Origin of the sequence: Arthrobacter sp. NicSoilC5, assembly GCF_019977395.1 — a bacterium.
Lineage (GTDB): Bacteria > Actinomycetota > Actinomycetes > Actinomycetales > Micrococcaceae > Arthrobacter.
The window spans coordinates 2,051,861-2,108,629 of record NZ_AP024660.1; the positions used below are offsets into that span (position 1 = coordinate 2,051,861).

Sequence of the window (56,769 nt, forward strand, 5' to 3'; positions counted from 1 at the left end):
GTCGTCCCAATACATCATGGCCCTGCCCCTTCCGGCCTTGAAGTCGCAACACTCCCAGTGTTGATCTTCCGCGGCCCGCCCCTGCAGCGTCAGGGTCATAGGTCCCCGCACATCGGCGAACCAGGGACGCACCTCCGACGTGCCTCTTCAAGCCTTTCGGTAAGGGGATGCAAACCTTTGTGGCGCAGGGGGCGCTGCGGTGTTTTACTGCCAGCATGTCTGAAACCCTCAAGCTCAACCGCAACGAGCCCCACGACAGCAGCGTCGCAGCACGCCTGAACTGGCTGCGTGCCGGTGTACTGGGCGCGAACGACGGTATTGTCTCGGTCGCGGCAACCGTGGTGGGCGTCGCGGGTGTGACCAACGACCTCGCGCCCATCCTGGTGGCGGGCACGGCCGCGGTGGTGGGCGGTGCCGTGTCCATGGCCCTGGGCGAATACGTTTCCGTGAGCAGCCAGAGTGACAGCCAGCGCGCGCTGATCGAAAAGGAGCGCCAGGAGCTCAGGGACGATCCCGAGGGCGAACTGGACGAACTCGCCCACATCTACCAGGCCAAGGGGCTGAGCGAGGCCACCGCCAGGACCGTTGCCGAGGAGTTGACGGCAAAGGACGCCCTGAAAGCGCACCTGTCCGCCGAACTGAACATCGACGAAGAAGAAGTGGTCAGCCCCTGGCATGCCGCGTTCGCCTCCGCCATCGCATTCACCATCGGCGCCATCCTCCCCATGCTGGCCATCATTTTCCCGCCGGAAGAAGCCCGGATCCCGGTCACGTTCGTCGCCGTCATCCTGGCACTGGCCCTGACCGGCACCATCAGCGCCAAAATCGGCGGAAGCTCCAAGCGCAAGGCAACCATCAGGCTGGTGGTGGGCGGTGCGCTGGCCATGGCCTTCACCTTCGCGGTGGGCAGCCTGCTGGGCACCACCGGCATCGCCTAGCAGCCCGTCACTCCGCCCGCCCCATCATCGGTCCGTACCGCCCCGAAACCCCTTCACATCAGCAACCTCCGCGCGTAGGGTGAACCACACAGCCGCTGGTCCTTTGGGGCCTGCGGTGGGCTCATGCAGTTGGGCTTCGGGAGCATGCCGGAGGGACCACAGGTGGGTAAAAGACCATTGAAGAACCCCATGCGGCGCTTCGCGGCACTGGCCGCGGGCCTTGTGGCCCTGCCCGCGCTGACCTCCTGCTCCGACCTGGTTTCCCGCGGCTTCCTCCCCGGCGCCCGTGACACCACCAACAACACGGAACTGATCACCGACCTGTGGGTCAACTCCTGGATCGCTGCACTGGTGGTTGGCATCATCACCTGGGGGCTGATGATCTGGGTCATCGTGGCGTACCGGCGCAGGAAGAACACCGTGGGATTTCCGCCGCAACTGAGCTACAACCTTCCCCTTGAAGTCTTCTACCTGGCCATTCCGCTGATCGTCATCGGGGTCCTGTTCGTCTTCACGGACCGGGAGCAGCGGGCCATCGACGAGCGCTACCCCAACCCGGACGTGGTGATCGACGTCTTCGGCAAACAGTGGTCCTGGGATTTCAACTACGTCAAGGAGCAGGTCCACGAGGACGCCGGACAACAAGCCCACCTGACCGGTGGCTATGGCGCCCCGGACCGGCTGCCCACGCTCTACCTTCCGGTGGGCAAGAAGGTGGAACTGCACCTCCAGTCCCGTGACGTGCAGCATTCCTTCTGGGTAGTGGATTTCCTGCAGAAGCGCGACCTCTACCCGGGCCACGAACAGTACAACCCCTACATCAGCATCACCCCCAACCGCACCGGCGAATACATGGGCAAGTGCGCCGAACTCTGCGGCGAATACCACTCGGAAATGCTTTTCAAGGTCAGGGTGGTCACCCAGCAGGAGTACGACAGCCACATCGCCGACCTCAAGGCAAAGGGCAACACCGGAAACCTGGGCACCGACTTCGACAGGGCGCCGATATCAGCCCCTGCACCGCAGGCCCTGGAACCAGCACAGTATAGGACGGCACTGTAATGACCACCACAGGGCAGAGAATGGGCGGAACCGCGGCCACGGCTGCGCCGGCAGTGGTCCGGCGCCCCAAGGGCACCATTGTGGTCAACTGGATCACCTCCACTGACCACAAGACCATCGGGTACATGTACCTGATCTCGTCCTTCGTGTTCTTCTGCGCGGGCGGTGTCATGGCGCTGCTCATCCGCGCCGAACTGTTCGAACCCGGAATGCAGATCCTGCAGACCAAGGAGCAGTACAACCAACTGTTCACCATGCACGGCACCATCATGCTGCTGATGTTCGCCACCCCGCTGTTCGCCGGGTTCGCCAACGTGATCATGCCGCTGCAGATCGGCGCGCCGGACGTCGCGTTCCCCCGCCTCAACGCGCTGGCGTTCTGGTTCTTCCTGTTCGGCTCCACCATCGCGGTCTCCGGCTTCATCACCCCGCAGGGCGCCGCGTCCTTCGGCTGGTTCGCCTACGCGCCGCTGTCAAACACCACGTTTACCCCGGGCATCGGCGGTGACTTGTGGGTCTTCGGCCTGGCACTGTCCGGCTTCGGCACCATCCTGGGCTCGGTCAACTTCATCACCACCATCATCTGCATGCGTGCCCCCGGCCTTACCATGTGGCGGATGCCGATCTTCACCTGGAACACCCTGGTGACCGCGATCCTGGTCCTGATGGCCTTCCCGCCGCTGGCCGCCGCCCTGTTCGCCCTGGGCGCGGACCGGAAGTTCGGTGCCCACATCTTTGATCCCTCCAACGGCGGCGCCATCCTTTGGCAGCACCTGTTCTGGTTCTTCGGACACCCCGAGGTGTACATCATCGCGCTGCCGTTCTTCGGGATCGTCTCGGAGATCTTCCCGGTGTTCAGCCGCAAGCCCCTGTTCGGCTACAAGGGCATCGTGTACGCCACCATCGCCATCGCGGCCCTCTCGGTGACGGTGTGGGCCCACCACATGTACGTCACGGGCGCGGTGTTCCTGCCGTTCTTCGCGTTCATGACCATGCTCATCGCAGTGCCCACCGGCGTGAAGTTCTTCAACTGGATCGGCACCATGTGGGGCGGCTCCCTGACCTTCGAGACGCCCATGCTGTGGAGCATGGGATTCCTGGCCACGTTCCTCTTCGGCGGCCTCACGGGCATCATCCTGGCCTCACCGCCCATGGACTTCCACGTCTCGGACTCCTACTTCGTGGTGGCGCACTTCCACTACGTGGTGTTCGGCACCGTGGTGTTCGCCATGTTCGCCGGGTTCTATTTCTGGTGGCCCAAGTTCACCGGCACCATGCTCAACGAGCGCCTGGGCAAGATCCACTTCTGGATGCTGTTCCTGGGCTTCCACGCCACGTTCCTGATCCAGCACTGGCTGGGCGTCCTGGGCATGCCCCGCCGGTACGCGGATTACATGCCGGAGGACAACTTCACCTTCATGAACCAGTTCTCCACCATTGGGTCCTACCTGCTGGGCGCGTCCCTCATCCCGTTCTTCTGGAACGTCTTCATCACCTGGCGGGCCGGGAAGAAGGTCACCGTGGACGATCCCTGGGGCTTTGGCGCGTCCCTTGAGTGGGCCACGTCCTGCCCGCCGCCGCGCCACAACTTCACCTCGCTCCCCCGCATCCGGTCCGAGCGCCCCGCCCTGGACCTGCACCATCCCGAGCTGAGCATCCGGCTCCATCCCTCAGAGGACGCACCGGCGGAGAGCATCCTGGGGGCGGCCGATATCGGGGAACGCGACGTCCACGATCCCAACCCGAACAAATAGCGGGGCCTCTGCCGCAGCCGGCAGAAGCTCGATAATTACGTCACGTAGTGTTTTCGTAATTGATGTGAACCTCGTCACTTAAAGCGCTTTCCGGCTTGGTGCTTAGGTTTGCCTACCCTACAGTTTCCTGACATAGGCAACATTCGTGTTGCCTAATAGGACTTAGGTTCAGCAGACTTTTTTCCCCACCGAAAGCAGCCTCAATGAAGATCCGCAACAGCGCGCTGGCCGGCATCGCACTCGCCGCCACCGCAGCTCTCGGCCTGACCGCCTGCGGCGGCGGCACTCCTGCCGGCGGCACCTCGTCGTCCGCGTCCAACGGCGCCGCCTCCGGCGAGATCACCGTGTACAACGCCCAGCACGAAAGCCTCACCAAGGAGTGGGTGGATGCCTTCACGGCGGAAACCGGCATCAAGGTGACCATGCGCCAGGGCTCGGACACTGAGCTCTCCAACCAGATCATTCAGGAAGGCCAGGCGTCCCCCGCGGATGTGTTCCTCACGGAAAACTCCCCCGCGATGACGCAGGTTGAGAACGCCGGCCTGTTCGCGGACGTCAACAAGGACACCCTGGCCCAGGTTCCCGCCGAGTTCGCACCGTCCACCGGCAAATGGACGGGCATCGCCGCCCGCTCCACCGTCCTGGTGTACAACAAGACCAAGCTCACCGAGGACCAGCTCCCCAAGTCCATGCTTGACCTGGCCAAGCCTGAATGGAAGGGCAAGTGGGCCGCATCCCCCACGGGCGCAGACTTCCAGGCCATCGTTTCAGCGCTGCTGGAGCTGAAGGGCGAGTCCGCCACCGAGGAGTGGCTGAAGGGCATGAAGGAAAACTCCAAGGCCTACAAGGGCAACAGCACGGCCATGAAGGCGGTCAACGCCGGTGAAGTGGACGCCGCCCTGATCTACCACTACTACTACTACGGCGACCAGGCCAAGACGGGCGAGAACTCCAACAATGTCACCCCGTACTACTTCAAGAACCAGGACCCGGGCGCGTTCCTGTCCGTCTCCGGCGGCGGCGTGCTCAAGTCCTCCAAGAACGCTGCCGCTGCGCAGGAGTTCCTGAAGTTCATCACCGGCAAGAAGGGCCAGGAAGTCCTCAAGAACGGTACGTCCTTCGAGTACGCCATCGGCTCCGACGTTCCCGCCAACGACAAGCTGGTTCCGATCAAGGACCTGCAGGCTCCCAAGGTTGACGCCGCCAAGCTCAACTCCGAAAAGGTCACCGATCTGATGACCCAGGCAGGACTACTGTAATTCCGTGACCTCCGATCTATCGGCTCCCCCCAGGGCGGGCACGACGACGGCGGGCCGGGGCACCAGCCCCCGCCCGCCTTTCGGCGTTTCCGCGGTGTCCGTCCTGGCGGTGCTGATCGCCCTCTTCTCCCTCGTCCCGCTGGGGTACGTGGCCTACATGACGGTGGCAACCGGGTGGGATACCGCCGTCGGCCTCATCCTGCGGCCCCGCGTGGGCGAACTGCTGCTGAATACCCTGCTCCTGATGGCCGCCACCATCCCGCTGTGCCTGCTGCTTGGCGTGGCGGGTGCCTGGCTGGTGGAACGGACCAGGCTGCGTGGCCACCGGGTGTGGGCCGTGCTGCTGGCCGCCCCGCTGGCCGTCCCGGCGTTCGTCAACAGCTACGCCTGGGTCTCGGCCATCCCGTCGCTGGGCGGCCTGGGTTCGGGAATCCTGATCTCCACGCTGTCCTACTTCCCGCTGGTGTACATCCCGGCCGCAGCCACCTTGAGCCGGCTGGACCCCGCCATTGAGCAGTCCGCCGCGGCCCTGGGGCTCGGTGCCTGGCGGACCTTCTTCCGTGTGGTGCTCCCCCAGCTCAGGATCGCCCTGACCGGCGGGGCGCTGCTGGTGGGGCTGCACCTGCTCGCCGAATACGGCGCGTTCGCCATGATCCGGTTCGATACCTTCACCACCGCGATCATGACCCAGTACCAGTCCACGTTCAACGGCGCGGCCGGAAACATGCTGGCCAGCGTGCTGGTGTTCTTCTGCCTGCTCCTGCTGCTTGCGGAGGTCCGCAGCCGCGGCTCCGCGCGCTACGCCCGTGTCGGGTCCGGCGTGCAGGCCAAGGCGCTGCGCCTTCCCCTGCACGCGTACCAGGTCCCGGCCCAGCTCTTCCTGCTGGCGCTGACCGCCCTGGCCTTCGGACTCCCGCTGTACTTCGTGCTGCGCTGGATCCTTGCCGGCGGAGCGGACGTCTGGACAGCATCCGAATTCCTCCCGGCGCTGGTCACCACGTTCACCTACGGGCTCGCCGGCGCCGCTGCCACCACCGTGGTGGCCTTCCCCATGGCGTACCTCGCCGTGCGCCACCCCGGCTGGTTCAGCAAGTCCCTGGAACTGTCCAACTACGTCACCAGCTCCATGCCCGGAATCGTGGTGGCGCTGGCGTTCGTTACCGTCAGCATCCGCATGGTGCCCGGGATGTACCAGACGGCGGGGCTGCTGGTTGCGGCGTACGTCCTCCTGTTCCTCCCCCGGGCCCTGGTGAACCTGCGGGCCGGACTGGCACAGGCCCCCAAGGAACTGGACGAGGCCGCCCAGGCGCTCGGGAAGCCGCCGCTACTGGCCTTCATCCGCGTCACCCTGCGGCTCACCGCCCCTGCAGCAGCCGGCGGGGCAGCCCTGGTGTTCCTGGCCATCGCCAACGAGCTCACTGCCACCTTGCTCCTGTCCCCCAACGGCACCAGGACGCTGGCCACCGAGTTCTGGAGCAAGAGCAGCGAGATCGACTACGCCGGCGCCGCGCCCTACGCGCTGCTGATGATCCTGCTTTCCGCCCCCATGACCTACCTCCTCTTCCAACAGTCCAAGAAAGTAGCCGGACAGTGACAGCACCATCAACCCGCAGGCTGCCCGAGCCTCGGGTGGCACCCTCGGTGGCCGCAACCACCAACAGCCATCTGCAGATTACGGACGTCACCAAGAACTTCGGATCACAGGCGGTCCTGAGGGGCGTCAACCTGTCAGTGGCCAAGGGCGGAACCACCGCCATCGTTGGCCCCTCCGGTTCGGGCAAGACCACCCTCCTGCGCCTGATCGCCGGGTTCGAGCACCCGGACACCGGGACCATCTCGCTCAACGGCACCACCGTGGCCGGTGACGGCGCGTGGCTTCCGGCGCACAAGCGGCAGATCGGGTACGTGGCCCAGGACGGCGCCCTGTTCCCGCACCTGACCGTGGGCCAGAACGTGGCCTTCGGCCTCAATGCGGCCAAGCGCGAGGGCGGCCGCCGCGCGGTCAACGCCCGCGTGGCGGAGCTGCTGGAGATGGTGTCGCTGGATGCTTCCATGGCCAAGCGGCGGCCGCACCAACTCTCCGGCGGCCAGCAGCAGCGGGTTGCCCTGGCCCGGGCCCTGGCCCGCGAACCGGAGCTGATGCTCCTGGACGAGCCGTTCTCCGCCCTGGACGCGGGCCTGCGCGTCGCCACCCGCCGCGCCGTGGCCAAGGTCCTGGCCGAGGCCGGCGTCACCACCATCCTGGTAACCCACGACCAGGCCGAGGCCCTCTCCTTTGCGGACCAGGTGGCCGTGATGCGCGGCGGCAAACTGGCCCAGATCGGCAACCCCTTTGTGGTCTACACCCGCCCCGCGGACCGGGCCACCGCGGAGTTCCTGGGCGACGCCGTCATCCTGGACGCATGGCTGGAAGGGACGCTGGCCACCTGCTCGCTGGGCGCGATTCCCGTGCGCCGGCCCCCGGCACAGGGACGCGTGCAGCTGATGCTGCGGCCCGAACAGATCCGCATTGCCGAGGACGGCCCCATCCGCGGAGTGGTGGTGGACACCGACTACTTCGGCCCTGAGACCACCGTGCGGCTGAAGCTGAACGTGCCCAAGGAAGTGGCGGAGCACGCCGACCACCGCTACCCGGGCGGCGGCGAAGTGATCACCATCAGGCACTGGAACGCCTCGATCGCCCGTCCGGGCATGGAGCTGTGCCTGCGGGTCGTGGGCGAAGCCGTTGCGTTCCCCACGGACGAGTAGTCCTCCTCAGCCTCAGGCGTCACAGAAAAAACACCGGGCGGAAACACTCCTGCAACCTGTCCACGGCAAGCTGTGCTTACGGGGATTCAACAGCAGGAGGCAGCCATGGAGGCACAAGGAATACGCACCGCCCAGCTCCGCATCGGCGACCAGATCGAGGCGTGGCACCGGGGCAGGCTTTTCCACAAGGGCCGGGTGACCGACGTCGTCCCGGCGCTGGAACTCTTCTGGATCCTGGACGCCCGGACCGGTGCGCGCAAGCTGCTGGACCCGGAGGCCCTGGAGATCCGCCACGTGGACCCTCCGGTCAAGCTGGAGGTTTCCGCCAAACCGCAGCCGCCGGCCAAGCCCCTCGCCACCGCCTAGCGCGGGAGCGTCAGGTGCGCTCCTGGTAGACGTCCGGGACGCCGTCGTGGTCGGAATCCACCTGCTCCAGCTCTTCAGCGAGCCGGTACTGGCGGTTGCGGGTGCGCAGGACAACCGTTGCCAGCAGCGCAGCAACCAGCGACGCGGCCAGGATTCCCACCTTGGCATGGTCGTCGTGGAGGCTGCCGTGGCCGAAGCTGAGCTCTGCCACCAGCAGGGAGACGGTGAATCCGATCCCTGCCAGCAACGCAACGCCGAACACGTCGATCCACTTGAAGGAGCTGTCCAGGCTTGCCCTGGTGGCTTTGGTCAGGACCCAGGTGGTGCCCATGATCCCGATCGGCTTGCCCAGGACCAGGCCCAGGATGATGCCCAGCGCCACGGGATCGGACAGGGCCGACCCCAGGCCCTCCCAGCCGCCAACGGCCACGCCTGCGGAAAAGAAGGCGAAGATGGGGACGGCCACGCCGGCGGAGATGGGCCGGAACCGGTGCTCGAAAATCTCTGCAAGCCCGGGGCCGGCTTCGGGGCCGCCGGAGGCCTGCGACCGGATCACGGGAACGGCGAAGCCCAGGAGTACGCCGGCCACGGTGGCGTGGATGCCCGACGCGTGCACCAGGGCCCAGGTCACGGCACCCAGCGGCAGCAGGATCAGCCAGGCAGCGGCTGCGTGGCGGCCGAAGAACCGGCGGTATTTCTGGGCCAGGAAAGCGTAGATGGCCAGCGGGATGAGCGCCAGGAGCAGCGGCACGGCCTGGATATCGCTGGAGTAGAAGAACGCGATGATGGTGATGGCAATGAGGTCATCCACCACGGCCAGGGTCAGCAGGAAGATCCGCAGGGCGCTGGGCAGGTGCGAGCCGATGATGGCCAGGACCGCGACGGCAAACGCAATGTCCGTTGCCGTGGGAATGGCCCAGCCGCGGAGCGTTTCCGGACTTGAAAGATTGACGACGGCGTAAATGACCGCCGGGACCGCCACGCCTCCCACGGCGGCCGCCACCGGCACAATCGATTTGCTCAGCTGCCGCAGGTCGCCGCCCACGAATTCGCGCTTGAGCTCCAGCCCCACCAGGAAGAAGAAGATGGCCAGCAGCCCGTCCGCTGCCCACGCCCCCAGGCTCAATTCAAGGTGCCACGGTGCGTAGCCCACCTTGAAGTCCCGGAGGGAGAAGTAGCTGTCCGACGCCGGGGAGTTGGCCCAGATGAGCGCGATGACCGCAGCAGCCACCAGGAGGGCGCCGCCCACCGTCTCCTTGCGGAGGATCTCACCGATCCGCAGCGCTTCGGCGTAGCTGCCGCGCGAAAAGACGGTGGAGCCAAAGAACGTGTTCCGGCGTGGGGTGGGCGGGGTGGAGTTCATGCGGGCGTCCTTAAATCCGGGTTCGACAAATCCATGCCGACCAGACTTCCCGGCGCACCTCCATCCATCCTACGGGGAACGGCACTAACCCGCGCGGCGCCCCCCGGTGTGGACCGGCCGGCCGTGCAGCTGGATGGCCCGCACGGCCCGGTCCAGGTAGGTGCGCGCCTCAGGGGAATTGGCAAGTTGTACCAGCTCCGCCGCCACCACCACGAGCTTGACGTTGCGGTGGCTGCTGGTGCTCACCAGCATCTGGAACGCGTCATCGGAGCCAAGCTTCAGCTGGCCCATGAGGATTCCCCGGGCCTGGTCGATCACCGTACGGGTGGCCGTGGCACCCGCTACTGCCTCCCGTGCTGTTTGTTCAGTTTCGCGCTGCAGCGTCCGGCTGAGGTCCACCATCACGCCTTCGAGCGCCACCACCGACCCGTCCGGGCCGAGGACTGCCTCTCCGGAGGTCAGCACGCGCCGGGTCCTGCCCTGGGCATCGACGAGCCGGTGGTACATGCAGAAGAACCCGCCGGTGGTGGAAACCTGCGCCACGATTTCCTCGCACCGCTCACGGTCATCCGGGTGTTTATGCGCGAAGAGCAGTTCCATGGTGGGCACCACCTCGCCGCGGTGGTAACCGTGCAGCCGGTACATCCCGTCCGACCAGTGGAAGGTCGGCCCCGCCGGTTCGATGTCCACCCTGAAGGTGCCGGCGTCACTTTCGCTGTCCCCGAGGGCACTCGAATACGTGTACAGGTCGCTGAGCTCCGTCACAGGTCCACCTCCCGCGGATACGCCAAACCCCCAGCGGGCCGGCTCTGTCCTCGCTCCTTCCAGTATGGTCGCCCGCGGCAACAGAAGGTAGTGCGGTAGGTCCTATGGAAGTCCCGGGGGAAATGCCCTATGGTGCTTGACCCAATATACCCCCAGGGGGTATATTGTGGGTGTTGTCAGTGAAGTGGTATGTCCCGGCCGGTGCCTGCACCGGACTTTCACAGCCGTTCAACCCCAGCACCCCTTGATTCCCTCAACGGATTGGAACTGACATGAACACCGGGAACCGTCCCCAGCTCCCCCTCGCCTCCTCCGGCTGCAGCTGCTGCGCCCCCGCCAGCGCTGCGCAGCCGTCCGGCACCCTGACTGCGCCTGCCACGCAGGTCTCCCCTGTCGGCGTCGTCAATGCCCACGCCGAATCCTCCACGCCACGGACTTACGCGGTGGCGGGCATGACCTGCGGGCACTGCGTCCGCTCCGTCGAAACCGCAGTTTCCGCCGTCCCGGGCGTCACCTCGGCCTCGGTGGACCTGGTGCCTGGCGGCAGCTCCCCGCTGGCCGTCATCGGATCGGCGCCCGACGCCGACGTGCGCGCCGCCATAGAGTCCGCCGGCTACGCCCTCGCCTGAGACAGCCAGCGTCCCGGAACGCCCCCACATTCCCCAGCCCCCGGACCAGGTCCGGGCAGCGCTTGCCTCCAAGGAGGACCAATGCAGGACCAGCAGCACACGCAGCATTCCACCGGCGGCCATGAGCACCACTCGCCGCCCAGCGGAACGCTAACGCAGCCGCCGGCGCACGGTGCCGGTCACGCCCAGCACGGCGCCCACAACGACGACGACCACACCGTCCATACCCACGGCCAGCACGCCGGACACAGCACCGCCATGTTCAAGAACAGGTTCTGGCTGACCCTGGCCCTCGCTGTTCCCGTGGTCTACTTCAGCCCCATGATGGGCCACCTCCTGGGCTACATGCCGCCGGAGTTCCCCGGCTCGGCCTGGATCCCGCCGGTCCTGGGCACCGTCATCTTCCTCTACGGCGGCCAGCCGTTCCTCAAGGGCGGCCTGCAAGAGCTGAAAGACCGCACGCCGGGAATGATGCTGCTGATCGCCATGGCCATCACCGTGGCGTTCGCTGCGTCCTGGGTCACCAGCCTGGGGATCGGCGGCTTCGACCTGGACTTCTGGTGGGAGCTGGCACTGCTGGTTGCCATCATGCTGCTGGGCCATTGGATCGAGATGCGCGCGCTCGGGTCCGCGCAGGGCGCACTCGATGCCCTGGCCGCGCTGCTGCCCGACGAGGCCGAACGCATCACGGACAACGGCACTGAAACCGTTCCCGTGTCTGAACTCAGCCCCGGGGACCTGGTCCTGGTCCGGCCCGGCGCCCGCATGCCGGCCGATGGCAGCGTGGTGGAGGGGCAGGCCGAATTCGACGAGTCCATGATCACCGGTGAATCCAAAACCGTGGCCCGCGGCGCAGGGGACACGGTGGTGGCGGGAACGGTGGCCACGGACAGCAGTGTCCGGGTCCGGGTCACGGCGGTTGGGGACCAGACCGCCCTGGCCGGGATCCAGCGCCTGGTGGAGGAAGCACAGGCCTCCTCCTCACGCGCCCAGGCCCTGGCGGACCGCGCCGCGGCGTTCCTCTTTTACTTTGCCGCCGGCGCCGGTGTCCTGACCTTCATCGCGTGGACGCTGCTGGGCAGCGTTCCGGAGGCCGTCACCCGCACCGTCACTGTGCTGGTGATCGCCTGCCCGCACGCCCTTGGGCTGGCGATCCCGCTGGTGATCGCCATTTCCACGGAACAGGCCGCCCGTGCCGGGGTGCTGATCAAGAACCGGATGGCCCTGGAGCGCATGCGCACCATCGACGTGGTCCTGTTCGACAAGACCGGCACGCTGACCACCGGCGAGCCGGAACTGAAGGATGTTGCCGTAGCTGGCGGAGCGGATGCCGACGCCGTACTCGCACTTGCTGCCGCGGTGGAGTCCGACAGCGAGCACCCTGTCGCCAGGGCCATCGTGCGGGCCGCGAAGGCACGGAACCTGGCACTGCCCGAAGCCACCGGCTTCACCTCGCTGACCGGCCGCGGCGTGCGGGCCAGCATGGACGGCCGCACGGTGCACGTGGGCGGGCCGGCGCTCCTGCGCGAGCTCGGCGTCGTCGAACCTGACTCTTTGGCCGCCAGTACGCGCACGTGGATGGACCGCGGCGCCGCCGTGCTGCACGTGGTGGACGACGGCGGCATCCTGGGTGCGGTGAGCATGGAGGATGCGGTGCGGCCGGAGTCGCGGCAGGCCGTCTCGGCCCTGCAGCGCCGCGGCATCAAGGTGGCCATGGTCACCGGGGACGCCCACCAGGTGGCGCAGGCCGTGGCCGCGGACCTGGACATCGACGAGGTGTTCGCCGAGGTCCTGCCCGCCGACAAGGACAAGAAGGTGGCCGAGCTGCAGTCCCGCGGGCTGAAGGTGGCCATGGTGGGCGACGGCGTCAACGACTCCCCGGCCCTGGCCCGGGCCGAGGTGGGCATCGCCATCGGCGCCGGAACCGACGTCGCGGTGGAATCCGCCGGCGTGGTGCTGGCCGGAAACGATCCCCGTGCCGTGCTGTCCATGGTGGACCTGTCCCGCGCCAGCTACCGGAAGATGTGGCAGAACCTGGTGTGGGCCACCGGATACAACGTCCTGTCCGTGCCGCTGGCCGCCGGTGTGATGGCCTTCGCCGGGGTGGTCCTCTCGCCTGCGGCCGGGGCTGTGCTGATGTCCGCGTCCACCGTGGTGGTGGCCCTGAACGCCCAGCTCCTCCGTCGCCTGAAACTGAACCCGTCCGAGGTACGTTGAGCACTGCAGACCGAATGGAAGGAGGGACGGCCATGACCACCCGCGCCGTGGCGTCCCTCTTCCGCCGTGCCTGGCTGTTCGCCGCCGCCCTGGCCGTCATCGCAGGGCTGCTGGGCATGCACGTGCTGACGTCCGGGCATGCCTCGCACGGGGCCGCTTCCCAGGGCAGCATGTCCGGGCATTCTGCCGGGCACAGCGCCGTCGCGCATTCTGATCCTGGAAGCCATGCCGGCCACGCGCTGCCGGCAGCCGGCACAGACGAACCTCAGCTTGCCTCGGCGGCCTGCGGTGATTCCTGCCCGGGTGCGCAGGAATCGGGGGCGCCCTGCATCCCGTCGGCCCCCAGCGGCCCTGTCACCCTTTCCCCGCCACAGGCCACCCTGGCCGTCCTGCCGCTGCTGCCGGCAGCCAGCCGGCCCGGCGCTGCTTACGACTACCTGCCGCCCAGCCCCACGCCCTGCGACCTGTCCATCAGCCGGACGTAAACCGGACTGCGCCTCCCATCACGGCCCAGTTCGACTACATCCCTGAAGGACAACCATGAAGACCACTTTCAAGACCCTTTCCATTGCTGCTGCCCTGGCAGCTTCTCTCGGCCTCGCCGGGTGCGCCGCCAACGCCGGCTCCGGCAGCAGCATGCCCATGGACCACGGCAGCTCCGGCGCCATGTCCAGCAGCATGCCCAGCGCCGGCGCCGACCATAACCAGGCGGACATCATGTTTGCCCAGATGATGATCCCCCACCACTCGCAGGCGGTGGAGATGAGCGACATCATCCTGGCCAAGTCGGATGTGCCGGCGGAGGTGACCGCGCTTGCCACCAAGATCAAGGGGGCGCAGGCACCGGAGATCGAGCAGATGACCGGCTGGCTGTCGGGCTGGGGCGCGCCCACCGCCATGAGTGACCATTCCGGCCACGGCATGTCCGGGATGGTCGACGACGCCGGCATCGACAAGCTCAAGTCCGCCACCGGGACCGAGGCCGCGAAGCTGTTCCTGGAGCAGATGATCGGCCACCACGAGGGCGCCATCGACATGGCACAGCAGGAGATCGGCGCCGGCAAGTCTCCCGACGCGGTGAAGCTGGGCCACGACATCGTGGATGCCCAGCAGGCGGAGATCACGCAGATGAAGCAGCTGCTGGCCACGCTGTAGCCGCACGTCCGCGTTCTAGCGGATATACACGGCGCGACGGCGGTCCCCGGCTTCGGGAGGCTGCCGCCGCGCCGTTGCGTGTTAAGTTGAAAGGCACGGGCCTGAGCGGGTCCGGCACCAGCTGGGAAAAGAGAACATCTCCTTGGACACTTCCGCGCCAGTACGAATCCTGACTGTCTGTACCGGGAACATCTGCCGGTCACCCGTGGCCGAGAGGCTGCTGCAGGCGGGGCTGGACCAGGTGGTGCCGGGTGGTTTCCAGGTGGCCAGTGCCGGGACCCGGGCTCTGGTAGGCGAGCCCATGCAGCCCATTTCGGCGGACATTGTGCGGACCTTTGGCGGCGACCCTGAAGGGTTCGCAGCGCGGCAGCTCACACCGAAGATCCTGCGCGGCGTGGACCTGGTGCTCACCATGACCTCAGGGCACCGCGGAGAAGTCCTCCAGCTGGATGCCTCCCTGCTCAAGCGGACGTTCACCATCCGCGAGTTCGCCCGGATGCTCGACGTCCTCGACCAGCGGGCGGCCGGTGCGGACAGCCAGCCCGCCGCCGTCGTATCCTCCCGGGACGCGTCTTCCCGGGACCCGTCTTCCGGGGACGCCGGGTCCCGCACGCACGGGTCCGACGCCGAGGGTGGGCTCGCTGCCAACGCGGCCCTGTGGCGGGGGCTGCCTGCGCGGGCCGCCGGGGTACGTCATCTCTCGCTCCCGGCGGACGCATCGGATAACGACATCGTGGACCCGTACCGCCGTGCACCGGAGGTCTACCGGGAGATGGAAGACCAGCTGGCCCCCGCGATCGTCTCCATCCTGCGGCACGCGCGCCTCAACTTCCCGGCCGGCGGGCAATAATCCCTGCGGCGGAAGGGCATCAACGCAGCATCACGGCGGCCGGGCAGGCCCTTTCCCAGGTGACAGTTTGGATACTCCTGTAGCCAATTGGGGCCTGCGGGACGGACACTGATCCCACCAGTCACAATGAGGTGGAGGCGGCATGAGCATCCCAGGCGGTTCTGATCCATCCGGGCCCGGCGCCGGAAACCCCGGCCCCCGGCAACCGGGCCCAGCCGGTTCCCACCGTCCTGCCTGGATCGTTACCCTGGGCCGGCGCCGCTGGATCGCAGCCCTGCTGGCGCTGGTGCTGGTGGTGGCCGCCGGCATCGCGGTCTTCAGCCTGAACCGGGCCGGCCAGGAAGCGCAGCCTGCAGCCACCCAGACCCAGTCGCCCAGCCCGACTCCCACACCCACACCGACTCCCACGCCGTCCGAAACTCCCCCGCCGGCCCCTGCTCCCCCACCGCCGCCTGCACCCATCCCTGACCTGCCCGCGGCCCCGATGAACATCCTGGTCATCGGCAGCGACACCCGCGATGTCCCGGCACGCGAGGCCGCAGCGCATACGGCAGCCACCGGTGAACCCCAGGACCAGCGGGCGGACACGCTCATGGTGGTCCACGTCCCTGCCGACCGGCGGAGCCTCTACCTCATCTCCATCAACCGCGACAACTGGGTGGACATCCCCGGGTTCGGCAGCGCCAAGATCAACGCCGCGCTGCAATACGGCGGCATTGACATGCAGACGGCAACGGTCCAGCAGCTGCTGGGAATCACCATCGACCACACCCTGATGCTCGATTTCGGCGGGTTCAAGATCCTGGTGGACGGCCTGGGCGGGATCGACGTCAATGTCCCGATTCCCTTCCAGTCCACCATCGACACCGAGCATGTCTTCAGCGCCGGCGTGAACCACCTCGATGGCCAGGCTGCGCTGGAGTTCTCCCGCGAGCGCCATGCCTTCACCGACGGCGACCTCCAGCGTGTTCGTGACCAGCAGATCATGCTCCGCGCGATCCTGGGCCGCCTCACGGCGGGCGGCGCCCTCAATGACGTGAACGCGGTGCGGTCGCTGGTTGATTTCGCTTCCTGCTGCCTCACGGTGGACAGGGGCTTCGATCCCCTTCAGGCCGCAATGCTGGCGTACAGCCTGCGGAACCTCGATGTGAACGCCATCGGCACCATGACCCTTCCCACGTTGGGCTCCGGCTTCGTGGCCGGGCAGTCCGTGCTGTTCCCGGACTACGGAGGCATCGCCGCGGTGGGCGCGGCCTTGCGGGAGGGCCGGATCGCCGACTTCGCGAAGCCCTAGCCCGGGTGGGGCGCTGCGGCCGCCTGCTGTTCAGCCGCGCCTCACCCCGGGTTCACCCTGCCGCCAGAATTTGTGTGCCGGCCCGGGAAACCCTGAAGACATGACTGAGTCTTCCCAGGCAGGGGTTTCCCGCCGCACCATCGTCAAGAGTTCCGTCCTCGCCGCCGCGCTGGCCTCCGTTCCCGCAGCCAACGCAACGGCCGCCACCCAGTCTCCCGCCGGCGTCGCGCTGGTCCGCAACCGGCTCACCCTGCCCAGCGGCATCGCCACCGGCGACGTCACCTCCGATTCCGCCGTCCTCTGGTCCCGTGCCTCGGGCGCCGGGCGGATGACGGCGGTCCTGCGGGCAGTGGACGACGCCGGCCAGGTCCTGCGCGGGCGCGGCGCCTTTGAGCGGGTCCTCCGCGGGCCCCGCGCCACCCAGGCGTCCGACTTCACCGCCAAGATCCACGCCGGGAACCTGCCGTCCAACACCCGCTTCGCGCTGGAGATCAGCTTCGAGGACGACGGCGGCGCGGCGAGCGAGACGGTCAACGGCAGCTTCCGCACGGCGCCGGACGCCGGGACGGTCAACGGCAAGGGCCGCACCGGCGGGACGAGCAACGGAGGCGAGGTCCCGGCGTCGTCAGCGCAAAGCTTTGTGTGGACGGGTGACACGGCCGGGCAGGGATGGGGCATCAACGAGGAGATCGGCGGCATGCGCGGCTACCGTGCCATGCACCAGACCCGCCCGGACTTCTTCATCCACTCCGGCGACACCATCTACGCCGACGGCCCCATCGCCGAAACCGTGGTGGAAAAGGATGGGCAGGTGTGGCGGAACCTGGTGACGGAAGAGGTGTCCAAGGTTGCCGAGACGCTCACCGAGTTCCGCGGCCGGCACCGCTACAACTCCATGGACGCCAACATGCGCGCCCTGTTCGCGGACGTGCCGGTGATCGCCCAGTGGGATGACCACGAGACGCACAACAACTGGTACCCCGGCCAGATCCTGGACGACTCCCGCTACACGGTGCGGGACGTCAACACCCTCGCCGCCCGCGGACGACAGGCCTGGCAGGAGAACATGCCCATCGCGGACAGTTCGGCCCTTTGGCGTCCGGGAACATTTGACGACGCCGGCACGTACCAGCCGGCCCGCATCTACCGGAAGATCTCCCGCGGTCCGCAGCTGGACATCTTCTGCCTGGACATGCGCACCTACAAGTCTCCCAACACCGACGGCAAGGAACCGTACGCCACCGCCATCCTGGGCCAGGAGCAGGTGGACTGGCTGGTCAGCGAGGTCTCCAAGTCCAAGGCCACCTGGAAGGTGATCGCCAACGACCTCCCGCTGGGAGTGGTGGTCCCGGACGGCCCGGTGAACCAGGAGAGCCTGTCCAACCGCGACGCCGGAACCCCGCTGGGCCGTGAGCTGGAGATCGCCGGGGTGCTGAGTGCCTTCAAGCGGAACGGCGTGAAGAACACGGTGTGGCTTACCGCGGACGTGCACTACTGCGCCGCCCACCACTACTCCCCCGAGCGGGCCGCCTTCACCGACTTCGACCCGTTCTGGGAGTTCGTGGCCGGTCCCATCGCGGCGGGATCGTTCGGCCCCAACTCCATGGACGGCACGTTTGGCCCCGAGGTGGTGTTCTCCAAGACCGGGCGCTTTGCCGGCGAGTCCCCGCGCGACGGCGAGAACCAGTTCTTCGGGCACGTCCAGCTCGGTGAGGACAACAGCTTCACCGTGAGCCTCCGGAACGCCAACGGCGGCACCGTGTTCTCCAAGGTCCTGACGCCCGAGCGGTAACGCCGGTTCCATCCCGTTCTGTTGCGATGGCGACGGCGGCGCGCGCACCCACGGTGCCCTGCCGCCGTCGTCCGTTATTTTCCGCCGCCCCCGGGTACGCCGTTGGTAGTGTTCCTGAATTCGGCACGGCATGAGGCACGGTTTTGCACGGCGAGGATGGGGTGGTTTTGTGAACGGTGGATCTTCGAACGACGACGGCCTGACGGAGGCGGTCCAGGAGGCCGGGGCGGTGGAGCTGCTGCTGATCCGGCATGGCGAGAGCGAAGGCAACGTTGCGGCCACCGAGGCGCGCGAGGCCGGCGTGGAGGTCATCCAGGTTCCCGCCCGGGACGCGGACGTGGACCTGTCCGGAACGGGAAGGGACCAGGCCGAGGCGCTGGGCACCGCGCTGGGACGGATTGCCGGGGAGTTCCGCCCGGACGCAGTGGTTTCCTCCCCCTATGCGCGTGCCCGGCAGACGGCCGAGATTGCGGTGAAAACCGCCGGCTGGCCGTTGGAGGTGCGCATCGACGAGCGGCTCCGCGACCGCGAGCTCGGCATCCTGGACCGGCTCACCCGGCTGGGCGTCGAGAACCGCTACCCCGAGGAATCCGAGCGCCGGGAATGGCTGGGCAAGCTGTACTACCGGCCGCCGGGAGGGGAATCCTGGGCCGACGTAGCGCTGCGGCTGCGGTCGGTGCTGGCGGAACTGAACAACCTGGGCACCGGCCACCGGGTGATGCTGGTGTGCCACGACGCCGTGATCATGCTGTTCCGGTATGTCCTCGAAGGACTCAGCGAAAAGGAACTGCTGGACCTCGCCGCCACGGAAGCCATCCTTAACGCCTCGATCACCCGGTTCGTCCGGCCCTCAGGGGTGGGCCCGTGGACGTTGGAAAGCTTCAACGTGGCCGACCACCTGGCAGAGCAGGGCGTCACTGTCACCGAGCACGCCGGAGACACCAGTGTCCGGCCGCGGTAACTCCTCCGGTGCCACACTGGTAGCGCCGTCACTCCTGCGCGAATGGCCGCTGCCGGCGCCGGGCGCGGACAAGTACTCTCGCGGGTCCGTGCTGGTGGTGGGCGGCGCCCGGGCCACTCCCGGTGCTGCGCTGCTGGCCGGAGTTTCGGCCCTGCGCGCCGGGGCCGGGAAGCTCACACTGGCGGTGGCGGAATCGGTGGCCGTGCAGTTGGGGATCGCCTTCCCGGAGTGCGGCGCCATTGGCCTGCCGGAAACTCCGGGGGGATCCGTCAAGCCGGAGCTGGCGCCGATAGAAACCTACCTGGACCGGGCGGACACCCTGCTGGTCGGGCCCGGGCTGGACGACCCCGACCTCGCCGGCGAACTGCTCGAGGCGCTGCTGGAACGCGAGGCAGGCCGTGACGGAGCCTCCGATCCGGACGGCACGGAACGGCCCGCCGTCGTCCTCGATGCCTACGCACTGGGCGCCCTGGTGCAGCTCGAGGATCAGCTGGACCCCTGGCGCGGCCGGCTGATCCTCACCCCGAACCCCACCGAAGCCAGCATCCTGCTGGGACGGGACGTGGCGGACCTCGAAAAGGACCTCGCCGAGATCTCCGCCCGGTACGGCGCCGTGGTCAGCTGCCAGGGACTGATCGCCCGGCCGCCCGGCCCGGACCCGGACGAACCCGAACTCTGGAAGATCACCACAGGCTACGGCGGCCTGGGGACCTCCGGCAGCGGCGACGTCCTGGCAGGGGCGATTGCCGGGCTCCGGGCCCGCGGAACCACCGGCGCCCAGGCGGCCTGCTGGGGTACCCACCTGCACGCGGCGGCAGCGGACCGGCTGGCCAGCAGGCTGGGGCCGCTGGGATTCCTGGCCCGCGAACTCGCCGATGAACTGCCCGCCCTGATGCTGGAGCTCAGCGTCTGACGCAAGTCCCCGGACGCGTGGATGGCCCCCGGCCGAAGCCGGGGGCCACCGTGGCGGGAGGTTAAGGCCTACGCTGCCGGTGCGCTGTCTGGCGCTGTGGCGTGCACAGAATGGCGATTCGCCCCAAAAAGGCAGTCAACAGATGTGCCCGCCTCCCGGTCCTGTGTGGAACTAAGCGGCGATTTCCTGCTTTGCCCCCTTCGTTTCGATCTCGATCCTGCGCGGCTTGGCCTTTTCGGCGACCGGGATGCGCAGCGTCAGGACACCTGCGTCGTAGCTGGCCTTGACATGTTCGGTGTCCAGGGTGTCGCCAAGGATCAGCTGGCGGCTGAAGACGCCGCGCGGCCGTTCAGAGGCGACCAGCTCGATGTCCTTGCCCGCCGGGTCCGGGCGTTCGGCCCGCACCGTCAGGACATTCCGTTCAACATCCAGGTCCACCGAGTCCACCGAAACACCGGGCAAATCGAAGGCCACGACGAATTCCTGGTCCTCGCGCCATGCATCCATCGGCATCGCCGCCGGGCGTGCAGCCGTGCCGAGGACCTGCTGGGCCAGCCTGTCCAGCTCGCGGAACGGATCGGTTCGCATCAACATGGCTTCCCTCCTCGTAAGAGATGGTCCAACACAGTTTCCGTATCAGCCGATCTGTAGTGGCTGATATAGATTTTTTAACACTGGAGGAGTAAGTCTGCAAGAGTTTGCGGCAGCGGATTCCGGTGGTTTTCCGGCCCTTGCCCAGGCACGGAAAAGGGGCCTTCCACCTGCGCATACGCAGCCGGCGGAAGCCCCCTTCCAAGGTTTGCGGTCAGTCCCTGGTGGGGTCCGGACGGAGCGGAGCGGGGCCCGGGTCCGGGACGGGCAGCGGCCCCGGTGACGGTGGTGCGGGGAACGGGTTCGGGGACGGCGGGCCGGGCGGGCGCGGCTGGGTGGGGTCCGGGGACGTGGGCTCCGGGCCAGGTTCGGGCGGAAACGGCTCTGGTTCGTGCACTGGCGGGATGGTCATGGAACTTCCCCTCTCACACTGGGCGGATCATACTGGCAAATCACGCATTGGGCGGACCTGCCTTGAACTGACCAGACTACGCTTGCCATCCCCCCGCAAACCACCCTCCCCCTCCCCCGGGTTGCTCCATCAGTTGTGGGTTCCTAAACACCGGTTTTGGGAGCCATAAGTGATGGAGCATCACGACGGCGGGTGGTTGCCACCGTGTGCAGCCTTCAGTCCGCGGCACCCACCAGCCGCAGCCACGACCCAAGCTCGCCAGGGTCGGCCTCACCGCAGCGGTAGCCGACGTACCCGTCCGGGCGGACCGCCACCACGCCCCGCCCGGGGTGGCTGGTGAGCCGGTGGACGTGGACCAGTGGCGAACCGGGACCCGCAGGGAAAGCGGGCCCGGCACCCAGTGTGCCCGGCGCGGCGTCGCGCTCGAACAACAGGTGGATGCCCGGCACTGCGGTCAGGTCGTGAAGACGGGCCACCCGTCCGCCCACGGAAGCGGGCCCGTCCGGCAGCCGCTCCCCAGGCCTCGGCCATCCGCCGGCCCCGGGCATACGGTCTCGTGATATCGCACTGCCGCGGTAGTTCACGAACGGCTGGGCCAGCAACCTGATGCCCTTGGAAGTGAGCCACCGCTGGCGCAGCAGCAGCGGCAGCACCGGCGCGAAGACGGGCAGGGCGCTCCGGACCAGCCGGGCCACCGGATGCGGCGAGGCTTCGCCGAAGAAGATCACGTGCGTCAGCGCCAGTACGCGCCGGGCCGCCAGCCGCCGCTCCTGCCCGTAGCTGTCCAGCAGTTCCGGAAGCGGCGTACCCGCGGACGAGGCGAAGCCCAGCTTCCAGCCGAGGTTGAGGGCATCCAGGATGCCGTTGTTCATGCCCTGGCCGCCGGCGGGTGAGTGGGCGTGCGCGGAATCACCGGCCAGGAAGACAGGACTGGCGCCGAAGGTGCTGGCAATCCGGTGCTGCAGCGGAATCTGCGCCGACCAGCGCACCTCGCTGACCGCAGCACCCAGGCCGGATCCACCCAGTCCCGATTCCCCCACCAGCCGGGCCACCTCCTCTGCGGAAACGGGCGGACCCAGCTGGCCGAACCGGGCTCCCGGCGCCGGGGCTGCCGGACGGGTTGCCAGCATTCGCCAGGTGGCACCCTCGCCCAGCGCGAACAGGAAGACCAGCCCGGCGGCGCCGACGGCCACGTGCAGCAACCCCTCGTCGAGGGAGCCATCAAGTTCAAGGTCGGCCATGACCGCTTCCACTCCGTACGGGCCCCCGCGCCACTGCGCACCGGTCAGGCCCCGGACAGTGCTGGACTGCCCGTCGCAGCCGGCCAGGAACCGGGACACGTGGTGCTCCGCCAGGTTGCGCCCCAGGCCGCCGGCGGGATGCAGCTCCGCGCGCACCAGGCTTTGCGTGGACGCCAGGGCTGGCTCCCGCTCGAACCCGTGGAACTCCACGCCCCAGTCCACGTGGATCCCCCGGGCCTGAAGCGCCAGGCAGAGGACGTCCTCGACGTCGGCCTGCCGGACCAGGGTGAGGTGTGGGAAGGCCGTGTCCGGGAGGTCCGCGTGGCCCAGCCGGGCTTCGACAACGTGCCGGCCCAGGTGGATGCGTGCCTCGGGAGTGGTGTCGGCGCGGTTGAGCAGCTCATCGGTCACCCCCAGCGGGCGCAGGCCCTCGAGCGCCCTGGCGTGCAGCATCATGGCGCGGGACGGACGCGCCCTGTTCGCGCGCCGGTCCACCACCCGCACTGTTGCGCCGTGGGCGTGGGCCTGGAGGGCAGTGGTGAGTCCGGCGGGACCAGCGCCCACCACCAGGACGTCGCTGTCCGCCGTCGTACCTTGACCGGGTGGCATGGGCGGCGGATGTTAGTTGGGGTTGAGGAGCCGCCACCAGGCGTGGTCCGCCTGGGCAGCGGCCGGCATCGCGGCGGGATTGGCGAGCACCTCGTCGCGGCGCAGTCCGGGAAGCACCTTGTAGCTGATGGACCCGGGGACGCTGACCAGTTCCAGGACGCGCCACAGGGCTGCGGCGTACTTGCGGGCGCGTTCGGGACCGTCCCATTCATACAGCCCGCGGTAGGCGCCGAAGGTGTCGTGGGCGCACCAAAGCTTGGAGACAAACCCCGGGAACCCCACAAAGAGCGGGGTGTTCAGCAGGCTCTCCGCCTCGAACAGGCGGTGCGCCCTGCCGCGGACCAGCCGGAGGGTGAAGGCCACCACCAGGACGCAGGGCTCGGCGGGCCGGCGGTCGACGGCGGTCTCCCGGTAGACCCGCGCGGTGCTTCCGTCGGCGAACCGCAGCATCCTGCCAACATTGTGTTTCGGAAGATGGACCTGCCGGCGGACCAGCATGGCACAGGACGCCGCCACGCAGCGGGCCACCGCCAGCCATGCCTGGGCCCGGGGAGCGGGTCCGGATTCCACGGTCATGGTGCCTCCTGTCCTCGCAACGCCCTTCCAGCCTGCCGGGCCGCGGGGCAGGCACCCAGAGTCTTTCGCCCCTTTCGGCTCCCCCGGTAGCGAACGCCCTGCGGGGTTGCCGGAGGGGGTCTATATATTGAATCCATGACCTCCACTTCCCTGCAGGATTCCACCGGTACTGCGATCCCGGCGCCCCCGGTTGCCAAGAAGATCCCCACCGAGCGCACCCACCACGGGGAGACGTTCGTGGACAACTACGAGTGGCTGCGGGACAAGGAGTCGCCGGAGGTAGTGGAGCATCTCCGGGCCGAAAACGCCTACCAGGAAGCCGTCACGGCGCACCAGGAACCGCTCCGCGAGGCCATCTTCCAGGAGATCAAGGGCCGCACCCAGGAAACCGACCTGTCCGTCCCGCACCGCAAGGACGGCTGGTGGTACTTCAGCCGTTCCGCGGAGGGCAAGGAGTACGGCATCCACTGCCGGGTGAAGGCGCAGGACACCGGAGGCAAAGTGGCCGACTGGACTCCGCCGGCAGTGGAGGCAGGGGTAGGGATTCCCGGCGAAGAGATCCTCCTCGATGGCAACGTGGAGGCCGAGGGCAAGCCGTTCTTCTCCGTGGGCGGTACCGCCGTCACCATTGACGGCAACCTGTACGCCTACGCGGTGGACAACTCCGGCGATGAGCGGTTCACCTTACGGATCAAGGACCTCCGCACCGGCGAACTGCTGCCGGATGTCATCGAGAACATCTTCTACGGGGTTGCCTTCTCCCCGGACGGCACCCGCCTGTTCTACACCGTGGTGGACGAGTCCTGGCGCCCCTACCAGGTGAAGGCGCACGTCCTGGGCACCCCGGTGTCCGACGACGTGGTGGTGTACCAGGAGGACGACGCCGCCATGTGGCTGGGCTTCGAGCTGTCCGCGGACCGCCGCTACCTGGTGCTGGGCATCGGCTGCTCGGAGTACAGCGAAACCCGGCTGCTGCGTTTCGACGATCCCACTGCCGCCGTCACCACTGTCATTTCGCGCAACGAACGCGTCCTGTACGAGGCCGAGCCCTTCCTGCTCGACGGGCAGGAAAAGATCCTGCTCACGCACAACCGCGGCGCCATCAACTCCATGGTCTCCCTGGCTGACCCCGCCGAGCTGGAAAAGCCGCTGGCCGAACAGACCTGGCAGACCGTCATCGGGCATTCCGATGACGTCCGCGTCAACGGCGCGGGCGTCACCGCCACGCACCTGATCGTGTCTATCCGCAAGGACACCATCGAACGCGTCCAGGTGATGGGGCTGCCCGGCCTGGGCACCCCCGCCCAGCAGGCACCGGTGGAACCGGCCTTCGACGAGGAGCTCTACACTGCGGGCGTCGGCGGCTCGGACTACGAAGCCCCCGTGATCCGGCTGGGCTACACGTCCTACTTCACGCCGTCGCGCATCTACGACTTCGTGCTTCCCACGCCGGAGCAGCCGGCCGGCGAGCTGCTGCTGCGCAAGGAAAGCCCGGTGCTGGGTGGTTACGACGGCAGCGACTACGTGGCCACCCGGGAGTGGGCCACTGCCGGCGACGGCACGCGGATCCCGCTGTCGGTGCTGCGGCACAAGTCCGTCAAGCAGGATTCGACGGCGGCGGGCCTGGTGTACGGGTACGGCTCCTACGAGATGAGCATGGATCCAGGCTTCGGCATCGCACGGCTGTCGCTGCTGGACCGCGGCGTGGTGTTCGTGATCGCCCACATCCGCGGCGGCGGGGAACTGGGCCGGCACTGGTACGAGGACGGCAAGAAGCTCACCAAGAAGAACACCTTCACCGACTTCGTGGACGCCACCGACTGGCTGGCAAACTCCGGCTGGGTGGACCCTGCACGGATCGCGGCGCTGGGCGGCTCGGCCGGCGGCCTGCTGATGGGCGCCATCGCCAACATGGCGCCGGAGAAGTATGCGGCGATCGTGGCGCAGGTGCCGTTCGTGGATCCGCTCACCAGCATCCTGGATCCCGACCTGCCGCTGTCCGCGCTGGAGTGGGAGGAATGGGGCAACCCCATCACGGATCCGCAGGCCTACGCCTACATGAAGTCCTACTCGCCCTACGAGAACGTGCGGGAGGTGGCCTATCCCAGGATCGCCGCCGTGACGTCCTTCAACGACACCCGCGTCCTTTACGTCGAGCCGGCCAAATGGGTGCAGGAGCTGCGGAACAAGACCACGGGGTCCCAGCCGGTTGTCATGAAGATCGAGATGGATGGCGGCCACGGCGGCGCGTCCGGCCGCTATGTGCAGTGGCGTGAGCGGGCCTGGGACTACGCGTTCATCGCCGATGCCCTGGGTGCCACCGAGCTGATTCCCGGGGCCGGCCCCAGGTAGGCCCGGGCTGAGCCAGGCGGAGGCTTCCGGCCGCCGTCGAACGCTGGCCGCTGCCGGGTGATCAGGGCTGCGGGTGTTCGGCCATCCATTCCGCCAGGGTTTCGAGGTTGGCCCGGACAGTCCGGCCCTGGGCCCTCTCCACCAGCGGGTCGGCCAGCTTGCCGAAGATGCCCCCGAGGCCGGACGCGGCATCGATCCGCTGGGTGACGCGCGTCCCGCCGTCGGCAGGCTCCAGGGTGAACGTCACCGTGAAGTCCAGCTTCCCTTCCACCGATTTGGACACCATGCGCCGGGGCGGATCAAACTCCTTGACCTCAACGGTCCAGTCGAAGTGCCGTCCCATGACTTTGCTGGTTCCCCGGCCGTGGGTGCCCACTCCCACGGGCCCTTCGCCGACCCGTTCCGACGAGGTCACCGAGGAATCGTAGACAGCGACATTGTCGAAGTTCGACAGGAAATCGAAGACCTCCTGCGGTGGCCGGGCAATGACGACCCTTTCTTCTACAACAGGCACAGCATTCTCCTTTGAGGGCACCTGATGCCGGCCGGGCGTGGCCGGCAGGGACAGCATGGCCCTGGACGCGGCCGGTGTCAATGCCGCCATCCCGTGGTGCAGGCGGCCGGGCCCGGGGTTCGGACACGTAGCTGCCAAAACAACGTAATCATGCTTACGATTGGCTCCGGGGACGCCCGCCGGGGCGGCAGCCGGGCCGCAGAGCGGCACAGACCCACCGCATCACCCAGCCAAGGAGTGCAGATGTCGCTGAGCAAGGGAACGCATGTGGAGTGGAACACTTCACAGGGCAAGACGCACGGCAGGATTGTCGAAAAGAAAACCAGCGACTTCGAGCTCGACGGCAACACGCACCGCGCCAGCGAGGATGAGCCGCAGTACGTGGTCGAATCGGACAAGACGGGCGCCCGGGCAGCGCACAAGGCATCTGCGCTGACCGAGAAGAAGTAGTCCCGTGGCTGCCCAGCACGAGGTAGTGATCATCGGCGGCGGCAATGCCGGCATCTCCCTGGCGGCGCGGCTGCAGCGCTACGGCGTCAAGGACGTGGCCGTGATCGAACCCCGGGACCACCACCTCTACCAGCCACTCTTCTCGCACATTGCCGGCGGCCGGGCGCAGGCCCAGGAGGCCATCCGGCCGCAGCAATCCGTCATCCCCCAGGGCGTCACCTGGATCCGGGATGCCGCCGTCGGGGTGGACGCGATGGCCAACACCGTCAGCCTGGAATCAGGGGCCCGGGTGGCTTACGGGCAACTGGTGGTGTGCCCGGGACTGCAGTATGACTGGGACGCGGTGCCGGGGCTGGCCGAGGCCGTGCATTCGCCGCACGGCGCATCCCATTACGAGTTCGACCTTGCTCCCAAGGCTTGGACGCTGCTCAGCGCCATGACCTCCGGGACAGCTGTCTTCACCATGCCGGCGGGGCCCATCAAATGCGGCGGCGCCGCCCAGAAACCCATGTACCTGGCCTGCGACTACTGGCGGGAACAGGGGGTCCTGGACAAGATCAGGGTGGTGATGGTGCAGCCCTACCCCACCGTGTTCGGGGTACCGGAGGTGGACCGGGAACTGGACCGCAAGATCGCCGAGTACGGGATCGAGCTGCGGACCAACAGTGAGCTGGTGGCGGTAAGCCCGGCCGGCCGGCGCGCCACCATCCGGGACCACGCCGCGCACACCACGGAGGACCTGACGTACGACGTCCTCAACGCCGTCCCGCCGCAGTCGGCCCCGGACTGGCTCAAGGCCACGGACCTGCCGGCTCCCGGGGACGCGGGCGGCTTCGTGGAGGTGGACCGGCAGACGCTGCGGCATCTCCGGTACCCCAACGTATGGTCCCTGGGCGACGCCGCGGGTACCACCAATTCCAAGTCCGGCGGGGCGCTGCGCAAGCAGACCAAGGTGCTGGCGAAGAACCTGGTGGCGGCCCGCAAGGGCAAACCGCTGCGTGCCAGGTACAACGGCTACTCGGTGTGCCCGTTCACCGTGTCACGGGACACCGTGGTGTTCGCCGAATTCGATGACCGCTACCGGCCCATGCCCACCATCCCGCGGGTACCCACCTGGAACGAAAGCAAGCTGTCCTGGGTGGTGGACCGGGACCTGTTCCCCAAGATCTACTGGAACCTGATCCTCAAGGGCCGGGCGTAGGGGCTAGCTGCGTGAACCGATCCGCCACTCATCGGCAAGGATGGCGTAGACCAGTTCGGTGGCCCACTGTCCCTTGTAGTGCCATTTGTCGATGTGCCGCGCCTCCAGCCGCATGCCCAGCCGGTCGCACAGCGACGCGGACGCGCCGTTGAGCTCGTCGAGCCGGGCCTCGATCCGGTGCAGGCCCAGTTCCTCGAAGCCCAGCCGCAGCAGCGCATTGGCCGCCTCGGTGCCGTAGCCCCTGCCGCGGGCCGCGGGCGCCAGCGTCCATCCCACTTCGGCCTGCCCCCGGCCCGGGAGCCATTTGAGCACCACCTCGCCCAGCAGGCCCGGCGCGTCAGCTGCCTCGATGGCTAGCGCAACCCAGTCGCCTTCCTTTTCGAAGACAAAGTTGGCGTACCGGCCCACCCGCTCCATGGATTGGGTGAACGTCTTGGCGGGGCCGGGGAGGAACCGGGCGGTCTCCGGCAGCGAGTGGTAGGCGTGGAAGGCGTCCAGGTCGCCGCCATCGAACCGGCGCAGGACAAGGCGCCCGGTGCGGATGGGCAGGTGGATCTCCGGCATGGTGGCGGCTAGCTGCCGGAACCTACGACGGCGGCAGTCGCCTCCGCGATGGCACGCTCCTCGTCAGTGGGAACCACCAGGACGGGGATCGCGGAGGACGGCGTGGAAATGACGCGCGGTTCCTTGGACCGGCGGGCGTTCAGGCCGGCGTCGAGCTCGATTCCCAAGGCGCCCAGCCGGTCCGCCACGTGTGCCCGGAACTGCTGCGAGTTCTCGCCGATCCCGGCGGTGAATACCAGTGCCTTGGCGCCGCCGACGGCAACGTGGTAGCCGCCGATGTACTTGGCCAGCCGGTAGGACGCCACCGCGAGTGCCATCCTGGCCTTCTCATCGCCGGACTCGGAGGCCTCCACCACGGAGCGCATGTCATTATTGCCGGCCAGGCCCTTCAGCCCCGATTCCCGGTTCAGCATGGTGTCGATGTCCTCCGGCGACCACCCGGCCCGGCCCAGGAACACCAGGATGGAGGGGTCCAGGTCGCCGGAGCGGGTGCCCATCACCAGGCCCTCGAGCGGAGTGAAGCCCATGGAGGTGTCCACAGAGCGTCCGCCGCGGATGGCCGTCACCGAGGCGCCGTTGCCCAGGTGGGCGATGACGCCGTCGAACTCCTCGATGGGAAGGTCCAGCAGCACCGCCGACCGGCGCGCGACGTACTCGTGCGAGGTGCCGTGGAAGCCGTACCGGCGGATGCCGTGGTTGGTGTAGAGCTCGTCCGGGACGGCGTAGCGCCAGGCGTGCTCGGGCAGGGTGCGGTGGAAGGCGGTGTCGAACACAGCCACCTGCGGCATCTTGGGCCATTTCTTGGTGATGGCCCTGATGCCCAGCACGTTGGCCGGATTGTGCAGCGGCGCCAGCGGGTTGAGCCGCTCGATGGCGCGGGTGATCTCGTTGTCCACCAGGACGGGTTCAGCAAACCGCTCGCCGCCGTGGACCACGCGGTGGCCCACCGCCGCCAGCTCGAGGCCGCCCAGTTCGCGGTGGATGGCGGCGTCCACCTGTTCCAGCGCCTCCGCATGGTCCCGCGGGCCCTCAATCTCGCCGTCCCCGCCGCCGCCGTTGCCCATGCCGATCTTCTCGATCAGTCCCTCGGTGAGCACCGTCCCGGCGGCCACGTCCCGGACCTGGTACTTCAACGACGACGAACCGGAGTTGATGACGAGCACGAGCATGCGGGGCCTCCTCAGCCTGGCGTCTGCAGTTCAACCCCACTATATGTGGCGCGGCTAACGGTCAGTCAGCAGCAGCGTGTTGCCGTCCGGGTCCTCCGCGGTGAAGAAGCGGCAGACGTCCGGGGAACCCCCAACGGGACCCACCGGGACACCGTCTTCCGCAAGCCTTGCGCGCGTTCCCTCCAGGTCATCGACCAGGAAGTTGCAGGTTGCCCACGCCAGGCCGGGCTCGGCCTTGATGCCGCTGTCCGGGCCCATCAGGGTCACCGATGCCTTTCCTTCCCCGTTCAGCACGGCGGAAAAGGTGTTGGCCTCTGCGATAGTGAGGCCCAGCGTGCGGCTGTACCAACCGGCCGCTGATTCGGGGTTCCGGACGGGGATGAACGCTGTGGAGATGGCTGTACCAGGCATGACTGCGATGCTAGCGCTACTTCGCCGAACGTCCCTGGACCAGCGTGAAATCCTCGTCTTCACCATGTCGGACGGGAAGATCAGGGAAGCCTTGGAATTTGCCGAGGACAGCACTTAGCTGGCGTGCTTTTGGTCCCGACCTGCGGCGCTGATAACGCTTTCGTCGCAGGGTTTCGGAAGGCTTGCCAAAAATATCATCAGCATGCTTACTATAGATGCAGCCGATCGGAAACGGCTGCGAACGGAAACTCGAGAAGGGTGCGCTCAGCGAACGGGGCGCACCGTTTTCGTGACCGCGGGGTTCCTTGCGGAGTGGCGCAGCCTGTGCATAGAGTCGGCAAACAAGGCTGGACCACGCCGAGAGGACAATTCCATGACGAACGAGCCCAATTCGATCGACGAGAACGACCCCACCAACACGGGATCCAGCAGCACCGCCCCGCTCGACGCCCAACCCGATTCCGGAAGCAAGAGCGATCCCACCGGGGTGGAGGGCGCCAACCCGGCACTGGACGACACGGGCAACCTCAAGGCTGCCGAAACCGGGGAAGCACCGGAGGCTCCCGAAGACCGGGAAGGACTGGACCTCACGCCGCAGGGCCTCTCCGACGAGCCGGCCAAGCAGGAAGACCCGGACAGCGTGGCCAAGCCGGACAACAGCTGACAGCACCACACGCAAAAGGACGACGCCGGCACCCACCAGGGTGCCGGCGTCGTCCTTTGCCACTAACGGGCCAGGCCTGCGCCCTGCCCTAGCTCCTGGCCCTGCTTCGCCAGGTAGTCGAAAAGCTGGCGGAGGCCAAACGTCCAGGCCGGGAGTTCCTCGCACGGGCCCACCCGGTTGACCAGGGCACCGAGGTGGCGGCTGCGGATGGTGACGGTGTCGCCGTGCTTGTGGGTGAAGCCCTGGCCCGGTTCGTCCCGGTCCTGCGTGGGCGCAAAGAGGGTCCCCGTGAACAGCGCGAAGCCGTCCGGATACTGGTGGTGCTTCCCGTAGGTGGCGGCCACGAGTTCCTCGAAGGGCCTGCTGATCCGGGACACACTGTTCCGCCCCTCCAGCAGGTACCCCTCCGGGCCGTCCACGCGGAGCAGGATCTCCTCATCGCGCAGCGTGTCCAGGGTGAAATTCCGGTCGAACAGCCGGATGAACGGCCCCAGGGCGCTGGAGGCGTTGTTGTCCTTTGCCTTGCCCAGCAGCAGGGCGCTCCTGCCTTCCACATCGCGCAGGTTCACGTCGTTACCCAGCGTCGCGCCCACCACGCGCCCGCCGGACGTGGCAATGAGCACCAGCTCCGGCTCCGGGTTGTTCCAGGACGAAAACGACGGGATGCCGATCTCCGCCCCCAGTCCCACTGATGACAGGACCGGCGCCTTGGTGAAGACCTCCGGGTCCGGACCGATCCCCACCTCCAGGTACTGCGACCACAGCCCTTCGGCAATGAGGACCCGCTTGGCTTCGGCCGCCTCCGCCGATCCGGGCCGCAGGTCGGCCAGGCTTCCGCCCAGGGCCCGGCCCACCAGCTCACGCACTTCAGCAGCACGTGCGGCGTCGCCCGCGCAGCGTTCCTCGATGACCCGTTCGATCATGCTGTCCACGAACGTGACGCCGCAGGCCTTGATGACCTGGAGGTCGATGGGTGCCAGGAGCCTGGTTTCTGTGGCGTCCACCGTCCTGCCGTCCCCGGCCAGGGAGGCATTGACGACGTCGGCCGTCGCCCAGCGGGGGTCGGCCAGGTTTGGGTCCTGCAGGGCCGCGCGGACGGCGGCGGCGGGGTCCGGCAGTTCGAGCAGGCCGGAGACCGTGGTGGCCAGGCGGTGCAGGTCGAAGACGGTCCCTCCGCTGACGGCCACCACGCGCGGACCGCCCGTTTCACCATCCCAGACCCGGCCGATGAGCAGCGCGGCGTCGGCGTCCTCGGGTAGCACGGAACGGACTGCCGCCGGTGTCGGACTCACTGGTACACCCCCGTCCCGGCCCCGTCACGGGAGGCGTCCGGCGCAGGGTGCCGCCAGACGCCGTCGACCCTTTGCGGGACCTGCCACGGATTGCTGTCCTGCAGGGGTTCGGGCAGCCGCGTTGCGGGGAACGACTGGTACGCCACCGGGCGGAGGAAGCGGCGGATGGCCGCCGTCCCCACGGAGGTGGTGTTCGAGGTGGTGGCCGGGTAGGGGCCGCCGTGGTGCTGGGCGTAACTGACCGTCACACCGGTGGGCCAGCCGTTCCAGAGGACCCTCCCGCTGAGGTCCGCCAGCCGGGCAGCGAGTTCGGAGACGTCGTCGTCCTCTTCTGCCTGCAGCGTGGTGGTCAGCTGCCCTTCGAGCAGCGCCGCCAGCTCCGGCAGCTCCGCCTGGTCCTGGTACTCCACCACCAAGCTGGCGGGGCCGAACATTTCCTGCCGCAGCAGGCCGGGGTTCTTTCGGACCTCCTCCGCCGTGGTGCGCAGGAGCGTGGGCGCGGGGTGCTCCGCAAAGTCCCCTTCCAGCAGGACTTCCACTCCCCCGCTGTCCCGGAGCGTGGTGACGGCGTCGGTGTAGCCGGCGTGCAGGCGGTCGCTGAGGAGCCGGGCGGGACTGAATCCTGCCAGCGCCTCCCCCAGCTGGTTGCGGAGCGCCTCCGTGTCCCCGGCGGGGACGAACAGCAGCCCGGGCTTGGTGCAGAACTGGCCCATGCCCAGGGTGAAGGAACCGGCATAGCCCTTGATGGTCTCCGCCCGCCGGGCTGACCACGCGCCGGGCGCCACGAAGACGGCATTGATCCCGCCCAGTTCGCCGAAGAACGGGATGGGTTCGGGGCGTGCCGCAATCCGGTTGAGCAGCGCACGGCCGCCGGCGGTGGAGCCGGTGAACCCGATGGCTTTGACCAGGGGATGGTCAACAAGGGCCTCCCCCGCCTGCCGGCCGGTCACCATCGAGAAGAGGCCATGCGGCGCCCCGGCCTTCTCCAGGGCCTCGGTCACCACCTGGGCGGTACGGGCCGCAAGTTCGCGGTGGGCGTCATGGGCCTTGTGCACCACGGAGCAGCCCGCCGCCAGGGCCGAGGCACTGTCCCCGCCCATCACGCTGAACGCGAAGGGGAAATTGGAGGCACCAAATACCCCCACCACGCCGAGGGGCACGTTGTACCGCCGGAGGTCCGGCCGCGGCCCCATGCCCCAGGCCGGGTCGTCGTGGTCGATGGTGGCATCGAAGTGCTCGCCGCGGCGGATCTCGTCCGCTAACAGCCGCAGCTGGAAAACGGTGCGCTTGAGCTCGCCCTCCAGCCGCGGGGTGCCCAAATGGGTCTCCCGGACGGCCGTTTCCACCAGCCCGGAAGCATCCTGCTCCAGCCCGGCGGCGATGGCTTCGAGCCAACCCGCGCGGGTGTTGGGGTCCACGGTCCGGCCCTTTTCAAAGGCGGATGCTGCGGCCTCGACGGCGGCGTTCACTCCTGCGCTCATTGGACCGCTCCGGCAGGGGCCAGGGCTGCTCCGGTGACGGCGGCGCGGTCGCCCACTTCCTGCCATCCGGCGCCGTTGGGGAATTCCCAGCGGGTGCGGGAGGCACTGAGCATCTCCGCGCCGGTGCCGGGCAGTTCCGGTGCGGCATAGCGGCCGTCGACGATCCTGACGGGTTCCGCGAAGTGCTCGTGCAGGTGGTCCACGAATTCGATCATGCGGTTTTCCTGGCTGCGGCCCACCACGGCGTAGTCGAAGAAGGAGAAGTGCTGGACCAGCTCGCACAGGCCCACGCCGCCGGCGTGCGGGCAGACGGGCACCCCGAATTTGGCGGCCAGCAGCAGGATGGCGATGTTCTCGTTGACGCCGGCCACGCGGGTTGAGTCGAGCTGGAGCACGTCGATGGCGCCGGCCTGGAGCAGCTGCTTGAAGACGATGCGGCTCTGCACTGCTTCCCCGGTGGCCACCCGGACCGGTGCAACGCCCCTGCGGATCTCGGCGTGGCCCAGGACGTCGTCGGTGCTGGTGGGTTCCTCGATCCAGTAGGGGCTGAATTCTGCCAGCTGATTGACCCACTCGACCGCTTCGGACACCTCCCACCGCTGGTTGGCATCAATAGCAATGGGCAGGCCGCCTACGGCTTCGCGGGCCAAGGCCATGCGCCGGCGGTCGTCATTGATGTCCCCGCCCACCTTGAGCTTGATCATGGAGAACCCGTCGGCTGCGGCCTCCTTGCTGAGCCGGACCAGTTTCTCGTCGCTGTAGCCCAGCCACCCCGGAGAGGTGGTGTAGGCGGGGAAGCCGTCGGCCTTGAGTTCGGCGATGCGCTGTTCCTTGCCGTCCTGGCCGGCACGGAGGATCTCCAGTGCCTCCTCCGGGCTGAGGGCATCACGGATATGGGTAAAGTCCACCACGCTGACCAGTTCCTCGGGTGTCATCTCACTGAGGAGGAGCCAGAGGGGCTTGTTTTCCCGGCGGGCACGGATGTCCCACAGGGCGCTGACCAGGGCGCCGCAGGCCATCTGCGTCACGCCCTTTTCCGGGCCCAGCCAACGGAGCTGGGAGTCATGGATGAGGAGCCTGGAGGCCGCCCCCAGGTCACCGATGAGCTCGTCGATCTCGCGGCCCACCAGCAGGCGGGCGTAGGCGTCGATGGCTGCAGTCAGGATTTCGTTGCCGCGGCCGCAGCTGAAAACGAAGCCGTGGCCCTCGTCGCCCGCATCGGTGCGGATCACCACATAGGCGGCCGAGTAATCAGGGTCTACGTTGACCGCGTCTGAACCGTCGAGCTCAAGGGACGTGGGGAAGCGGACGTCCTGGGTGTTGATGGACGTGATGGAAGGCATGGATCTCAACTTTCGGAGCGGAACTGGAGAAGGGAAAGATTCGATTCCTATACGAATTTCTAGAATCATATAGGAGACGTGATCCACGTCAACCCATGACCGCCGGCCCGCCCCGCAAACGCAGCAGCCCCGGCCGTTCAGGGCCGGGGCTGTTCGTCGAGAGCTAGGTGATGATGTGCGTGCGCGGCGGTCCACTGTCCTCCAGCGGGGCGAGCTCAACCTCAAAGGCCTGCGCAAAGCGGTCAAAGGAATTGCGGATATGCGTCGTCATGGCCGCCTCCGCCCCCTCCGGATCGCACGCCTCGATAGCCTCCCTCACCGCCGTATGCTCAGCCACCGTAATGGCCCCGTCCACATCCGCCGGGTACAGCCGGAAGGTGTGCAGGTGGCAGTGGGTCTGGGCAAAGGCATGCCGGACCACGGGGTTTCCGGAGGCGGCAAGGATGGTGTCGTGGAAACGGGTGTCATGGGCCACCAGGTCCTGCCGGAGGTCCTTGCTCCGCTTCATGGCGCTCCGGAAGCTGCCCAGTTCCTTCTCCAGGGCGCCGGCCGGATTGGCGAGGCGGTCAACAGCGGCCGCGCGGGCCGCCCACGGTTCCACCAGGAGCCGGAATTCAAACAGCGAGCGGAGTTCCGGCAGGTCCAGCAGCGGGGTGGTGCTGTATCCCCGGCCGGGGTTGTAGACCACCAGGTTGTCGCCTTCGAGCCGCTGCAGCACCTCGCGGACGGGAGTCTGGGACACCCCCAGGCTGCGGGCGACGGCGTCAATGTTGATCCGGGTGCCGGGCGCTATCTCGCCTTCCAGGATTGAGGCACGCATCGCCGAATAGACGTCGGGCACGGCGGCCTTGCCGCGGGAGGTTTCGGACGGTTGACGTGGGGGCACGCGGTTACCTCTTGCACTGGTTTGGACTTGCTGCGGAGCGTGGACATGGCCTTTTGGGCCGGGAGTCGCTTGGGGGAATCATAAGCCACACCCCGCCACAGGCTTCATGGAAGGGCTTTTTTGGAAGGGCACTTGATCCCGGTCACACTTTCTATATGATTAACCCGATTCCTATACGATTTTGGCGCTGAGATCTTCCGCGTCTCCCCCTCCCGCCCGTGCGCCCCGCACCCGAAGCCATGTATAAGTCGAAGGAGACCGCATGACTACGCTCGGAAGTAAGACCTCCATTACCAATCCATCCCGGCAGCCCCGCCTCATGACCCGCAAGCGCTGGGTCATCATCTGGCTTGCCTTCATCGGCCTCAGCATCAACTACCTCGACCGGTCCAGCCTCAGCGTCGCCCTGCCCTTCATGGGCAAGGACTTCGAGCTCAGCGCCACCCAGCAGGGGCTGATCTTCGCTGCCTTCTTCTGGGCCTACGACTTCTTCCAGCTCGCCGCCGGCTGGTACGTGGACAAGGTGGGCCCCCGCCGCTCCTTCTCCCTGGCCGCACTGTGGTGGTCCGTCTTCACCATGGTGACGGCGGCAGCCTCCAGCTTCTGGTCCCTGTTCGCCGCACGGTTCCTCCTGGGCATCGGCGAAAGCCCCGCACCCAGCACCGCCGCCAAGGTGGTGGCCACCTGGTTCCCCGTCCGGGAACGCGCCTTCGCCACCAGCATCTGGGACTCCGGATCACGGGTCGGGGCCGTCATCGCACTGCCCATCGTTACCCTGATTGTCGCCTTCACCTCCTGGCACGCGGTCTTCATCATCATCGGCATCCTTGGAATTATCTGGGCCGCCGTCTGGTGGAAGTACTACCGCAGCCCGGAGGAGCACACCGGCGCGAACGCGGCAGAGATCAGCTACATCCAGGAAGGCGGCGCCCGCGGCGCGGCCAGTGATGACGAAAGCGCAGCCAAGCTGCCCTGGCGTTCGCTCTTCAAGTACCGCACCATCCTCAGCATGATGTTCGGCTTCTTCTGCCTGAACAGCGCCATCTACTTCTTCATCACGTTCTTCCCCAGCTACCTGGTCAAGGAACGCGGCTTCGACCTCCTCAAGCTCGGCTTCTTCGGCGCCATCCCCGGCATCTGCGCGGTCCTGTTCGGCTGGCTCGGCGGATACCTGGCCGACCGTGCCGTCCGTGCAGGATCACCGGTCAGCAAGGTCCGCAAGACAGCCATCGCCGGAGGCCTGGCCGGCGGCTCGGTCATCATGTTCGCCGCCTTGGTTCCGGAAGCCTGGATGGCCCTGGCCCTGCTGTCCGTCGCCTACTCCAGCCTCACGGTGGCCGCGACCGGCATCTGGTCGCTGCCGGCCGACGTCGCCCCCAGCTCCCGCCACGTCGGCTCGATCGGCGGCCTCCAGAACTTCGCTTCGAACCTGGCCGGCATCTTCACGCCCATCCTGATCGGCGTGCTGGTGGACCAGACCGGATCCTTCGTGGCACCGCTGGCCGTGATTGGCGCAATCTCCCTTATCGGCGCGGCCAACTACCTGTTCGTCATCGGCAAGATCGAGCCGCTGAAGGTCAAGGCAGCCGCCTAGGGATCCACTTCCCAGCCCACTAAATGGACGACGCCGGCACCCGCCAAGGTGCCGGCGTCGTCCTATTTGCCTGGTCTCCTATGAGGCCGGTGCCTCCGCCGTGGCTTTCGCCTGCGCTGGGGCCTGTGTTTGCGCTGGGGACTGGGCCTGGATGGCCGTGATGGCCACCGTGTTCACGATGTCCTCAACTGTGCAGCCGCGGGAGAGGTCGTTGACCGGTTTCCTCAGCCCCTGCAGGACCGGCCCCACCGCCACGGCCCCGGAGCTCTGCTGCACGGCCTTGTACGTGTTGTTGCCGGTGTTCAGGTCCGGGAAGATGAACACCGTGGCTTGGCCGGCCACGGAGGAACCCGGCATCTTGGACGCGGCGATGGAGGCGTCCACGGCGGCGTCGTACTGGATGGGCCCTTCCACGGCGAGGTCCGGGCGGCGCTCGCGCACCAGTTCGGTGGCCTGCCGCACCTCGTCCACGGCCTCGCCCGCGCCGGAGCCGCCGGTGGAGTAGGACAGCATGGCCACCCGCGGTTCCACCCCAAATTGGGCGGCGGTCTCCGCCGAGGCCAGGGCGATGTCCGCCAGCTGCTCCACGTTCGGGTCCGGATTGACGGCGCAGTCGCCGTAAACCAGCACCCGGTCCGGCATCAGCATCAGGAACACCGAGGACACGATCTTCACGCCCTCGCGCGTCTTCACGAACTCCAGGGCCGGCCGGATGGTGTGCGCCGTGGTGTGGGCGGCACCGGACACCATCCCGTCCACCACGCCCAGCTGGACCATCATGGTGCCGAAGTAGCTGACGTCCTGCATGATCTCCAGCGCCTTGGGCAGGTCCACGCCCTTGTGCGCCCTCAGCTCCGCGTACTTCTCGGCGAACTTCAGCCGCAGGTCGGAGGTGGCGGGGTCGATGACAGTGATGCCGGACAGGTCGATGCCGTTGGCGGCTGCCAGCTCCCGGACGTCGGACTCCGGGCCCAGGAGCGTCAGGTCGCAGACGTCGCGGCGGTGCAGGATCTCGGCAGCCCGCAGGATCCTTACGTCCGTCCCCTCCGGGAGCACCACGTGGCGGCGCTGGGCCCGGGCCCGCTCGATCAGGTCATGCAGGAACCGCAGCGGCGTCATCCGTTCCGCCCGCGGCAAATGCAGCCGCTCCACCAGCTCGGCCTCGTCCACCCGGCGGGACCAGAGGCCCAGCGCGGAGGCCACCTTGCGCCGGTGCCCCGACCAGATTTCGCTGCGCACCTCTGACACCCGGCGGGCCGTCTGGTAGGTGTCCTCGTCCGCGGCAAAGACAGGGAACGGCGCCTGTGCCAGGAGCGGGTAGATGTTGGCGTCCGGGGCCAGGCCACCGGTGAGGATAAGCGCCGACGCCACCGGAAATTCGGGCGAGAAGGACGAGGCCAGGCACGCCACCATCACGTCCGCCCGGTCCCCCGGCACGATCACCAGGGCACCCTCGTCCAGCACGTTCAGGAAGTTGCCCACGTTCATCGCGGCAACCTTGATGTCCTTGACGTCCCGCTCCATGTCCGGCGTTCCCGCGATCTGGCGGACGCCCAGCGCCGCAGCCACTTCCCCGGTGGTGGGGCGGGCGATCTCCTCCAGCTCCGGCAGGATGTACACCGGGCGGCCGGAAGCGCCGGGTTTCAGGGCAGCCGCGATGGCGTCCAGGTCGCTGGCGCTGGCCCTGTTCACCATGATGGCCAGCAGCGCACACCGTTCGGCGGCCAGTTCCTTGCGGGCAACTTCGACGGCGGCAGCGGTCTCAGGGACGGTCCGCCCCTTGGCGCCCACCACGGCCACAACGGGCGTGGCCAAGTTGTTCGCCAGCCGGGCGTTGAGGTCGAACTCGACGGCGGAGTCCTGGCCCACCAGGTCAGTGCCCTCCACGATCACCACGTCGCAGTGGCGCGCGATGTCGGCGAAAATCTCCACGCACCGGGCATCAATTTCCGCCCGGTTTCCTTCCGCGAGGAGAGTGCGGACCTCGTCGTAGGTCAGGCCGCCGCGGCATCGCTCGTCATCCAGGGCGAACCGGGCCTTCATCAGGGCCACCATGGGGTCATCGGCAGCCGAGGGCCCGTGGACCACCGGTTTGAAGAAGCCGATCCTGTCCGCGTGCCGGTGCAGGGTGTCCGCCAGGCCAAGGGCCACAAGGGACTTGCCCGAGCCGGGGGTGGTTGCGCTGACGTAGATGCCTTTGGCCATGGTCCGCCCTTTGCTGTTCTTGCTGGTGCCGGTACCCCCATCCTTGCACCTCGCGGCGTTCGGGGCGCCTGACCCGGCGTCGACTGCTCCGTAACTGCCGTTTGAGCGCTGAAAACGGCAGTTACGCAGCAATCGATGAAGGGGCGCCCCGGCCGCGCAAAGTGTGTCCCGGCGTCGCGCCTTATCCCGCCTCCCCTTGACACCGGACCCCCTCATGGGATTACCTAATGAACATTCGGTAAATAAAGCTGGAGGCAATGACGCATGGCTGAAACTACACTTTCCGGGGCCACCCACCCCATCCTGGAAAACGACTACGCCTCCGAATGGATGGGGATTGAGGTCCTCGCCCTCAGCGACGGCCACGCCACCATCCGGATGACGCTCCGGCAGGAAATGCTCAACGGCTTCGGCATGGCCCACGGCGGAATGATCTTCGCCTTCGGCGACACCGCCTTCGCCCTGGCGTGCAACCCCATCCACCCTGCACCCGGCGAGGAAGGCACCATCACCGTCGCTTCCGGCGTCGACATCAACTTCCTCAAGCCCGCCTTCCGGGGCCAGGTGCTCACCGCAGTGGCCGACCGCCGCTCCAGCGCCGGCCGCAGCGGCCTGTACGACATCCAGATCTTCGCCGCCGACGCCGCTGCGCCGGCCGCCGAAGGCCAGCCCAGTTCCAGCACCCCGGGCGAGCTCATCGCCGAGTTCCGCGGACGCAGCCGCACCATCCCCAAGAAGTAGGAAAATCATGACCCTGCATGCCCCCGAAACCCCCGCCGCTGCCGTTTCCACCCAGGACACCGCAGCCGGCATCGACCCTGGACTGGACCGCGAGGAAACCATCTCCCGCGACGAGCTCGAAGCCCTCCAGCTCAGCCGGCTGCAACACACCGTGGCCTACGCCTATGAGCGGGTCCCGCTGTACAAGCGCAAGTTCGACGAGGCCGGCATCCACCCCAACGACCTGCGTGAACTCGAGGACCTGGGCAACTTCCCCTTCACCACCAAGGACGACCTGCGGGAGGAATACCCGTTCGGCATGTTCGCGGTGCCGCAGAATGAAGTGGCCCGGATCCACGCCAGCTCCGGCACCACCGGCCGGCCCACCGTCGTCGGCTACACCAAGCAGGACCTGGCCGACTGGGCCAAGCTGGTGGCCCGCAGCTTCCGCGCCTCCGGCATCCGCCCCGGCATGAAGGTCCACAACGCCTACGGCTATGGCCTGTTCACCGGCGGCCTGGGCGCCCACGCCGGCGCGGAAGCCCTGGGCTGCACCGTGATCCCCATGTCTGGCGGCCAGACCGAACGCCAGATCCAGCTGATCCAGGACTTCAAGCCGGACGCCATCCTGGCCACACCCACCTACCTGCTCACCATCGCCGACGCCATGGCGCACATGGGCATCGACCCCGCCTCCACCTCCCTGAAGTTCGCCGTGCTCGGCGCCGAGCCGTGGACCCAGGAGATGCGGCACGAGCTCGAGGTCATGATGAACATCAAGGCGTGCGACATCTACGGCCTGTCCGAGGTCATGGGCCCGGGTGTCGCCGGCGAGTCCGTGGAAACCCAGGACGGCAGCCACATCTGGGAGGACCACTTCCGCCCCGAAATCATCGACGCCTTCAACCCGGTGGCGGGCAAGGAGAACGTCCTGCGCGACGGCGAGCACGGCGAACTGGTCTTCACCTCGCTCACTAAGGAAGCGCTGCCCATCATCCGCTACCGCACCAAGGACCTCACCCGCCTGCTGCCCGGCAGCGCCCGCCCGGCTCACCGCCGGATGGGCCGCATCACCGGCCGCAGCGACGACATGATCATCCTGCGCGGCGTGAACCTGTTCCCGTCCCAGATCGAGGAAATCGCCCTCCGCATCCCCGAGCTGAGCCCGCACTTCCAACTCGAACTGACCCGCCCGGAAGGGCAGCGGATGGACCAGCTGACGGTCCGGATCGAACGGCGCGACGCGGTCACCGTTGAGCAGAGCACGACGGCGGCACGCACCTTGAAGGAGCAGATCAAGATCCACGTGGGTTCTTCGTGCACCGTGAACGTGGTGGAGCCGGGCTCGCTGGAGCGGTCCAACGGCAAACTGCGCCGCATCTACGACATGCGGCCGAAGGCATAACGGAAGATGCCGCCGGGCACAGCCGATGCCGGCCGGGCTGCGGCCCGGCCGGCGCCGGCTCCCGGACCGACCGACCGTTCGTGAGAAACTAGCCACTATGCCCAGCACCACCGATACTTCCAGCCCCGGCTCAGCCAACGGAACAGCAAAGCGCGGCCGCCCCGGCTACGACCAGCAGTCCGTGCTGCGCATCGCCGTCGACGTCTTCAACCGCCATGGCTACGACGCCACCTCGATGGGGATCCTGGCGGACAACCTGGGCATCTCCAAGTCCGCCATCTACCACCACGTGCCGTCCAAGGGCGACCTCCTCAAGCTTGCCCTTGACCACGCCCTGGGCGGCCTTGAGGCCATCCTCGAGCAGCCGGAGGCCACTTCAGGGGCTGCCGACACCCGGCTGGAATTCGTGCTCCGGCAGACGGTGGCCGTGCTGGTGGACCGCCTGCCATTCGTCACCCTGCTGCTGCGACTGCGGGGCAACACGGAAATTGAACGGGACGCCCTGGAACGCCGCCGGACCTTCGACCACAAAGTGGCCGTACTGATTTCCGCCGCGCGCGATGAGGGCTCGCTCCGCCAGGACATCGATCCCCGGACCGTCACCCGTCTCCTGTTCGGCATGATCAACTCGATCGTGGAGTGGTACAAACCGGGCGGCTCCCTCTCCCCGCAGCGGCTTGCGGACGACGTCATCACCATGGCGTTCGACGGCCTCCATGCGGACGTGTAGGGCGCGCATCCACGTGTCCGCGGGCAACTAATAAGCGTGCTTGGTATTTGGCGGGCTCCCCGGCTACGGTGGTAGAAAGCCATCGTCCGCAGGGAGGTCCTGAATGAGCCAGGCCAATGATCCACGGCGTTCATGCCGGCCCCGGACAGTACTCGCGGGCGGACTCCTGACCGCAGCCCTGGCACTTAGCGGCTGCACCGGCTCGCCTGCTCCCCCAACCCCTGGCACCTCCTCCCCAGGCCAGCCATCGCCGTCGGCCCCGGCCTCCGGGACTTCCGCTTCGGCAGCGCCAACCGCCGGCGCAGGCCCGGACTCCGGAACCGCAGCCGGCAACCTGCCCCAGCTCGTGGAAAACCTCTCCCCATCAGTGGTCACCATCTTCACCCAGGGCGGCCTGGGCAGCGGCGTGGTCTACTCCGCCGACGGACTGATCCTCACCAACGAGCACGTGGTCCGGGGCGCAACCACCGTGGAGGTCGGATTTGCCGACGGGCAGCGCGTGGAAGGGACAGTCAAAGCAAGCGACGCCGTGACGGATCTGGCCCTGGTGCAGGCCAAGCGCACCGGCCTGCCGAAACCCACGTACCAAAGCACCCTGCCCAAGGTAGGCGAAGGCGCACTGGTCCTGGGTTCCCCGCTCGGATTCGAGAACACGGCCACCGCAGGCATCATTTCCGGGCTGCACCGTTCCATTCCAGGCTCCGCATCCAACAGCCTCTCCCTGGTGGACCTCATCCAGACGGACGCACCCATCAGCCCCGGCAACTCCGGCGGTGCCGTGATCAACATGCGCGGCGAGGTGATCGGCATCAGCGAGGCGTACATCCCGCCGTCAGCCGGGGCGGTCTCCCTTGGCTTCGCCATCCCGGCCGCCACCGCAGTAGACGTGGCGGAGGAACTGCTGGCCAACGGCACCGCCAAGCACGCCTACCTGGGCCTCACCCCGGGCGAACTGACGGCCCAGATCGCCGCCCAGCTGGGCATCCAGGGAGGATCCGGAGTGGTGGTCCTCGCCGCGGACACGGACGGCCCGGCAGGCAAGGCAGGAATCCGCCCCGGGGACGTCCTGCAGTCCATGGAGGGCGTTGAGCTCACCACGCCCGAAAAGCTCCTGGCGGAACTGCGCAAGCGTAACCCCGGCGACACCGTAGGCTTCAAGGTCAAGCGGGGCGACCAAAACCTGGATATCAAGGTTGACCTCACCGACCGGCCTGCCACTACAACCACCCGATAGGAAGGAAGAAACATGAGCCACCCCAAGGAAGAACCGGACGCAGGATACATCGTCCCAGACCCGTCCAAGCTCCGTGAGGACATTCCCGGCGACGCCGGCGACGAGGCCAACGCGATCCGCTTCAGCGAGGAGCAGGCCCTGATCGAGGAACAGTCGCACGGCATCCGCCCCGACACCTACAGCGTTCCGGCAGGCGGCCCCACCATGGACGAGGCCCGCGGCAACATGGACCTCTCGGACCGCAGCGAAGAAGGCCGCGGCACCGGACGCGAGGATGACAGCAGCGACGACGGCCTGCACGGCGGCGCAGAAAGCTGACGCCGGCACGAACACTGAAGCAGCAGGGGCACCCCGTCCGGGGTGCCCCTGCTGCTTTCGTTGAGGTATGCAGCTGCCGTGCCTAGACCTCGTACTCGAGCTTGCCGCCCAGGTTTTGGTGGACGCACAGGATGTTGTGTTCGGTGTCCATGAACCACGCGCACTTTTCCGAGTTGGTGGTGCAAATGTGGTTCTCCGTCTTGAGGGTAGGCAGGTCGTAGTCCTGGAAGATGACGCCCCGTGCCTCCATGTCGCGGACGGTTGCCTCGATATCCGCGACCTCAAAGCTCAGCGCGGTGTGGTCCGAGTGCCTGCCGTCCGAGACCGGCATCAGCTGCAGCAGTGGACCGCCGTCGGCGCCCAGCAATTCGCTTCCGTCCTCCGTTTTTCCACGGTGCGGGAGTCCCAGCTTTTCCGTGTAGAAACTGCGGGCGCGGGCTGGGTCATCAACCGGCAGGATGGTTGTGGCTGTGTTCATTCTCAGGGTCATTGGGCCACCTCCTACGGGCAGAATCTTACGCCCGGCAGGCCCAAATAGAACCGCCCTCAAACGCCCCATCACTTCCCGCCCACCAAACCCAAACGCCCCATCACTTCCCGCCCACCAAACCCAAATGCCCCAGCACTTTCCTCAAAGAAGTGATGGGGCGTTTGGGAAAAACCGGCAGGAAGTGATGGGGCGTTAGGGGTTTACTTCTCGACCAGGGTGAGGACGTCGTAGGTGGCCACGATCTCGTCGTGCTGGTTGGTGAGCACAGCGTCCCAGGCCACCTCACCGTATTCGTCGGTTTCGCGCGGGGTGATCTTCTTGGCGGTGAGGGTCACCCGGATGGAATCGCCGGCGGCAACCGGGGTGATGAAGCGAAGGTTCTCCAGGCCGTAGTTGGCCAGGACAGGGCCCGGTGCAGGCTCCACGAAGAGTCCGGCGGCCCAGCTCAGCAGCAGGTAGCCGTGCGCCACGATGCCCGGGAAGAACGGGTTGGCTTCCGCCGCTTCTTGGTTGGTGTGGGCGTAGAACGTGTCCCCGGTGGAGTTGGCGAACGCGCTGATGTCCTCCAGGGTGACCTGCCGCAGGTCGGAACGGACGGCGTCGCCGATCCGCAGGGTGGACAGGTGCTTCCGGAACGGATGCGCGCCCTCGGTCTCCACGGTGAAGTTGCGGTCGGCCCCGGTGTGCCACACACCGGTGACCGCGGTGAGCATGTTCGGGGAGCCCTGGATGGCGGTCCGCTGCATGTGGTGCAGCACGGACCGGATGCCGCCCAGTTCCTCGCCGCCGCCCGCGCGTCCGGGGCCGCCATGGACCAGGTGGGGAACGGGTGAGCCGTGGCCGGTGGAGGACCGGGCGTCCTCGCGGTTCAGCATCAGGACGCGGCCGTGGTGGGCCGCGATGCCGGTGACCAGCTCGCGGGCCGCCTCGGGATCGTTGGTGCACACCGAGGCCACCAGTGAGCCGCCACCGCGGGCGGCGAGGCGTACGGCGTCCGCCAGGTCCTTGTAGCCGATCACCGAGGATACCGGCCCGAAGGCCTCCAGCGAGTGGATGGCTTCAGCTTCCGGGTTGTCCCAGTTCAGGACCACGGGAGCCATGAAGGCCCCACCGTCCACTACCCCGGTGGTTCCGTCGGCGGAGGTGACCGACGGCGAATCGAGCGTTCCGTACGCCAGCTCACCGCCGGCGTCGAGCATTGACTGCACGGCGGCGCGGACGTCCTCCAGCTGTTCCACGGACGCGAGGGCGCCCATGGTGACGCCTTCGCCGCGGGGGTCGCCCAGGACCACGCGCTCGGCGATGCGCTTGCCGATGGCTGCGGACACGGCGGGCACCAGTTCCTGCGGCACGATGGCCCGGCGAATGGCGGTGCATTTCTGGCCGGCCTTGACGGTCATCTCGGTGACCACGGACTTGACGAAGGCGTCGAATTCCGGGGTCCCCTCCACGGCGTCGGGGCCCAGGATGGCAGCGTTCAGGGAGTCGGTCTCGGACGTGAACCGGACGCCGCCCTCCACCACGTTCGGGTGGGACTTGAGGGACTTGGCCGTGGAGGCGGACCCGGTGAACGCCACCAGGTCGCGGTAATCCAGTACATCCAGGAGCCCGCGGACGGAACCGGAGATGAGCTGCAGCGAACCCTGGGGCAGGATGTTGGACTCAACGATGGCCTTGACCACGGCGGCGGCAACATAGCCAGTGGGGGTGGCCGGCTTGACGATGGTGGGGACGCCGGCCAGGAAGGCGGGGGCAAACTTCTCCAGCATGCCCCAGACCGGAAAGTTGAAGGCGTTGATCTGAACCGCGACGCCGGGGATGCGGGTGTAAATGTGTTCGCCGGCGAAGGAACCGTCCTTGGACAGCACCTCCATGGGGCCGTCCACCACCACCTGGGAGTTGGGCAGCTCGCGCCGGCCCTTGGAGCCGAAGGTGAAGAGGACGCCGAGGCCGCCGTCGATGTCCACCATGGAGTCGATCTTGGTGGCGCCGGTCTGGAATGAGAAGTTGTAGAAGTGCTCACGGCGGGCGTTGAGGTACTGCGCCAGCTCCTTGAGCTTGAGGGCGCGCTGGTGGAAGGTCAGCTTGCCGAGTTCAGTCTGGCCGGTGGTGCGGCCGTACTCCACGACGGCGGCGAGGTCCAGGCCTTCCGTGCTCACCTTGGCCAGGACCTCCCCCGTGCTCGCATCCCGGACGGGGACCGCGGAAGCCGAGGAGCCGGCGTCGGGCGTCCACCATGCGTCCATGACGAAGCTGGGCACTGTCTCCACGGTGTCGACCGTGGCCTGGGGAGCTGTGGCTGTGGTGGTCATCGTTGACGGTCCTTCCAACAAGGGGGCAGGCAAACAGGGCGGCCATTACTGACCGTCCGTTCGGTAATATATTCACCATACATGAAGTGCCGTGCTGCACACTAGAAGGCCAGGACCGAATTGGCCACCCAAAGGAGAACGCATGAACGCCCCGTCGCCCCAGGATGCTTCCGATAACCAGCATGAGCTCTGGAAAATCACCCTCGGGGAGCTGGACGAGAAGATGGGCGTAAAAATCCTGGAGGAGTCAGTGGAGCGCGTGGTGGCCACCATGCCCGTGGAGGGCAACCGGCAGTCGTTTGGGCTGCTGCACGGCGGCGCCTCGCTGGCCGTGGGCGAGGCGGTGGGGTCCTGGGCGGCCGTCATCCACGCGAGCACCATGGGCAAGACGGCGGTGGGCGTTGACGTTTCCGCCACGCACCACCGTTCCGCACGCGAGGGCCAGGTGACCATTACCGCCACGCCCATCCACCTGGGCGGGACGCTGACCACGCACGAGGTGCTCATCACCAACGAGGCCGGCCAGCGGCTGTGCACGCTGCGCATCACCAACCTGCTGATGAAGCGAAAAAACTGAAAAAAATCCCCGGCTGTGCATCCATGGGCGGCCTTCCAGAGGTAATAAGCGTGTCAGCATCACCAGCCCGGATACCGGGCATCCCCCAAGGAGTTCGACATGCGCAAAATAACCTACGCCGCCGGAGCACTTTCCCTAGCTGCTTCACTGGCCTTCGCCGCTCCCGCCCAGGCCGGCAACTGGCACCACGATGACGACCCCGCCCAGCTGTCCGTCCTGCACGGGGTACCCGGCCTGACTGTGGATGTCTGGGTGAACGGCGAGCTCACCCTTGATGACTTCACGCCCGGCACCCTGGCCGGACCGCTGGAACTGGCCGCCGGCGATTACCAGATCGCCATCACCGCTTCGGACGCCACCAGCGCCGACAATCCGGTGATCGGCCCGGTGGATGTGCAGCTCGACGAGGGCCGCAATTACACGGCAGTGGCGCACCTTGACGCCGGCGGAGCCCCCACGGCGACCCTCTTCACCAACGACACCAAGGCCCCCGGCAATGACACGAAGGGCAAGCTGACGGTCCGGCACGTCGCCGCAGCGCCCGCGGTGGACGTACTGGCCGGCGGAACCGCCGTAATTGAAGGCCTCAGCAACCCGGATGAGGCAACCCTGAAGCTGAAGGCCGGCACGGTTTCAGCCTCGGTGGCAGCGGCAGGGACCACCGACCCCGTGATCGGCCCTGCTGACATCACCGTCGAAGCTGGGAAGAACACCATCGTCTACGCCTGGGGAAGCCTGGCGGACGGCACGCTGGACGTGGCTGTCCAGGTGGTTGACGGCAAAGAGAGGTGCGTCGGGCGCCACTGAGGCTACCGCAACCGGGAGGCGCGAAGCGCCATTCCCTCGGCATCGCTACGGGCCGGTCCTTGTAGGCCGGCCCGTAGCGGCTACCGCGAAGGCCGCCGGTTCCGCCGGCGCACAAGTACCGTCAGCAGGATCCCGACGGTGAGGACGCCCGCGGCAGCAGCCGCTGCGGGGATGAGCCCGGCTGATCCCGTGTAGGCCAGGCCGCCGCCGGCGCGATCACCGTTTCCGCCCGTGTTGGCAAGGCCCGCAGGAGCGCTGGGAGCGGGGCTGGTTGCCGGCGGAAGTACGACGACGGGGCTCGCCGACGGCGGGGCAGGCGACGGGTCTGCTGGGGCCGGGTCGGTCGCGGCCGGGGTGATCGGGGCGGGAGTGGCCGGGGCAGGAGTGGCCGGGGCAGTGTTGCCTGGTGCGGGGCTTGCCGGTGGCTCAGTCGGTGCCGGACTTGCCGGCGGGGCGGGCGGTGCCGCTGCAGCGGACGCAAACTCAAAGCTGTTGGTGCCCGACCGGCTGTACCCGTTCACGGTTTCTGCCGTGAAGCGCAGCGGGTCCGTACCCTGCGGAGCCGTGAAACTCCATGTCCCGTCATTATGCACGGGCACCTCAAACGGATCCTTTCCTTGGAACGTGACCCGGACCGTGGATCCGGCGGCGACCGCAGATGCCGGAGCAGCGGGAACCTGGCCGCTGATCACCTGGCCCGGCTGGTAGGCCTTCCCGGGTGCGGGGGCCGTGACGGCAGGCTTGTTGAGGAATACTTCCAGCTGGTAGCCGGGCAGCACGGCAAGGGCATCCTCCAGGGTGGCTGCAATGGCCCGCGTCTGGACGCCGTTCTGGCTTTCGGCACCGGTGTGGGTACCAACGGCAAAGTTGCCGCTGATCCACGGGCCGCCGGAGTCGCCGCCCGCCGACGTGACCGTCGATGAATCGAAGGCACGGACCGGCCGGAGGTCGTTGTCGTAGTTGGGCGGAACACTCTTTTGGCCCGGCATCATCCAGATGCCCACCGCATCGACCGTGCCGCACTTCCAGCCGGACGTCCGTCCGGACCTGCAGACGTCCTGGCCCTGGAAGGGCGCTGTGGTTCCCACGATCCTGACAGGATCGGGCGTCCTGGAGTTGCCCCAGGTAGTGGTGGAGGGCTCGGGGTTCACGGAAGGCGCGATGTCCTGGATGACGGCGATGTCGGTCCCTGCCACGGATCCGTCTGCCGCTGCCGAGTTTCCGGGGCCGCCGAACTGGCTGAACCCGAAGCTGCCCAGGGGTGACAGCGGAGGCAACGGCTGAGGCGTCAGGGCGCCGGGCCCGCTCGCGGGCGCCCACCCGGGAGGTTCCACTGACGCCTGCCGCGCCAATCCATCCCTGGCACAGTGTCCGGCGGTCAGGACGAGCGGCAGCCCGGCCGGACTGAACGCGCTGAAACCGGCTGAACAGATGGCGGTGCTGTCCACGTAGTATCCCTGGCCGCCGAGGAGGTCCCCCTCGGTCTTGAGGGAAGCACCCTTCTCCAGTTTCACGTTGGCGTACCGCGCGACGAACTGTGCCGGCGTCATTTTGCCGGTTCCGGACGGCTGGCCGGCGGAAGGAACCGGGTCCGGCTGGTTGCCCGGGGTCCCGGACTCTGCGATGTTGACGGACCCGGTCCGGATGACGAAATGACCGTCGGTGTAGGCAACCGCCTGGAGGCCCTGGGTGCCAACGTCGCGGACATAGGCCTTGTACAGCTGGTCGAGGTCGGCTGCGACCAGCCCGTTCGCCGGCGGAGGCGTGTCCTGGGCCGCCGGGGAGGCGGTGGGGACAGCCGGCGTGGCCGGGAGGGTGACCGTCGGGGGAACCAGTACAAAGGCGGCCGGGCCGGAGCGGTTCAGTTCATCCACCGCGGCCTGAAGCTCCGGACCGTCGCCTTCCACCCTGATGGTGCCGCCTTTCAGGCTGATGCCAACGAAGCCAGGCAAGGCCCGAAGGGTGGGCGCGGCGCCGGCGGCCCGCCGGCCGAGTTCACCGGCAGCATTGAATTCGGCCACGCTGATGCCAAGATCCCGGCGAAGCGCTTCAGCAAGGCCTGCCTCGGAGGGCCCAGCCGCGTTGACAGGAGCAGTCGGGGCGCCGGAAACCGCCTCGTCGCCCGTAGCCGTGCCGGGGGCGCCGGGGCCCTGGGGCGCAGGCGCCGCCATGGGGCTGCCAGTGGTGGCCGGCGCCGGAACGGCCACTGCGGGGCCGGCAGCCAACCCGGACGACAGCACTACGGCGGCTATGGCTCCTGTGGCGGAGATTCTCTTCATGGGGGTTCGCCGTTCCACTCATCCGCGCCTGCGTGCGGGCGCCCTGCGACCGCGGCCGCCGACATCAAATATCAACAGCCACATCAGTAACTTAAGTCACAAGGGTATCTTTCGGCATGCCAAGGCGGAAACGGAATCCAGCTCCGCTTCCCGCAACCCGTGCGCCAGGAGATAGCCACGGGTTCCGAGGTCACGGACAAATGACACCACCGCGAGCCCGCGCCGTTCCAGCAGGGGCTCAAGCTCCGGCCCGGTCAGGTACCGCTCCCGGCCGTGCGGCGGACCATGGGTGCGGTAGCGCTCGTTGATCCCGCGGGCCGCCCGCCGGTAGCCCTCGGCAATAGCCTCGTCCGAGTCACCAGCCAGGTCCTGGACCATGGCCGCGATCAAACCGCTCCGGTCACGGCCGGCGGCGCAGTGCAGCACCACATCCCCTTTGGGCGCGGCGAGGGCAATTGCCCGGAAGACGCCCACCAGTTTTTCCGGGAAAAGGCGCGCATTCTCGGCGTAGTGCGCGGGGTCGTTCAGGTAGGGACCGGTGACGGCGGTAAACCGCGGATCCTCCGGTTCCTCCGTGGGTGCCTGCACCACGTCGATGCCCGCCCAGGCCGCGGCCGGCACCTCGGGGTCATTGCTCCGGCGCCGCGCCTCAACTGCGTTGCGGAGATCGACGACGGTGCGGACGCCGTCGTCGAACGCCTCTTTCCACCCCGCTGCGGTGAGCCACTCGCGGCGTCCCATCCGGTAAATGCCGCCCGAAATGCGCCATGCGTTTACAGCTCCATCCCAGTCCACGGACGTGCCCTTCTTGCTCATCCGCACAGCTAACCACACGCCCCTGAACGGCGCACTGCACAGCAGCGGACATTTCACCAGGGCACAAAGGCCTGCTGACCGCCGCGCAGGGTGGCAATACTGTGGCACCTAGGTACCTGCCCGCGGTGTCCAATGAGGTCATTGTTCAAAGAGGTAACTGTTCAAAGGGGAAATTCATGGCAAGTCCAGCAGTACAGCGGCGCCGTCCGGCTTTCGCAGCCGCCCTCGCAGCCCTGGCAATCACCGCCGGCATGGCAGCGGCCCCGGCCCAGGCCGTGGACAAAGAGAAATACATTGCCCTGGGGGATTCCTATGCCGCCGGACAAGGGGCCGGTCCCTACCTGGACAGCTGCTATCGCAGCGACAACGCCTATTCCGAGCTGGCAGACGTGGACAAAACCGTGCAGCTGGTGGTCAATGCTGCGTGCAGTGGGAAGACCACCTGGGATGTGGTGAACACCCAGCTTCGCCAGCTGAACAAGAGCACGGAACTGGTGACCATTACGGCGGGAGGCAACAACCTGGGCTTCGGCCAGATCATTACCTCCTGCGGTGCTGCTCTTTCTGATCCCGCGGCAGCCCCTGCCTGCGACGCGGCTACGTCCGCCGCGGCGGCAATGATCGGGAGCGGGCAGCTCACCCGCGACGTCATCTCGATGATCCAGAGTGTCAAGGCCGCAGCCCCCAATGCCAGGATCGTTGTCACGGGATACCCGTACCTCTACGATCCGGTGGCCCCGAACCCCGCGGATCCACTGTCCCTGTTCATCAACCAGGCCACCCTTCTGGCGGACGGCCTGGACGCCTCCATCGCAGCGGCCGCCGCTGCCACCGGGGCGCAATACGTCGATGTCAGGGCCGCGTTTGCCGGGCACGGCGTCAACTCCGCAGATCCCTGGATCAACCTGGACCTTGCCAACCCCGCAAGCCCGGACAACTTCCATCCCAACGCCGCGGGCTACCAGGCCTACTTCACTGCGCTGAGCAGTTCGGGCGTCTACTCCGCTCCCTGAGCACGGTCAGCGCCCGGGGTGCGCTCCGCACCCTGGGCGCGGCGGGCCAGCCGGTATTCCAGCCCGGCGCGGACGGCCGGCCATTCGTGCTCCAGGATGGAGAACACCACCGTGTCCCGGAGGGTTCCATCGCTGGTCCGTGAATGGCTGCGGAGCACACCGTCCTGCTTGGCGCCCAACCGGGCAATGGCTTCCCGCGACTGATGGTTCAGCCAGTGCGTGCGGAACTCCACGGCGGGGCAGCCCAGCGCCTCGAAGGCATGCCGGAGCAGCAGGAGCTTGGAGTCGGGGTTGGTCCCTGTCCCCTGCACCGAGGCCGCATTCCACGTGGAGCCGATTTCAACGCGGGGCGTGGCGGCGTCGATGTTCATGTACGTGGTCATGCCGATGATGCGGCCCGGGCCACCTGTGCCCGGATCAATCAGCCGGGTGGTGAAAGGCAGCATGGATCCCTGTTCCTGCAGGGTGAGGCGGCGCCTGATCTCCGCCGCCATGGCGTCCGGCGCGGGCACCGACGTGTACCAGAGCTTCCAGAGTTCGCCGTCGCTGGCTGCGGCCAGCAGGCCGTCGTGGTGTTCCTCCGCGAGCGGCTGCAGGATTACGTGGCGGCCGGTCAGGGTAAGGGGTTCAAGGAAAGTCACTGCACCAGCCTAGGCCCGCCGGCCGCGCGGGTTACGCTGGGGCAAGCACCACGACGTCGAGCGAGGGAGTTATTGTGTCAGGAACCAACCCGGATCCCGAGGACGACAAGATCACCGGCCTGGAGCCTGGCGGCGGGGTTCCGCCGGGCGAAACCCCGCCGGGGGAAGCCTCCACCGCCGGCCCTCAGGGCCACGAGGAGCGCGGCACCGGGAAGGGCACCCAGTTCCTGTGGATCGGCATCATCGGCGTCGTAGTCCTGCTGTGCCTGCTGTACTTCATCGGCTACATCGTGGGCTTCTTCGACTAGGCCGTGTTCCGCCAGGCGGTCAGCCTAACTGGGCCAGTCGAAGAATCCCTTGCCGGTTTTGCGGCCAAGTTCACCGCGGGCCACTTTGTCCTTGAGGATCTGCGGGGGTGCAAACCTCTCGCCAAGGGTGGAGTGGAGGTATTCGGCGATTCCCAGGCGTACGTCCAGGCCCACAATATCCGTGGTTTTGAGCGGGCCGGTGGGGTGTTTGTAGCCCAGGACCATGGCATTGTCGATGTCCTCAGCGGAGGCCACTCCTTCCTCAACCATCCGCATCGCCTCCAGTGCGATGGCCACGCCCAGGCGTGAGGAGGCAAAGCCGGGGGCGTCATTGACCACGACGGCGGTCTTGCCGAGTGCCTCCACCCAGGTTTTCGCCGCATCAGCAAGTTCGGGAGACGTGCGCTCCCCCAGCACCACCTCGATAAGGGTGGATGCCGGCACGGGGTTGAAGAAGTGCAGGCCCAGGAAGTTCTCCGGCCGCTTCAGTTCACGGGCCAGGCCGTTGACGGACAGCGATGACGTGTTGGACGCCATGAAGGCATCCTCTGCCAGCCGTTCCTCGATGCCGCGCAACGCGGTGACTTTCAGGTCCCAGTCTTCGGGCACTGCTTCCACCACCAACTGGCGGTCCCTGAACGCGTCGTAGTCGGTGCTGACGGTCAGCCGGGTCACCAGTTCTTCGAAGTTGGCATCCACCGCCCCGCGTTCAATGCTTTTCAAGGCTGCGGACTCCACCCGTTCCTGGGCAGCTTCGGCGGAGACGTCGTCGCGTTCCACCACCAGCACGTTGGCGCCCTTGATGAGGAAGGCGTGCGCGATGCCGGCGCCCATGCGGCCGCCGCCCAGCACGCCCACGTACGAGGGAAGGCCGGGGGCTACTGATGAATTACTCATGGTCTACTTTCCATCGGCGGGGTTGGCGGAGGCGGCTGCCTTCTTCGCTGCATTGCGGTCCAAAAACGCCTGCATCCGGTCGAATTTGGCCTGCGACTCGAAGAGGATGCCCTGGGCCAGCTGGTCGATCAGCGGGTGCGCTTCTGCGGGGGCGTGGAATACGGACTTGGTGATGCGGACGGCCAACGGGTCCTGCCGCCCGATCCTGCTGGCCAGGCTGTGGGCAGCCTCCAGGAGTTCTGCCGGATCGTGGATTTCCGTGATGAGGTTGGCCGCTTTGGCTTCCTCGGCGCCAAGGACCAGTCCGGCCAGCAGGATCTGCTTGGCCAGCGGCTCGCCGACGAGTTCCCTCAGCCGCCAGCTGGCACCGGCCGCCGCAAGGATTCCGAGCCCTGTTTCCGGGTTGCCGATCCGCACGTTGGGGGTGCCGATTCGGAAGTCCGCGGCGTAGGCGAGTTCCGCGCCGCCGCCCAGGCAGTAGCCGTCCAGGGCCGCGATGACCGGCATGGGCAGCTTGGCGATCCGGACGAAGATGGTGGAGTTGATGCCCTCCAGTGCATCGTCGCGGCGCCGTTCGCGCAGCTGGGCAATATCGGCGCCGGAAGCGAAGACCCCGTCCACGCCGGCGATGATCAGTACCTTGGGGTTCTGTTCCAGGGCCGCGCAGACAGTGTGGAGTTCGTCCACCATCTGCTGGTCGATCGCGTTCTTCACCTGGGGACGGTTGAGCAGCACCACCACCCGGTCCTCGCGCTCCTCCACCAGGAGCGCGGAGAAGTTTTCTGCTGCCAGGTCCACCGCCGCCGCCATCAGATTTTTTCCAGCAGCATCGCCGTGCCCTGGCCTACGCCAATGCACATGGTGGCCAGGCCGATTTTCGCGTCTTCGCGTTCCATCCGTCCCAGCAGGGTGATGGCGATCCGTGACCCGCTGGAACCCAACGGGTGACCCAGGGCGATCGCGCCGCCGTCGCGGTTCACGATCTCCGGTTCCAGCCCAAGCCGGCGGATGCAGGCCAGGGACTGCGTGGCAAAGGCTTCATTGAGTTCGACGGCGGACAGGTCGCCGACGCTCAGGCCGCTCCGCTTGAGCACCTTCTGGGTGGCGGGGACCGGGCCGATGCCCATGATCTCGGGCTCGCAGCCGGCAGAGGCGCCGTCGATGATGCGGGCACGGGGGGTAAGGCCCAGCCGCTCGATGGCTGCTTCCGAGGCGATGATGATGGCGGAGGCGCCATCATTCAGGGACGAGGAGTTCCCGGCCGTCACCACGGAACCGCCGTGCGCCACGGGCTTGAGCTTGGCGAGCACGTCCATGCTGGTACCGGCGCGCGGGCCCTCGTCGGTGTCCACCACGGTCTCTGATTTGCGGGTCTTGACCGTGACGGGCACGATTTCGTCCTTGAACCGGCCGGCCTCGATGGCGTCCAGGGCAAGCTGGTGGGACCGGACGGCGAATGCGTCAGCGTCCTCACGGGAGATGCCGTCCACCCGGGCTACTTCCTCCGCCGTTTCCGGCATGGAGTAGGTCATCTTGCCGTCCCGGGACAGGCCGCCGTGCAGGAAGTGGGGATTGGTGAACCGCCAGCCGATGGAGGTGTCGAAGATCTGGCCCGGCTTGGCGAACGCAGCAGTAGGCTTCTCCTGGACCCAAGGGGCGCGGCTCATGGACTCCACGCCGCCGGCGATGACGATGTCAGCGGCTCCGGCCTTGATCATGTGGCTGGCCTGGATGATGGCACTGAGGCCGGAAGCGCAGAGCCGGTTGACCGTGATTCCCGGAATATGCAGGGGCAGCCCGGCCAGCAGGGTGGCCATGCGGGCCACGTTCCGGTTTTCCTCCCCCGCGCCGTTCGCGTTGCCCAGGATGACTTCGTCGATGCTCTCAGGATCCAGGCCGGCGCGTTCCACGGCTTCCCGGACCACAAGGGCCGCAAGATCATCCGGCCGGACGGAGGACAAGGCGCCCCCATACCTGCCTACGGGCGTTCGGACCCCACCAACAAGGAAAGCCTGCGGACCTGCGGTTGCAGCCATGGAAACACCCTTCACGCGATAAACAGCACTGTCATCGGCGGCCGGCGCAGCGAAATTTCCCACTTACCGACCGTTCGTTCTGTAAATGGTACACGGGCAGCCCCGGCCGCGCATCCGGTTACAGGACCCTCACCCCAAGATGCGCAGCGATCAGCGGCGCCAGGAGCCCCAACTGATACTCATCGATCACGAGCCCGGACAGGCTGCCAAGGCCGCTGACCCGGCGGAACTCCGTGCCCCTGATGTCGAAGTCCTTCAGCCTGGCACCCGTCAGGTCAAGTGATCCAAGGGTGCAGTCTTCCAACCGCACGCGGGTGGCGCCGGCACCCCCCAGGTCCAGTTCGTTGATGATGCACCCACTGATGAGCACGTCCGCGAGCTTGGCGCCGCGGAGGTTGAGGTAGTCCAGCTTGCCGCCTTCGATCCGGACGGACTGCCAGCCGCTTTCATACAATTCGGCCGAGCCCAGGCGCGGGTTGCGAAGCTCCACGTCCCGCCAGGTACTGCGGGCACCCTGGAAGACCGGCGCGTACGCCTCCGCCAGGATGCAGTCGCGGAACGAGGT

The 56,769-nt window shown here is 67.5% G+C and carries 53 protein-coding genes (1 of these 53 running past the window's edge); 30 read left to right on the forward strand and 23 right to left on the reverse strand.

Annotated features, from left to right (window positions below):
• Nucleotides 1-215 precede the first annotated feature (215 nt).
• The 7 genes from LDO22_RS09650 (at nt 216) to LDO22_RS09680 (ending at nt 8,127) form a co-directional block, all read left to right on the forward strand.
• Nucleotides 216-938 (forward strand): VIT family protein, encoded by a 723-nt coding sequence (locus LDO22_RS09650; RefSeq protein WP_159633292.1) that lies wholly within the window; start codon nt 216-218, stop codon nt 936-938.
• A 189-nt stretch (nt 939-1,127) separates the two neighbouring features.
• On the forward strand, nt 1,128-2,000 hold the full coding sequence (locus LDO22_RS09655; protein ID WP_224027208.1) for a cytochrome c oxidase subunit II: 873 nt from the start codon (nt 1,128-1,130) through the stop codon (nt 1,998-2,000).
• A 20-nt stretch (nt 2,001-2,020) separates the two neighbouring features.
• Nucleotides 2,021-3,754 (forward strand): cytochrome c oxidase subunit I, encoded by a 1,734-nt coding sequence (gene ctaD, locus LDO22_RS09660; protein ID WP_224027209.1) that lies wholly within the window; start codon nt 2,021-2,023, stop codon nt 3,752-3,754.
• A 203-nt stretch (nt 3,755-3,957) separates the two neighbouring features.
• The gene (locus LDO22_RS09665; RefSeq protein ID WP_224026934.1) at nt 3,958-5,013 is read left to right on the forward strand and encodes an iron ABC transporter substrate-binding protein; all 1,056 of its coding nucleotides are present in this window, start codon (nt 3,958-3,960) and stop codon (nt 5,011-5,013) included.
• A gap of 4 nt (nt 5,014-5,017) precedes the next feature.
• Nucleotides 5,018-6,607 (forward strand): iron ABC transporter permease, encoded by a 1,590-nt coding sequence (locus tag LDO22_RS09670; protein WP_224026935.1) that lies wholly within the window; start codon nt 5,018-5,020, stop codon nt 6,605-6,607.
• Nucleotides 6,604-7,761, forward strand: a complete 1,158-nt coding sequence (locus tag LDO22_RS09675; protein WP_201302465.1) for an ABC transporter ATP-binding protein — start codon at nt 6,604-6,606, stop codon at nt 7,759-7,761. Before LDO22_RS09670 ends, LDO22_RS09675 begins: the two co-directional genes overlap by 4 nt.
• Nucleotides 7,762-7,866: 105 nt before the next feature.
• Entirely contained in the window at nt 7,867-8,127 is a 261-nt protein-coding gene (locus tag LDO22_RS09680; RefSeq protein WP_224026936.1) for a hypothetical protein, read from the forward strand.
• Nucleotides 8,128-8,137: 10 nt separating this feature from the next.
• Here the strand turns inward: LDO22_RS09680 and nhaA are convergent, their stop codons facing one another.
• Nucleotides 8,138-9,490, reverse strand: a complete 1,353-nt coding sequence (nhaA, locus tag LDO22_RS09685) for a Na+/H+ antiporter NhaA (protein WP_224026937.1) — start codon at nt 9,488-9,490, stop codon at nt 8,138-8,140.
• Between the two features lie 84 nt (nt 9,491-9,574).
• Nucleotides 9,575-10,255 (reverse strand): PAS and ANTAR domain-containing protein, encoded by a 681-nt coding sequence (locus LDO22_RS09690; RefSeq protein ID WP_159633305.1) that lies wholly within the window; start codon nt 10,253-10,255, stop codon nt 9,575-9,577.
• A gap of 272 nt (nt 10,256-10,527) precedes the next feature.
• On the opposite strand from LDO22_RS09690, the gene LDO22_RS09695 reads away from it, so the two are divergent.
• The 9 genes from LDO22_RS09695 (at nt 10,528) to LDO22_RS09735 (ending at nt 20,066) form a co-directional block, all read left to right on the forward strand.
• Nucleotides 10,528-10,884 (forward strand): heavy metal-associated domain-containing protein, encoded by a 357-nt coding sequence (locus LDO22_RS09695; protein WP_159633307.1) that lies wholly within the window; start codon nt 10,528-10,530, stop codon nt 10,882-10,884.
• 81 nt (nt 10,885-10,965) lie between these two features.
• Entirely contained in the window at nt 10,966-13,101 is a 2,136-nt protein-coding gene (locus LDO22_RS09700; protein WP_224026938.1) for a heavy metal translocating P-type ATPase, read from the forward strand.
• A 32-nt stretch (nt 13,102-13,133) separates the two neighbouring features.
• Entirely contained in the window at nt 13,134-13,586 is a 453-nt protein-coding gene (locus LDO22_RS09705; protein WP_224026939.1) for a hypothetical protein, read from the forward strand.
• A gap of 55 nt (nt 13,587-13,641) precedes the next feature.
• On the forward strand, nt 13,642-14,256 hold the full coding sequence (locus tag LDO22_RS09710) for a DUF305 domain-containing protein (protein ID WP_224026940.1): 615 nt from the start codon (nt 13,642-13,644) through the stop codon (nt 14,254-14,256).
• Nucleotides 14,257-14,398: 142 nt separating this feature from the next.
• Nucleotides 14,399-15,106, forward strand: a complete 708-nt coding sequence (locus tag LDO22_RS09715; RefSeq protein ID WP_224026941.1) for a low molecular weight phosphatase family protein — start codon at nt 14,399-14,401, stop codon at nt 15,104-15,106.
• A gap of 142 nt (nt 15,107-15,248) precedes the next feature.
• Nucleotides 15,249-16,400, forward strand: a complete 1,152-nt coding sequence (locus LDO22_RS09720; RefSeq protein WP_159633317.1) for an LCP family protein — start codon at nt 15,249-15,251, stop codon at nt 16,398-16,400.
• A 100-nt stretch (nt 16,401-16,500) separates the two neighbouring features.
• Nucleotides 16,501-18,192 carry an alkaline phosphatase D family protein gene (locus LDO22_RS09725; RefSeq protein WP_224026942.1) on the forward strand — a complete coding sequence of 564 codons (1,692 nt, stop codon included), beginning with the start codon at nt 16,501-16,503 and terminating at the stop codon, nt 18,190-18,192.
• A 130-nt stretch (nt 18,193-18,322) separates the two neighbouring features.
• Entirely contained in the window at nt 18,323-19,153 is an 831-nt protein-coding gene (locus LDO22_RS09730; RefSeq protein ID WP_224026943.1) for a histidine phosphatase family protein, read from the forward strand.
• Nucleotides 19,137-20,066, forward strand: coding sequence for an NAD(P)H-hydrate dehydratase (locus tag LDO22_RS09735; RefSeq protein WP_224026944.1), 930 nt, complete (start codon nt 19,137-19,139; stop codon nt 20,064-20,066). Before LDO22_RS09730 ends, LDO22_RS09735 begins: the two co-directional genes overlap by 17 nt.
• Before the next feature lie 171 nt (nt 20,067-20,237).
• On the opposite strand, the gene LDO22_RS09740 is transcribed toward LDO22_RS09735, so the two are convergent.
• From LDO22_RS09740 to LDO22_RS09750, 3 genes are all read right to left on the reverse strand, one after another.
• The gene (locus LDO22_RS09740) at nt 20,238-20,660 is read right to left on the reverse strand and encodes an Hsp20 family protein (protein ID WP_224026945.1); all 423 of its coding nucleotides are present in this window, start codon (nt 20,658-20,660) and stop codon (nt 20,238-20,240) included.
• A gap of 624 nt (nt 20,661-21,284) precedes the next feature.
• A complete protein-coding gene (locus tag LDO22_RS09745) occupies nt 21,285-22,919 on the reverse strand; it encodes an FAD-dependent monooxygenase (protein ID WP_224026946.1) in 1,635 nt (544 codons plus the stop codon).
• Nucleotides 22,920-22,931: 12 nt separating this feature from the next.
• Nucleotides 22,932-23,495 carry a hypothetical protein gene (locus LDO22_RS09750; protein ID WP_224026947.1) on the reverse strand — a complete coding sequence of 188 codons (564 nt, stop codon included), beginning with the start codon at nt 23,493-23,495 and terminating at the stop codon, nt 22,932-22,934.
• Nucleotides 23,496-23,630: 135 nt separating this feature from the next.
• Between LDO22_RS09750 and LDO22_RS09755 the strand changes: the two genes are divergently transcribed.
• Complete coding sequence (locus tag LDO22_RS09755; protein WP_224026948.1) at nt 23,631-25,847, forward strand: S9 family peptidase; 2,217 nt, start codon at nt 23,631-23,633, stop codon at nt 25,845-25,847.
• Nucleotides 25,848-25,908: 61 nt separating this feature from the next.
• Here the strand turns inward: LDO22_RS09755 and LDO22_RS09760 are convergent, their stop codons facing one another.
• On the reverse strand, nt 25,909-26,361 hold the full coding sequence (locus tag LDO22_RS09760) for an SRPBCC family protein (RefSeq protein ID WP_224026949.1): 453 nt from the start codon (nt 26,359-26,361) through the stop codon (nt 25,909-25,911).
• Between the two features lie 243 nt (nt 26,362-26,604).
• Here LDO22_RS09760 and LDO22_RS09765 point away from each other — a divergent pair, with 243 nt between their 5' ends.
• Together LDO22_RS09765 and LDO22_RS09770 are read left to right on the forward strand one after the other, a co-directional pair.
• A complete protein-coding gene (locus tag LDO22_RS09765; RefSeq protein WP_043452340.1) occupies nt 26,605-26,811 on the forward strand; it encodes a DUF2945 domain-containing protein in 207 nt (68 codons plus the stop codon).
• A gap of 4 nt (nt 26,812-26,815) precedes the next feature.
• Nucleotides 26,816-28,012: an FAD/NAD(P)-binding oxidoreductase gene (locus tag LDO22_RS09770; protein WP_159630917.1), complete on the forward strand. Its 1,197-nt coding sequence runs from the start codon at nt 26,816-26,818 to the stop codon at nt 28,010-28,012.
• A gap of 3 nt (nt 28,013-28,015) precedes the next feature.
• On the opposite strand, the gene LDO22_RS09775 is transcribed toward LDO22_RS09770, so the two are convergent.
• From LDO22_RS09775 to LDO22_RS09785, 3 genes are read right to left on the reverse strand one after another with little or no spacing between them, the layout of a single operon-like run.
• A complete protein-coding gene (locus tag LDO22_RS09775; RefSeq protein WP_159630915.1) occupies nt 28,016-28,576 on the reverse strand; it encodes a GNAT family protein in 561 nt (186 codons plus the stop codon).
• Between the two features lie 8 nt (nt 28,577-28,584).
• The gene (locus LDO22_RS09780) at nt 28,585-29,745 is read right to left on the reverse strand and encodes an acetate kinase (RefSeq protein ID WP_159630913.1); all 1,161 of its coding nucleotides are present in this window, start codon (nt 29,743-29,745) and stop codon (nt 28,585-28,587) included.
• A 54-nt stretch (nt 29,746-29,799) separates the two neighbouring features.
• On the reverse strand, nt 29,800-30,156 hold the full coding sequence (locus LDO22_RS09785) for a VOC family protein (protein ID WP_224026950.1): 357 nt from the start codon (nt 30,154-30,156) through the stop codon (nt 29,800-29,802).
• 373 nt (nt 30,157-30,529) lie between these two features.
• Between LDO22_RS09785 and LDO22_RS09790 the strand changes: the two genes are divergently transcribed.
• Complete coding sequence (locus LDO22_RS09790) at nt 30,530-30,820, forward strand: hypothetical protein (protein ID WP_159630909.1); 291 nt, start codon at nt 30,530-30,532, stop codon at nt 30,818-30,820.
• A 62-nt stretch (nt 30,821-30,882) separates the two neighbouring features.
• On the opposite strand, the gene LDO22_RS09795 is transcribed toward LDO22_RS09790, so the two are convergent.
• The 4 genes from LDO22_RS09795 to LDO22_RS09810 form a co-directional block, all read right to left on the reverse strand.
• The gene (locus LDO22_RS09795) at nt 30,883-32,112 is read right to left on the reverse strand and encodes a fumarylacetoacetate hydrolase family protein (protein WP_224026951.1); all 1,230 of its coding nucleotides are present in this window, start codon (nt 32,110-32,112) and stop codon (nt 30,883-30,885) included.
• Nucleotides 32,109-33,593: an aldehyde dehydrogenase (NADP(+)) gene (locus tag LDO22_RS09800; RefSeq protein ID WP_224026952.1), complete on the reverse strand. Its 1,485-nt coding sequence runs from the start codon at nt 33,591-33,593 to the stop codon at nt 32,109-32,111. Before LDO22_RS09800 ends, LDO22_RS09795 begins: the two co-directional genes overlap by 4 nt.
• A complete protein-coding gene (locus LDO22_RS09805; RefSeq protein ID WP_224026953.1) occupies nt 33,590-34,936 on the reverse strand; it encodes an L-fuconate dehydratase in 1,347 nt (448 codons plus the stop codon). The genes LDO22_RS09800 and LDO22_RS09805 overlap by 4 nt, the downstream gene beginning before the upstream one ends.
• Before the next feature lie 163 nt (nt 34,937-35,099).
• Complete coding sequence (locus LDO22_RS09810; protein WP_224026954.1) at nt 35,100-35,822, reverse strand: GntR family transcriptional regulator; 723 nt, start codon at nt 35,820-35,822, stop codon at nt 35,100-35,102.
• Nucleotides 35,823-36,084: 262 nt separating this feature from the next.
• Here LDO22_RS09810 and LDO22_RS09815 point away from each other — a divergent pair, with 262 nt between their 5' ends.
• Complete coding sequence (locus LDO22_RS09815) at nt 36,085-37,416, forward strand: MFS transporter (protein WP_224026955.1); 1,332 nt, start codon at nt 36,085-36,087, stop codon at nt 37,414-37,416.
• A gap of 78 nt (nt 37,417-37,494) precedes the next feature.
• On the opposite strand, the gene pta is transcribed toward LDO22_RS09815, so the two are convergent.
• Nucleotides 37,495-39,621, reverse strand: coding sequence for a phosphate acetyltransferase (pta, locus tag LDO22_RS09820; protein ID WP_224026956.1), 2,127 nt, complete (start codon nt 39,619-39,621; stop codon nt 37,495-37,497).
• Nucleotides 39,622-39,885: 264 nt separating this feature from the next.
• Between pta and LDO22_RS09825 the strand changes: the two genes are divergently transcribed.
• From LDO22_RS09825 to LDO22_RS09845, 5 genes are all read left to right on the forward strand, one after another.
• Entirely contained in the window at nt 39,886-40,362 is a 477-nt protein-coding gene (locus tag LDO22_RS09825) for a hotdog fold thioesterase (RefSeq protein WP_159630898.1), read from the forward strand.
• A gap of 7 nt (nt 40,363-40,369) precedes the next feature.
• Nucleotides 40,370-41,746, forward strand: coding sequence for a phenylacetate--CoA ligase PaaK (paaK, locus tag LDO22_RS09830; protein WP_201302390.1), 1,377 nt, complete (start codon nt 40,370-40,372; stop codon nt 41,744-41,746).
• A 97-nt stretch (nt 41,747-41,843) separates the two neighbouring features.
• Nucleotides 41,844-42,476: a TetR/AcrR family transcriptional regulator gene (locus LDO22_RS09835; RefSeq protein WP_224026957.1), complete on the forward strand. Its 633-nt coding sequence runs from the start codon at nt 41,844-41,846 to the stop codon at nt 42,474-42,476.
• A 103-nt stretch (nt 42,477-42,579) separates the two neighbouring features.
• A complete protein-coding gene (locus LDO22_RS09840; protein WP_224026958.1) occupies nt 42,580-43,710 on the forward strand; it encodes a trypsin-like peptidase domain-containing protein in 1,131 nt (376 codons plus the stop codon).
• A gap of 12 nt (nt 43,711-43,722) precedes the next feature.
• Complete coding sequence (locus LDO22_RS09845; RefSeq protein WP_159630892.1) at nt 43,723-44,028, forward strand: hypothetical protein; 306 nt, start codon at nt 43,723-43,725, stop codon at nt 44,026-44,028.
• A gap of 82 nt (nt 44,029-44,110) precedes the next feature.
• On the opposite strand, the gene LDO22_RS09850 is transcribed toward LDO22_RS09845, so the two are convergent.
• Nucleotides 44,111-44,506: a VOC family protein gene (locus tag LDO22_RS09850; RefSeq protein WP_224026959.1), complete on the reverse strand. Its 396-nt coding sequence runs from the start codon at nt 44,504-44,506 to the stop codon at nt 44,111-44,113.
• A 212-nt stretch (nt 44,507-44,718) separates the two neighbouring features.
• Entirely contained in the window at nt 44,719-46,830 is a 2,112-nt protein-coding gene (gene paaZ / locus LDO22_RS09855) for a phenylacetic acid degradation bifunctional protein PaaZ (RefSeq protein ID WP_224026960.1), read from the reverse strand.
• A gap of 142 nt (nt 46,831-46,972) precedes the next feature.
• Here paaZ and LDO22_RS09860 point away from each other — a divergent pair, with 142 nt between their 5' ends.
• Both LDO22_RS09860 and LDO22_RS09865 read left to right on the forward strand, forming a co-directional pair.
• Nucleotides 46,973-47,407: a hotdog fold thioesterase gene (locus tag LDO22_RS09860; RefSeq protein WP_159630886.1), complete on the forward strand. Its 435-nt coding sequence runs from the start codon at nt 46,973-46,975 to the stop codon at nt 47,405-47,407.
• Nucleotides 47,408-47,506: 99 nt separating this feature from the next.
• Nucleotides 47,507-48,214 (forward strand): DUF4397 domain-containing protein, encoded by a 708-nt coding sequence (locus tag LDO22_RS09865; RefSeq protein ID WP_224026961.1) that lies wholly within the window; start codon nt 47,507-47,509, stop codon nt 48,212-48,214.
• A gap of 80 nt (nt 48,215-48,294) precedes the next feature.
• Here LDO22_RS09865 and LDO22_RS09870 read toward each other — a convergent pair whose 3' ends face one another.
• The gene (locus LDO22_RS09870) at nt 48,295-50,493 is read right to left on the reverse strand and encodes a S1 family peptidase (RefSeq protein ID WP_224026962.1); all 2,199 of its coding nucleotides are present in this window, start codon (nt 50,491-50,493) and stop codon (nt 48,295-48,297) included.
• A gap of 96 nt (nt 50,494-50,589) precedes the next feature.
• The gene (locus LDO22_RS09875) at nt 50,590-51,309 is read right to left on the reverse strand and encodes a tyrosine-protein phosphatase (protein WP_159630880.1); all 720 of its coding nucleotides are present in this window, start codon (nt 51,307-51,309) and stop codon (nt 50,590-50,592) included.
• Between the two features lie 176 nt (nt 51,310-51,485).
• Here LDO22_RS09875 and LDO22_RS09880 point away from each other — a divergent pair, with 176 nt between their 5' ends.
• Nucleotides 51,486-52,322, forward strand: a complete 837-nt coding sequence (locus tag LDO22_RS09880; RefSeq protein WP_224026963.1) for an SGNH/GDSL hydrolase family protein — start codon at nt 51,486-51,488, stop codon at nt 52,320-52,322.
• Here LDO22_RS09880 and LDO22_RS09885 read toward each other — a convergent pair.
• Entirely contained in the window at nt 52,307-52,963 is a 657-nt protein-coding gene (locus LDO22_RS09885) for a GNAT family protein (protein WP_224026964.1), read from the reverse strand. The two genes, LDO22_RS09880 and LDO22_RS09885, sit on opposite strands and share 16 nt — an antisense overlap.
• Before the next feature lie 74 nt (nt 52,964-53,037).
• On the opposite strand from LDO22_RS09885, the gene LDO22_RS09890 reads away from it, so the two are divergent.
• Nucleotides 53,038-53,271 (forward strand): DUF6480 family protein, encoded by a 234-nt coding sequence (locus tag LDO22_RS09890; RefSeq protein ID WP_159630874.1) that lies wholly within the window; start codon nt 53,038-53,040, stop codon nt 53,269-53,271.
• 24 nt (nt 53,272-53,295) lie between these two features.
• On the opposite strand, the gene LDO22_RS09895 is transcribed toward LDO22_RS09890, so the two are convergent.
• From LDO22_RS09895 to LDO22_RS09910, 4 genes are all read right to left on the reverse strand, one after another.
• Nucleotides 53,296-54,168, reverse strand: a complete 873-nt coding sequence (locus LDO22_RS09895) for a 3-hydroxyacyl-CoA dehydrogenase family protein (RefSeq protein WP_224026965.1) — start codon at nt 54,166-54,168, stop codon at nt 53,296-53,298.
• Nucleotides 54,169-54,171: 3 nt separating this feature from the next.
• Nucleotides 54,172-54,978 (reverse strand): enoyl-CoA hydratase/isomerase family protein, encoded by an 807-nt coding sequence (locus LDO22_RS09900; RefSeq protein WP_224026966.1) that lies wholly within the window; start codon nt 54,976-54,978, stop codon nt 54,172-54,174.
• The gene (locus tag LDO22_RS09905) at nt 54,978-56,204 is read right to left on the reverse strand and encodes a thiolase family protein (protein ID WP_159630870.1); all 1,227 of its coding nucleotides are present in this window, start codon (nt 56,202-56,204) and stop codon (nt 54,978-54,980) included. Before LDO22_RS09905 ends, LDO22_RS09900 begins: the two co-directional genes overlap by 1 nt.
• A 118-nt stretch (nt 56,205-56,322) precedes the next feature.
• Nucleotides 56,323-56,769: the 3' portion of a pentapeptide repeat-containing protein gene (locus LDO22_RS09910; protein ID WP_224026967.1), read on the reverse strand. Its footprint extends 228 nt past the window's final position; only the last 447 of its 675 coding nucleotides appear in the window; its start codon lies beyond the right edge, outside the window; the stop codon is at nt 56,323-56,325.

Coding starts and splice junctions, on each gene's coding strand:
- LDO22_RS09650 (WP_159633292.1), top strand. CDS start 216: ATGTCTGAAACCCTCAAGCTCAACCGCAACGAGCCCCACGACAGCAGC.
- LDO22_RS09655 (WP_224027208.1), top strand. CDS start 1,128: ATGCGGCGCTTCGCGGCACTGGCCGCGGGCCTTGTGGCCCTGCCCGCG.
- ctaD (WP_224027209.1), top strand. CDS start 2,021: ATGGGCGGAACCGCGGCCACGGCTGCGCCGGCAGTGGTCCGGCGCCCC.
- LDO22_RS09665 (WP_224026934.1), top strand. CDS start 3,958: ATGAAGATCCGCAACAGCGCGCTGGCCGGCATCGCACTCGCCGCCACC.
- LDO22_RS09680 (WP_224026936.1), top strand. CDS start 7,867: ATGGAGGCACAAGGAATACGCACCGCCCAGCTCCGCATCGGCGACCAG.
- nhaA (WP_224026937.1), bottom strand. CDS start 9,490: ATGAACTCCACCCCGCCCACCCCACGCCGGAACACGTTCTTTGGCTCC.
- LDO22_RS09695 (WP_159633307.1), top strand. CDS start 10,528: ATGAACACCGGGAACCGTCCCCAGCTCCCCCTCGCCTCCTCCGGCTGC.
- LDO22_RS09700 (WP_224026938.1), top strand. CDS start 10,966: ATGCAGGACCAGCAGCACACGCAGCATTCCACCGGCGGCCATGAGCAC.
- LDO22_RS09705 (WP_224026939.1), top strand. CDS start 13,134: ATGACCACCCGCGCCGTGGCGTCCCTCTTCCGCCGTGCCTGGCTGTTC.
- LDO22_RS09710 (WP_224026940.1), top strand. CDS start 13,642: ATGAAGACCACTTTCAAGACCCTTTCCATTGCTGCTGCCCTGGCAGCT.
- LDO22_RS09720 (WP_159633317.1), top strand. CDS start 15,249: ATGAGCATCCCAGGCGGTTCTGATCCATCCGGGCCCGGCGCCGGAAAC.
- LDO22_RS09725 (WP_224026942.1), top strand. CDS start 16,501: ATGACTGAGTCTTCCCAGGCAGGGGTTTCCCGCCGCACCATCGTCAAG.
- LDO22_RS09730 (WP_224026943.1), top strand. CDS start 18,323: ATGAGGCACGGTTTTGCACGGCGAGGATGGGGTGGTTTTGTGAACGGT.
- LDO22_RS09740 (WP_224026945.1), bottom strand. CDS start 20,660: ATGTTGATGCGAACCGATCCGTTCCGCGAGCTGGACAGGCTGGCCCAG.
- LDO22_RS09745 (WP_224026946.1), bottom strand. CDS start 22,919: ATGCCACCCGGTCAAGGTACGACGGCGGACAGCGACGTCCTGGTGGTG.
- LDO22_RS09750 (WP_224026947.1), bottom strand. CDS start 23,495: ATGACCGTGGAATCCGGACCCGCTCCCCGGGCCCAGGCATGGCTGGCG.
- LDO22_RS09755 (WP_224026948.1), top strand. CDS start 23,631: ATGACCTCCACTTCCCTGCAGGATTCCACCGGTACTGCGATCCCGGCG.
- LDO22_RS09765 (WP_043452340.1), top strand. CDS start 26,605: ATGTCGCTGAGCAAGGGAACGCATGTGGAGTGGAACACTTCACAGGGC.
- LDO22_RS09775 (WP_159630915.1), bottom strand. CDS start 28,576: ATGCCGGAGATCCACCTGCCCATCCGCACCGGGCGCCTTGTCCTGCGC.
- LDO22_RS09780 (WP_159630913.1), bottom strand. CDS start 29,745: ATGCTCGTGCTCGTCATCAACTCCGGTTCGTCGTCGTTGAAGTACCAG.
- LDO22_RS09785 (WP_224026950.1), bottom strand. CDS start 30,156: ATGCCTGGTACAGCCATCTCCACAGCGTTCATCCCCGTCCGGAACCCC.
- LDO22_RS09790 (WP_159630909.1), top strand. CDS start 30,530: ATGACGAACGAGCCCAATTCGATCGACGAGAACGACCCCACCAACACG.
- LDO22_RS09800 (WP_224026952.1), bottom strand. CDS start 33,593: ATGAGCGCAGGAGTGAACGCCGCCGTCGAGGCCGCAGCATCCGCCTTT.
- LDO22_RS09805 (WP_224026953.1), bottom strand. CDS start 34,936: ATGCCTTCCATCACGTCCATCAACACCCAGGACGTCCGCTTCCCCACG.
- LDO22_RS09815 (WP_224026955.1), top strand. CDS start 36,085: ATGACTACGCTCGGAAGTAAGACCTCCATTACCAATCCATCCCGGCAG.
- pta (WP_224026956.1), bottom strand. CDS start 39,621: ATGGCCAAAGGCATCTACGTCAGCGCAACCACCCCCGGCTCGGGCAAG.
- LDO22_RS09825 (WP_159630898.1), top strand. CDS start 39,886: ATGGCTGAAACTACACTTTCCGGGGCCACCCACCCCATCCTGGAAAAC.
- paaK (WP_201302390.1), top strand. CDS start 40,370: ATGACCCTGCATGCCCCCGAAACCCCCGCCGCTGCCGTTTCCACCCAG.
- LDO22_RS09835 (WP_224026957.1), top strand. CDS start 41,844: ATGCCCAGCACCACCGATACTTCCAGCCCCGGCTCAGCCAACGGAACA.
- LDO22_RS09840 (WP_224026958.1), top strand. CDS start 42,580: ATGAGCCAGGCCAATGATCCACGGCGTTCATGCCGGCCCCGGACAGTA.
- LDO22_RS09845 (WP_159630892.1), top strand. CDS start 43,723: ATGAGCCACCCCAAGGAAGAACCGGACGCAGGATACATCGTCCCAGAC.
- LDO22_RS09850 (WP_224026959.1), bottom strand. CDS start 44,506: ATGAACACAGCCACAACCATCCTGCCGGTTGATGACCCAGCCCGCGCC.
- paaZ (WP_224026960.1), bottom strand. CDS start 46,830: ATGACCACCACAGCCACAGCTCCCCAGGCCACGGTCGACACCGTGGAG.
- LDO22_RS09860 (WP_159630886.1), top strand. CDS start 46,973: ATGAACGCCCCGTCGCCCCAGGATGCTTCCGATAACCAGCATGAGCTC.
- LDO22_RS09865 (WP_224026961.1), top strand. CDS start 47,507: ATGCGCAAAATAACCTACGCCGCCGGAGCACTTTCCCTAGCTGCTTCA.
- LDO22_RS09870 (WP_224026962.1), bottom strand. CDS start 50,493: ATGAAGAGAATCTCCGCCACAGGAGCCATAGCCGCCGTAGTGCTGTCG.
- LDO22_RS09875 (WP_159630880.1), bottom strand. CDS start 51,309: ATGAGCAAGAAGGGCACGTCCGTGGACTGGGATGGAGCTGTAAACGCA.
- LDO22_RS09880 (WP_224026963.1), top strand. CDS start 51,486: ATGGCAAGTCCAGCAGTACAGCGGCGCCGTCCGGCTTTCGCAGCCGCC.
- LDO22_RS09895 (WP_224026965.1), bottom strand. CDS start 54,168: ATGAGTAATTCATCAGTAGCCCCCGGCCTTCCCTCGTACGTGGGCGTG.
- LDO22_RS09900 (WP_224026966.1), bottom strand. CDS start 54,978: ATGGCGGCGGCGGTGGACCTGGCAGCAGAAAACTTCTCCGCGCTCCTG.
- LDO22_RS09905 (WP_159630870.1), bottom strand. CDS start 56,204: ATGGCTGCAACCGCAGGTCCGCAGGCTTTCCTTGTTGGTGGGGTCCGA.